Source organism: Ruegeria sp. CH8 (assembly GCF_056536985.1).
In genome coordinates this window covers 1-57,671 of record NZ_JBQFQR010000021.1, presented here as the reverse complement: position 1 = coordinate 57,671, position 57,671 = coordinate 1, and the positions used below count along the sequence as shown (strand labels likewise).

Genomic DNA, 57,671 nt, shown 5'->3' with positions numbered 1-57,671 from the left:
ACACTTTGACCGTGACGGACATCCGCAAGGAAATAGAAGGAGCCGCGACCAGTGTCACCTTTGACGTCCCTCCCGCCCTGGCCGATCAGTTTCAATGGCCGGCCGGGCAACATCTGACCGTCCGGTTCCGGTTCGCGGGTGAGGAGCACAGACGCAGTTACACCATCTCGAACCCACCGGGATCACCGCTGCGCATCACTGTCAAACGCGTCAGAGGTGGGACCGTGTCAAACCATATCGGCAACACTCTGTCTGCAGGGGACACAGTCGAAGTCATGCCTCCTTTTGGCCAATTCACCCTGACCCCCGGAAGCTTGAAACGCCGCACCCATTATTTCTTCGGAGCGGGCAGCGGCATCACGCCTCTTTACGCAATGATCAGGTCTGTGTTGACCGACGAACCCTATTCCTCTGCGCATCTGGTCTTTGGCAATTCAAGCGCGAACAGCATCCTTTTTCGAGATGAACTGGACCGGATGCAGGCACAATACCCACAACGTTTCACCGTGCGGCATGTCCTTTCCCGTCCCGCTTTGTTCAGTTGGTTCAGCCCTTGGCGCACGGGACGGCTGGACGCAGAGGCCATTCAGGCATCGATTTCCGAAACACCTCCGGTGGCGCAGGACACGCAATTCTGGATCTGCGGTCCCGGCACGATGAATTCAGATACTCGCACCGCCCTACGCAACCTGGACGTTCCGGACGACCGCATTCACATGGAGAGCTTTGGTGGCGACACCGAAAGTGACACAAGCGTGCCGGGGATCGCAGCCTCGGCGTGCATAGAGCTGAACGGCGCATCGACAGAAATTCCAGTATCCGCCGGACAAACCATTCTCGAAGCAGCCCGATCAGCCGGCCTGAACCCACCCTTCAGTTGTCAGTCGGGTGTATGTGGCGCTTGTGTCGCCCGTTTAACCCATGGAGCCGTCCATATGCGGAACCGTATGGCTCTTGAAGACAGTGATGTTTCAAAAGGACTTATTCTGACCTGCCAGAGTGTCGCGACCGAAGAGAACGTTTCTGTGAGCTTTGAGACCTAAGCTTGGGGTCAAGATCCAATGATTTTGAACCACCTGCGTGATTCACGTTTCGAAAATCGAGCGGGATAATTTTCACTCGTTGACCGTTCGGATGAGCCAGAAACCTTCCGTTAAGCAAGTCGGACCAACGCTCAGAAGCGAATTCGGTTTTCACCGACGGTGTCCATCAGAGGTTGCAAATACCGTTCATATCGCCGCCATTTCGCCTTGGATGATGAATAGAGCGGCTGGCGAACCTGTTGTACGCTGGCCGTTCTGACACGCCGTTCGCCCGAATAAAATTCCAGGCAGGCGTCTGTCCAATCGAGGCCGCAATACGCAATCATACCCCGTGCCACGCCATCAATATCATCTACCAGATCTTCATAGTGAATATTGTGGAACGCACGCTCAGGTAGCGTTTCACGCCAGTGGTTCATGAGACGTATATAGTTGTTGATATACTGGCCAAGCTCTTGCTGGTCATAGCTGTGCAATTGGCTACGCTCAAACAGGCGTGTATAGCAGGACAAGCAAATATCCATGGGTTCGCGCGCGATATGTATGATCTTTGCATTCGGCAAGATCGCGTGGATCAGTCCGATCAGCTGGAAATTGGCCGGCATCTTGTCAACCAGATGTTCCGCATTCGGAGAGTGCGCCGACAAAGCCTCGACGTAGTCTTCCGCGCATCGGATCAAAGCCCCTGCTGTGGTACTACGCAAAGCTCTAGGCACATTCGTTGTTCCGTCAGGCAAACGGCCAAAAATATTCTGCAGGTCGTTTAGCTCACCTGCGCCGAAAACATCCGGGTGGGCGTCTAGGATGGATTCCGTCAGCGTTGTGCCCGAACGCGGCATTCCGACGATAAAAATCGGTTTTGCACTGGAAATGGCGCAGCTGCGCAGCCGCTCTATCGTTGAACGGTCAAATGTGGCGATAAGGTCGTCCGTCAGTTGATCGATCTCATTGGGATCGTAGGAAATTAGACCACGCTTGACCCGCGCGCCCTTTTCGAAACTCGAAAAGGCCTCATCGTATCGCCCCAACCGTTCGTAGCAATCTCCCATCGCATAATGATAGGCGACGGCTTTCTGGGGCAGCATTGTTTCCACCGAAGACGACACAGCTTCCAGAGATTGAAACACCTCGCTGTCCTCGGTGACCTTTTCTAGACGCGCAAGTGCGATCAACGCACTCAACTTGTCGTCAGCGAGTTCGGCTGCCGTTTCAAATCTTTGGCGCGCCGCCTCAAATTTGCCCTGTTCCATCGCCAAATGACCCAGAGCCAAATGACTTGCAGTCATTTCCGGCTTCAGTTCCAAAGCACGTTTATGCAGCGTTTCGGCCTTTTCAACCTCTCCGAGATGAGCTTCGACCAAAGCCAACTGATGGCAGGCTGCTGCGTTGTCCGGGTCCAAACGCAATGCCTGTTCTGCTTCTATCAAAGCAAGTTTTGGGTGGTTCTTTTCAAACAAAACCTGAGACAAACCGACAAAGCTATCCGCCTTTGTGCTGTCAATATCGATGGAAGTCCGGAAACTGGCCTCGGCCGAGTCCAAATAGTTCTGAAGCACCAACAGCCGACCAAAGTTGCGGTGCAGCTCTGCATCCCGAGGGCTGATTTCCAACCGGGCCTTGGCAAATTCGCCGGCTTCAGCAAGTTTTTCGGCTTCGATAAGAACCGAAACAAGATTGTTGGCGGTTTCCGTCGAACCCGGATTGATCCGCAACGCCTTTCGGTAAAGTTCTGAAGCTTTCCCGAGATCGCCCTCATCTCTGGCGATGCTTCCCAGGTTATTGATTGCACGATCAAAGTTTGGATCAAGGGCCAGCGCACGGTCTTGCGACGTTTTTGCTTGGCTCAGGTCTTTCCGGTCGTAATAGACCAGTCCGAGATTGGAATGCGCCGCGGGGTTGCCCGGCGCTAGACGCACTGCCTGAACTCCGGTTTCCAAAGCCTGATCAAGCCGACCGGAGGCACGAAGAATTTCAGTGAAATTCGTAAGAAAGGCCGCATTCCCCGGCTGCAGACGCACAGCTTGCTCGAAAGCGGCAACAGCGGGTTCAAACTGCCCCATTCGATAGGCGATCAGGCCCAGCATTTGATGTGATGCGGCATGCCGGGGTGCGACACGGATGATTTCCGAAAAAAGCCCAACTGCTTGTTTCAGATGTCCGTTCTCATAATGTGACAAACCCTGAGTATAGGCGTCTTGTACGGAAATCTGTTTCTGTTCGTACATCTTTTGCCTCATCTCAGAAGTGCACCGCCCCAAATGACCGTGTTTAGCCGCAGCAATCACCACGTGTTAGATTATTCTTTTGATATCGTCCATCGGTGCGACAGCGCCGACAAGGTCAAGTATCATGTCGATATGTTGTGTGTCGTTTGAGCAATACAGGAAAATCTTCCCAATAAATATAAAACTGTCACATTTGTGCCCAGCTTTGAATTTAGCTAGCCCTTGCAACAATAGTTAACAGAACATTAGTTCCGAGGGGGTATTCGGAAAATGAAAGACTGCGCAGCAGAGCGCGCCCATGATCGTGTGGCGCGAGGGGGTCGTTTGGTGAAGTGGAAAGGACGGGTGGCAAGTGTTGCGCCATCGCTTTTCCTAGCCTCTGTGTCTGCAACTGCCCTGACGGTAGGCAATGCCCAGGCTCAGGTTATTTCCACGCCTCAGAACACACAGGCTGTTATCTCATCGGATATCGACGCAACGATTACTGAAACGGGGGTAATTAACTTGACCACCGCAGCCGTCGCCGCGGTCGAGATAAACACAAATTACTCAAGCACTGCCACTAACAACGGTACCATTACGGGCCCGTCTTCCGGAAATTCATTCGGGATTGGTGTTGTTCTGACCGGGAACCTCGAAGCATCCGGGGCCATCAGAAACAACGGAACTATCAACATCGCTGCGAACGGCAGCAGCGGGGCTGCGGCCCTCGGCTTTCTTATGCTGCAAGAATATAGCGGTGCGTTCGCAAACACGGGGACTGTCACAGCAAGCGCGAATTCCACATCAAGCAATGGTGCGAGCGCGCTGGGGGCTGTATTCGTCGGGAGTGTTGAGTCAACCGCAACCATTTCAAACTCAGGTACAATCAGGGCCACCGCAACCGCTGCCGGTTCGAATGTGGCGTCTGCGTTAGGCTTGTTGTTCGTCAGTGATGTCAACACTGGAATAAGCAACAGCGGGACTATCTCGGCTACAGCGAAAAACGGTTCTACCCTAAGTGCGTTCGGCATACTGGTAGATGCCAACCTGGACGGTCACCTGAACAACTCTGGCACGATTTCGGCAATCGCGATGGACAACGGCAGTTTTGCTGACGCCATCGGTGTTCGTGTTGTCGGCGACATGACCGGCAGCGTCAACAACAGCGGGGCTGTGACCGTCAACGCTGCTGCAGACACGTCAGCGACGGCCTGGGCGTATCATTTGGAAAGCGACCTGAACGGGAACTTCAACAATACCGGTACGATCACCGCAAATGCGTCCGCCTCTTCCGGCAGTGTCGATGCAGCCGCCGTGTATATCGAAGGTGATACCAACGGGAGTATCTCGAACAGTGGAACCATCCGTGCCATTGCGCAGGCGTCTAGCGAGGTCAGCGCCTCGGGTTTCTACCTGTCCGGGAACCTCAACGGGAATTTCACGAACTCAGGCACAATCGACATTCGTGGTACCAGCACTTCATCGGACAGTGTTGAGGCATTCGGTCTCTACGTAAACGATGCCGTGATGGGCAACATTACCAATAGCGGTGTTCTGACGGTGTCTGCCGTCAGTGCCAGCGAAGTCACCGCATATGGCATTTATCTCGACGACACCTTTAACGGCAACTTCGAAAACAGCGGTACGTTGACGGTCCGGGCTCAGGGTGGGACGGATTCCGGTGAAGCATATGCTTTCTATATGGACTCGGATCTTGACGGCAACATAACAAACAGTGGCACGGTAACAGTGCAGGCCTCATCGACCAGCGACGACGCAGAAGCTGTCGCCTTTTATGTTGACGGAGATATGACCGGAGATATTGGCAACTCCGGCACTGTTTCGGTGAGTACGACCGGAGTATCCAGCGCAATTGCGCGGGGCTTTCACCTGGATGATGAGTACACTGGGACCTTCACCAACTCCGGTACGATTTCGGTAAATTCAGTCAGCACTGAGGCAACCGGGCCGCGTCCGCCACGTCCACCACGCCCGCCCTTTGCAACCACGCCGGACGTGGCAGGTGTCTACTTTGAAGAAGTCACCACTGGGAATATTACCAACGCGGGTTCGATTTCCGTCAGCGCGCAGAATGCCAATGACGCGAGCGCATCGGGTGTTTTCTTGCGCGAAGATCTGATCGGGAACTTTGCCAACTCAGGTACGCTTACGGTCAATACCCAGTCCGACAATGGCAGTGCCGAAGCTTTTGGCCTGTTTGTCGCAAACGATCTGGAAGGTGACGTCACCAACAGCGGGTCGATCACTGTCAACGCGCGGGGTGAGTCCGAAGCCAGTGCCGCAGGTCTGAAAATCGATGATGATTTCGAAGGGTATTTTCAGAACTCCGGTTCGATCACCGCGACTGCGATATCTGACACCTCAGAGGCTTATGCAACCGGCTTGATCGTCGAAGACCGGATGGAAGGCAATCTCTCCAACAGCGGGTCGATCACCGCTGACGCCACAGGGTACGAAAGTGCCCTTGCCGCAGGATTCGCAGTGCAAGATGGAATTGTCGGCAATGTCACAAACTCTGGCACAGTGAACGTGACATCAACAACCACGGATGACGAATCCGAGGCATACGGTTTCTACATACGCAACGAGGACCCCAGAGATGAAGATGCCTCTCTGGAAGGAAACTTCGCCAACAGCGGCGATATTAAGGTTCGCGCCGAAGGGGATACAGGTTCTGCCTATGCCAGCGGTCTTTACGTCCGTCACGGCTTTGAAGGTAACTTGACCAATTCAGGCGTGATCGACACTGTGAGTATTTCCAAGAAAGACTGGGCCACCGCTCGCGGTATCTACATTCGGGGGGATACAACCGGAAGCGTTGCAAACAGCGGCAGCATTTCGGTTCTCGCTCAGGGGGCTGCGAACCTCAGAGCACAAGGCATATTGCTGTATGATGACGTGAACGCGTCGGTTACGAACTCCGGTACAATCGATGCGACCGCTAAAATCGTGAATGGCACCGACGGAGCCCGAGCATCCGCCGCAGGGGTCTGGATCGAAAACATGCAAGGCACGTTTTCGAATACGGGCACCATCACGGCCACTGCTACTGGCGGTGCGTCTTCCGAAGCCTACGGACTGTATTTCGAAAACTTTGACGGTGTAATTTCTGATGTAGGCCGGATTTCGGCTACATCCGACGGCGGCAAGGCGTATGCAATCTTCTTAGGTACGGGCAGTGGTACTCTGAATGTAGACAGCAAGGATCAGGTATCCGGTCTGATCCGGGTGCAAGATCACAATGTAAATCTGGATGCAAAAGGCGGCAGTAACGTCTTCTACTTTGAGGATGCTGCGCCAAGCGTGGGTGTGTTTACGACACAAGTCTCTGACGGCAGATCAGCCTGGTTTGTCCAAGATGAGGGCGGATCAGCACCTGTGTACGCTGTTGTGGACACTGGCGATCTCGGAATCTCTGGCGATGTAACGGCCTTTTTCGGAAGCGTCGTCGGCGGTGCAAGCGATGCGTTGAGATACGATCAGCCAGCGCAGGTATCGCGTGGTTTCGCGTTTCAGCAGGCGACCGCTGCATTCGGAGGTTTCCGGCCATACGCGATGATAGATGCCCAATACCGTCAGTTTGAAACTGTACCGGGCAATGACACCGACATCGTGTTGTTCGATGGTAGTGTGGGGCTTTCCGGCCAGCTGGACAATGGCCTTTCATTGGCTGTGGGCATGGGTGTTTTCAACGCCGATGGAGATACTGACACAACCGATTTTGATACCACTGGTTTCTATCTGGATACCGCAATCGGACGTCAGGTGGGCGCTTACACACTCGAGTTCGGGTTCGGCTACGGGTGGTTGTCTACGGATCGGTCGCGCCAGATTACCGGCAGCCCAGACGCGCATGCCGACTATGACAGTCAGCTGTTGACTGCCCACATCGGCATAGAGCGGGCATTCCATGTCAGCGACGATTTCGGACTGCTCGGCATTGGTGAAGTTCGGTATACGCGCCAGAAAGACGACGAATACACAGAAACAAGATCCGATGCCAATGCGACTGTCGGATCGGCCACAACGGAAGTAATCGAAGCCCGACTTGGTGCGGAAATTGATAAAGAGCTAGGTCACGGAGGTGTCATCTCTGGTCAGTTGAGCGGCGTCCTACGAAGAGGACTGGGGGACACCAACGCAGATGTCACCGTGTTCTCATCAACGGAAACGCTGACATTCGCGTCCACGGACTTTACCGGTGCAAGCATTGTGCTGGGGTATGAAAAAGACCTTATGCACGGCATGCAGTTCGAAGCCACTGCCGAACAGGAAATCGGAAATGACGCTCAAGGTCCCTACTTGCGCGCAGGGTTGAACTGGTCGTTCTAAGATATCGACTGCTGCGTCGCTCTACCGAGCGACGCAGCAGGTCCCGTCCCAAAAGGATTGTCAGGGTTTCTTTTCTTGAGAAGCAAGCCGCGAGCTTTTGAAGCGAAGCGCTCGTGTAAATGGTCTCGCGGATTTCGAACGATGCGGGCGGCGGCAATCTCATTCAGAGGTGCACACATTCCGCAGGGCGTAATTTTAAACGCGGTGTTCTTTTATTTGCGATATTCAGTGTCGTACAGTGACCTTAAACAAATCCTGGTCACGCGTGGCGTTTAGGTAGATTGCGCGACGCTGAACCGCTGGATCGTCTAGTAAGTTCCATTGATTTCCGACTAAACGCGCATTTACGGCAGAACCCAAGTTAGGCCCGTTTCTACGTGACGCTTGTTTTTCTCAATGGTCAGCGTCAAAAGAACAAAAAACCGTCACCCGGCTCTGGCCGGGGCGAGGTTGCAGGCAAGATTACGAGGCGCATCATATGGCATTTAAGTTGGTTTCCTGCGATGGCGGCGGGATACGAGGATACCTGACCTGCCTGATTTTGCAGAGCCTTCACGAAGAAACTGGATTTCTGGATAAGGCGGACGGCTTCGCGGGCACATCTACCGGCGGTCTGATTGCCGTGGCTCTGGCGGATGGCCGGACCCAAGGCAAGGATATGGGCGTATTGGTCAGTGAGTTGGCCGCGCATTATCGCGGTGACGCTGACCAGATTTTTCTTGAGAACGAACGCGGTGTTCTGGACAAAGCGCTCGACAAAATCATGCGGCGGTTCAGGCTTGGTGGCGGTCCGGGCATTATGGCGTCGCAATACCATGCCTCAGGTCTTGAACGCATTGGGACTTCGCTCGTCGAAGACCGGACCATCGGGTCGATATCGTCAGATCTGGTTTTGGCCGTGAATACGGTTTGCCTGCATCGCAGCGACAAGATCGGCTGGTCGCCGTTCACGATCACAAATCAGAACCTTGAACACGAGGCTTGGCTGGACATGGCAACGGTGAAACTGTTGGACGTCGCAATGGCAAGTTCGGCCGCCCCCTCATATTTCCCGCCGCATCTGATCACGGCCGATGGTGTCGATTACGGCTATTTCGCCGATGGCGGAACCTTTGCCAACAACCCGGTGATGAACGGGATCAATGTCGCAATCGCAGCTGAGCGCGCAAAAGGGGTTGCGGATATCGAAGCGCTGTCAATCGGCACAGGACAGCAACCGACGGACATTTCCGAAGAAATGATTAAGAATCCCGATGACTGGGGCCTGTTGAAATGGTTCGGAGTGACATCGGGTGCACCTAAAGGCGCATTGATTGAATTGCTGCTCACCACCTCTGCGGAAAACCAGTACTGGATGGCGCGTATGGTTTTGAAGAACCGGCTGGTGCGGATCAATCCACCTCTGCCCAAGATCGTCGGCCTGGCGACCCACAAACCCGAATCCTACATGTTGATGGACCACGCTTTCCAGGCCAGCAAGCAGAGCAAATACTGGGCGAACGCCGTCGAGATGCTGCAAAAGTGGTGACCGGCTGATCATTTTGAACCACATGGGAAATTCACCGCCGCCTCCACGTTGTTTCTGTTGCCTTTGAAGGCTCAGCGCTTATGGTTAACGCGAAATTTTCAGCGGATTTAAAAGACTGAAAAGGGGAAGAGGTATGAGCGATCCCGGCATAGCCGAGAAGCTGGTTGCGGTGTTGCAGCGCCCGGATGGCGATACGGCTCTGCGCCCGGTGCACAGCATCGGAATCAGCGCGACGGGGAGTTTCGAACCCTCACCAATTGCCCGACATTACTGCGTCGCCGACCACTTCAGCGCGGAAAAGACGGATGTGATCGCGCGGTTCTCGAACGGATCCGGGTGCGCTGCCGTGCATGACGGCTGGTCTGACGTGCGCGGTATGGCGGTGCGGTTTCATTTGGGCGATGGCACGGATACCGATCTGATCGCAATGACCCTGCCAGAGTTTTTCGCCCCGACACCCGAGACTTTTCTGGACTTCGCCGAAGCCGCGAAACCCAGAATGTATGAGGCCGAGTCACCCTGGCGAAAGATCTGCAACTACCTGCAACTGATCCTGCCCAAGCGCGATCCCTATCCGGGGGAAACCATCAGCCCGGATGACGGTGCCATCGAATTCGCGGATCAGAACGCATATTCCCAACTGGGTATCATGCAGGCTGCCCAAATCGGTGCGCCAACTAGCTATGTCAGGGCGGCGTATCATGCCGTGCATACGTTTGTGGTTACTGGCGAGGACAATACACGTCGCTGGGTTCGGTTTTCATGGCAGCCGATTGCCGGTGTTCTTAGAACAGACTCCAACAATGCACCGGTCGATGATTACCTGCGGGCCGAATTAAAAGACCGTCTGGCCAAGGAACCCGCGCGGTTTTCCCTGATGATGATGATTGGCGAAGTGGGCGACGATTTCAACAATTCCTCCCGCCCCTGGCCGCCACACCGCAAACGGATCATGATGGGCACGCTGACACTGGACACTGTGCCCGAGGACCAGATCGCAGACTGTGAAAAGCTCAGCTTTAACCCGGGCCTGCTGACCAATGGGATCGAGGCGTCGAATGATCCTGTTCTGAAGATACGAATAGACTCCTACAGAATATCAAGCGAATGGCGCGGCGGGTCGCCCTGCCCCTTCTCGGAGAGTTAGGTCATGACAAGCCAGAACAGCTGGTTCAACAGCTACGTCAACAGCCTGCCCGAGCGCGGATGGTTCAAGTTCCTGTCACGTTACATCGTGGTGCCGTACTGGCATTGGCGTGATCCAAAGCCGAAACTGCCCGGCGGTCCGCGCCCCTCGCCCCAGCCCAGTGAGAACGTACAGCGGATGATGAACCTGATCATGCCGCTGAAAGACCCGTCGCCAGCCGGGCGCGCGCGGGCCACACTGGCCATCGCCCAGAATGTAGATGAGATTTTTGCCGGATTGGACAATGTCGGCACGGTTCATTTTGCGCGGTTCCTGCTCATCGACAACAACATCTGTATGATCTCGGTCTATGACGGTGATTTCAGCAATTACATCCGTGATTTCATCACCACCATTGGCAGTGTCTTCAACGATGTCATCTCGCTAGTCGACGGTGCAGAACACCTGATCCCGACCGAGCGCAATGTCGAAGAATTCATCGACTGGGTGCACGCGCATGACCTGTTTCAGGCGGCCGACTTCCCGACCGACCTGTTCGGCCTGCAGGACGCAGCCAAGGGGCTGCCGCCGAATGAGCCGCCACATAGGTTGGAGACCCTGCCGCGTGAGTTTGTTCTGCAACTGCACGCCAATCGCAATATTTCACTTGGGGGTGGCTATCGCGCCTATCCCGGGGTTTCAGCCGCGCAGGTGCGCCAAAAATTCGGACAGGGCTGGTGACTACAAAACTCGATCTCGCCGACATTCAGGGCAACATTCTACGGGGATATCGCCGCGATTTAGTGCGCCATCTGATCCTCGAAGTCACCGACCGCGCAGCCGCACGTCGGTTTCTGGCAGCTGCAGTCGATGGTGGCAGCAGCACAGTGCCCGAAATCACCCGTGGCGTGTTGTGGGAAGTCAGGCCGCCCTTCTGCTTTAACATCGGCATCACCTTTACGGGGCTGAAAGCTTTGGGCACACCGCCCGAGCATTTGAAGACCTTCCCGACCGAATTCGTTCAGGGCATGACACAACGGGCGATGAAACTCGGGGATTTCGGGGACAGCGGACCCGAAAACTGGCCTGCCCCTTTTGACCAGCCGGACCGCATTCATCTGATCGCATCGGTGCATTCGGACGTTCCTGAACATCTTGATGCCGTCGAACAACAAGTCGCCGGAGCCTTCAATATTCTGGGCGTACGCAATGGGCGAAACCTGCCCGAGGGTAAGGTGTTCTTTGGCTATGTTGACGGGATATCCCAGCCGCGTTTCGAACAAGTCTACGACCCCGATCAGGAAGGCGTGGACGAACCCATCGACCCGCTTGGAACCGCCTTGCTTGGTTATCCGACCAAACAGGAGGGTGTGCTGTTCCGCGTTCCTTCACCCCATGCGCTTGGGTACAACGGATCGTTCAACGCATTCCGGATTCTAGCGCAGGATGCAGCCGGATTTGAAACGTATCTGAATCAGGCAGCCGAAGTTCTGATGCGGCATCCCAAACGCGACCAGTTGGCAGACCCCGATAACCTTGAACGCATCGGCGAAGGACTGGACATGCACGGTGCCCTGCGCGAAGTGGTCGCCGCGCAGATGTGTGGACGTTGGCGCAATGGCGTGCCCTACGAACTGTCACCGAATGCCCAATGGCCTGAGCACGAGGTGTCACTGACCAATTTCGACTATAGCCACGGCTCGCGCTGTCCGGCAGGGTCGCACCTGCGGCGCGGCAATCCTCGTGGTGGCCCGGTCGTGCAGCGCATCGCAAATTACACGCGCCGACTGGTGCGGCGGGGCATGTCCTATGGTCCGGATTTCGACCCTCAGAACCCCGATACTGAAGAACGCGGCCTGCTGGGCAGCTTCATTGGTGCCAATATCGGCGCGCAGTTCGAGGCAGTGATGTGCGACTGGATAAATCTGGGCCTGCAAGACCCTCGGATTACCGGCGCGAACGATCCTTTGCTGGGTGCCAACACACCGGAAACCAGCTGGTTCGACATGACGCTGCCGAACGGGGACACAATTCGCCTGAGCGGGTTCCCGCGTCTGATCCAAACGCGCGGTGGCGCTTACACCTTCCTGCCTAGTCTAACGGCGATCAAGTACCTGTCTGAACTGACGGATTAGGCAAGCTCGGCCAGAGCGGCATCGATCCGTGTCAGCATTGGTGAGCGCCCGGCGGATTCGACGACAACACGTGCTTTGGTCAGATAATCTTTGGCCTGCGACTTCTTTTTCTTTGCCTTGTAGAGCAGCCCCATGATCATGTCACAGCGGGCGATGTAATGGCCCTTCTTGTCAAACTGCGGGTTGCTGCGCACCTGTTCGATCATTGTAATAAGCCGCTTTCGACCAAACAGCATGACCCAGATGATCGAGCGGAAGTTCTTTATCAGAACGCTGATCGAGCCACCGCCCTCGCCTGTCAGAATGGCCAGATACATCTCGCACAGAAACAGCCGCGCCCAATCTGCCGAAACCTGAGTACCCTCATCCGTACGCCTCTGAATGGCCCATTCGACTTGCCGCAACCCGGCAGTGATTTGACCGTTCAGCGCATAAGCCACGCCCAGCATTGCCGCAGGCCCGAAGGTGAACAAGGTCCACCCTTTTTCGTCGCAGTCCTTGATATGCTTTTGAACGGTTTCAATCGCGCCGGGTTTTTCCAGCGGGATCATGGCGGCAACGCGAGCCGCTTCGGCTATGGCCAACTCAAACTCAACCTTCGAGTCCTGCCGCGCCTTTTCAGCCATTGTCAGCGCCAGCTCATGGTCATCCGTGACCATTGCGATCAACGCTTTCATCGCGGTTCCATATCCCAAAGCTCGCGGATCATTCTTGGATTTTCCAAGCGCAATCATCCGATCTGACGCCGCGTGCGCCTGGGCCACACGGCCACGGGTCAATTCGTTCCAGCCAACCGTTGCCAGAAAGAAATTGTGGATATAGGCATCGTCGATTTTGTTCAGAACCGACTCGATCTCGCGCTTTTTGGCGTCAAACCGTTCATTCGGGATCGGAGAATGATAGATCGAAACCGAAAGTTCGTTGACCATGGCATAGGCTTTGGAAGACGCATCCCTCAGGCGTTGAGCCATTTCGGTCAATTCCTGCTGCACCCAATGTGCTTCGTGATACCTGCCACTGCACACCAAGCACGACACATAGTGGTGTAGAAAAAGGGCGTGGTGCTGACTGTCCCCCACCTTTTGTAGGATCGGCCTTATCGTGCCAGCCAGCTCGATAATCGTTTTGACGCGCAACGAGATGTTGGAACAGAGCGCAAAGCTGGCCATGAAGGCGGCAAACTGTTCATCCGAAGCACAATCCGGATCGCTTTGATACAGTTCCAACGCCGCGACAAAGAACCGGTTGGCTTCGTCCAGCGAATACACCCCCAAGCTTTTGTCACCAGCCATCAGACTATAATGGAACGCCTGATCGGTACGATTGGTTTGCCCGTAATGGAAGGCCAGCGTTTCGGCCACTTCCTGCAACCGGTTCGCATTGCGAAAAACAAGCGCGTCGGCAATCGCCAAGTGCAACTCGGACCGGCGCGACAGAATAAGGCTCTGGTAAACAGAATCCCTGAGGAGAACGTGTTTGAATAAGTAGTCTGTCGAGTTCGTCTCACGATACAAAACATCCTGCGCCTGCAATCGTTGCAGAGTTGCGCCAATTTCATCAGAATCGGGGACAATTTGGGACAGCAGGCCGGGATCAAAGCGGCGACCGATCACGGCGGCGGCCTGCAAGATTTCACGATCCTCGGGTGCGAGACGTTCAATTCTGGTCGTCAGCAGACTGCGCATCGTAAGGGGCAATCCGCTGTCATTGATATCCGTGTTGAAATAGGCCGTGCCGTCATCGACACGCAAAGCGCCCTGATCCAGTAGATAGCCCAGAATCTCTTCACCGAACAGCGGGTTGCCCCCGGCACGGTCGGTCAACTGTTCCGCCAAACCGTTCGGTAGCTCGGATACACCAAGACGGCTCTGAGCCAGATCCGCAAAGTCTGCAAGCGGCAATGGCGTCAACGCGATAGTCGTCACGCCATTGTTGCCAAGCCATTTCGGCGTGTACTCCGGCCGCCGCGTTTGAATGACCAGCAGGTTTGGAATATCCGAGTCTTCAAGCATTATAGCCATCAAATCTTCAGAGGAACTGTCGATCCAATGGCCATCTTCGATCACTAGAATGACCTGGCCTGATGCGCATTTCTTTTTGAGCAAGGCTGTCAACAATTCGCGAGTATGCAAACCGATCAGAACGCCGTCGAGACCATCCAAAGATCCTTCAGGCGATTTGAGCCCCAGAAGGTTCATCATCAGGCCGAGATTTTGCTGGGACAACAGCCCATACTTCCCAAGACCCGCTTCCAGTTTCGCCTGAACGCGCAGCGGGTTTTGCCTGTCGCTGATGTAAAAAGACTTCCGGACGATTTCCAAAAAGGGCAGGAACGGAATTTGTTGGCCGTTGGCGGAACAGTTCCCCGTCAGTACAGTGACTTCGTCTGCCGGTGCCCGCTGAACAAATTCGTAGACAAGGCGCGTCTTACCCAGGCCCGGCTCTGCCACCAGATCAACGACCGATCGCCCGGATTTTGATTTCCGCAGGGCCGCAGACATAATATCCAGTTCAACCGCCCGACCGACATAATCGCTTAATCCTTGCGCAACTGACGCGTCAAAGCGCGTGGCACCTTCGTGAACAGCCTTCAGTTGCCAGATCTTTTGCGGCGCGGACAAACCCTTGATCGTGTGTTCACCGAAAAAACTGAGGTCGGAAACCCATTCAACAAGGTCACGGGTGGTGTCACAAAGCAGGCTGCCCCCGGCTGGTGCAAGGTTTTCAAGACGTGCGGCCAGATTCACCGTACTGCCCACCGCCGTCGTCGGCCCCGTTTCCCCCTGCACCGTCGCCATCAGAACATTGCCCGAACTGACTCCGACGCGCATTTCCGGACACACTCCAAAGCGCTTTTCAAAGGCTGAAGCGGCTGAAGCGAAGGCTGTGTGGATCGACAACGCGGCCCGGCAGGCCCGCAAGGCTGGATCCTCAAGCGAGTCCGGGATTCCGAACAACGCCATTATGCTGTCGCCGGCAAAATCGCGGACGGCACCACCGTTTTCTTCGACTGCACGAACCAACGTTTCGTAGACTTTGCGCACGAACTCGAGCGCTTTTTCTTCCTCCAGACCGGCAACGATAGCTGTGTAGCCTACCATATCGGCAAACAGGACAGACACCTGGCGCCGTTGGCCAGGTTCCGCGAGTTTTCGCGTTGGTATATCGGTCATATCCCCCATTTAAGCAAAGGGTTTACAATACCCGACCCCACCCCGCCAGAGTTTGTGAGCGAAAAGGTGTTTTGGCATACTCAAATGGCCGTGAAAGTGTCACGCCGGACACAAAAACATATGTCTTTTCCAGAGAAACTTGCGCGCTACGCGGTGAATTCAAGTTTCAAGCCAGGGCGGGGCCATCGGGCCTTGTAGATTTTACCGGTGCTCGACGCCGTGATCCACAAGTCACGCATGTCATCGCCGCCAAAGCACATGTTCGTGGTGAACATATCAGGTATTTCCACATGCTCGGTGGAGCCATCCAGGTTGAACACCGTTATCCCGCCATTGAACAAAGTTCCGACGCAAACGCGGCCATCCTGTTCAACCTTGAGGCTGTCCAGCCACTGATATCCCGGCAATGTCTGCACAACATTGCCCGGCATACCAGGAATAGGACCCGGTTCGACCTCACCAGGACCTTTGATTTTCATCGCCCAAAGCCGCCCAAACACCGTGTCCGAGACATAAACGGTTCCGCCATCCGGCGATAAGCCGACTCCATTGGGCATGGGAATCGTGGCAGCTTTGATCAGCGTCTTGCCATCTATCGAGGCATAATAGAGACCACCATAACGTGTGGACTCCTCATCCTCTATCCCTGTGTCAGTGAACCAAAAGCCGCCGGACTTGTCGAACACCAGATCGTCGGGCGCGATCAGGCGCTTGCCGTTATACGAGTCAAACAACTGCGTCACGGCTCCGGTCTTCAAATCGACTCGGTGTACCGACCCGCCCGTGTAGTTCGGCCGGATCGGGGCAGGAACAGAGATCTGGTCGGGACCGAACGGTACAAAACTGTAGACCCCACCATTGTTGCAGACATAGGCTGCCCCGTCCGGGCCTATTGCAACCCCGTTGGGCCCGCCGGGGATCTCTGCCACAACGTGAACATCACCGGCGGGTGACAGGCGTGCCAAGGTCTGTTCCTTGATATCGACAAACAAAACCGACCCATCGTTCATCGCAACCGGGCCTTCGGGAAAACCCAAACCGTTGCACATCTCTTGCAATTCTAGTGCCATTAAAAAGCTCCCTGGTTGCGCTGAATTTCGGCGCATTTCGGCGTCTGCCGGAAGAAATGGGCAAACTCGGCAAAGTCTCTGACAGTTTTTGGATGCACTGCCAGAGCTTTACAAGCCTCTGAAGGTATTAACCCACACAGATGTGTCGTAATTTCATGCGTAAGCAATAGTAACCTTTAACCTGCACACTGAACCAGCAGCAAACTATCGGCCACTAGAGCTCGCACAGCAGCTGGTGAACGACCTACCGTGGGCTTTGTCGCAAGCTTCTAAGGTGCATGAAGACGGGTAGAAGTTGCCGTTTTTTGTTGCAGCAAGCTTCGCAAATTGTTTACTCGGACAACTGTCGACTCTGAACTGGCTTTTGAAGATAATCTGTTCAACTTCTATGCCGCATAGTGTTGCGGATGCAGATCGGGGCGGTGAGTCGGGAAAAACTGAACAAAATAGTCGAAGAATGCCACCGGTTCATCTAAAGGCGCACTCGGTCGGTCTGATGTTCAAGGCCTTCGTTTCAGCGGCGGCAACACTGGACGGTATCGAAGTGGCGCGAACAAATCGTAAAGGGTCAATTCACGCCCGCATTTTGCCCGTTTCAAACGTTCGCGGAACTCGTTTCTCAAACCCGCTGCTGCGGAAATACGTGACCCAACTATCCAAGATAGCCCGGCAAGACATCGACTACTTGCGTGCGTTGCCGAACCAGAATCTCACGGGCCTGTCCGGCAGGACTTCAATGCCCCCCCCAAAAAAGCCCGACCACATGGGTCGGGCGACAGCAGGTCTGTTAGGATTTAGTTCACAGTGGATGTTTAGAAAGCAGGTGTATGACCAAAATACTCATTGATATCATAGCCTTTTTTCTTCTGGCGGCAGCGCTTTATCTTGCGTATCAGGCCGGGGCATTCCAGCAGAAACTCTTAGATGTCGAAAACCCACCGCCAGTGGTAGTGTTTTCCATCGTCGTGGCGTTAGCCGCCTATCTTCTGTTGGTGCTGACGTAATCAGACCGGCTCAATCTTGATGTTGTCCAGCCAGTAGTCGCCAAACCCCCGAGTGTTGTTGAAGAACAAGACGACATCTCCCGCGCGTGCGGTAAAATTTGCGTCAAAGGTACCTGACTGCCCAGCCGCGACACTGAGAACGACAAGGGAACCGGATGTGCTGATAGAGCTGTTGATACGAGCTGTGACAGTTCCGGTGCTGGCGGATGCGTCAATATCAGCGGATAACCGGTATTGCTGACCCTGAATAAGAGCACTCACGTCCTGAGACACCCTGATTGCCGTTGCTCCGGCAATGACACGCAGTCTTCCGGCTTCTATTGCAAGTTCGGTTGAACTGAACGGAACCCAGCCGATTGTTCCCGCTCCGAAGCTGCCGTTAGCTATCAGATTCAGCGGAGCGGTGCCACGCCGTGACCGCGCCGCCAGTGATGCGATGGAAAGTCCGAGATTGATCATATCAGATCACCAGAGAGCCAAAATACTGCTTGCTGAGTTTCCTGTCGCGTGAATCCGAGTAAACCGCCCTGGCAGCAGTGAACCATTTGGAACGTTTTCATAGATTTCCGTCTCACCATAAATCGTGGTCGCTGTGATATTGCCGCCATTTCCGACCCACAGCGCCCGAGTAGCGTTAGGTAGATCAACGGTATCGCTTGGGGTGACTGCGGCGTGATGTCCCTGAGGGCTATCCAGACCGGCGCGGTGATTTGCGAAGTCATCTGCCATTCGTTTTCTCCTTGGATGATTTGTGCGCCCGACCAGACGGGCTTGTCTTCATTTCGAGTGCACAAGTTACTTCACCCGCCTTACAGAAAGTGTTTCCACCTCGTCCCCGCAGTTCACTAGTTCTTTACGATCGCAGCAAACAAAGTTTCAGCATGGTTGCCAGTCAACCGACCGACAGTGTTTACGATTGGATCAGCGCAGGGCCCACCTTGCGTCACGAACGGCAATGAACCGCCACACCCGTTCATGGCCAAGGTATTGCTCAAAAACAGGGAGCGCTTTGGTCTGCTTCTCTTACCAGCCTCGCTAGCGGGCGAGTTTTTCCCGCCTTTGAGCAAAAACCAGAGAGGATTGACTGGCTGTGTTCACGAAACTTGGTGTGAGAAATTTCACAGCATCGACTGTGGTCGCAGGGGCTCGGATATCAAGGAAATTGCCGGCCGAGAAATTGCGTACGGATCTCATCAGTACAAACTTGATTGTGCGTGCCTAATTGACGGGTACCTGAAAGTCCTGCCAGGCAGATGCCCGCATAACTGAGGAGATGGAAGACGGATCTCAACGATTTTCGCCGTATCTGGTTCGCGCGCCGCTAGGGTCAGGCTCAAACCGCATAGCCAATCAAATCCGTGCCGCACAACCTGCACCGCTTGAGTTGTGAGAAGGTTCCGCTCAGCAGCCCTTGACCGCACTCTATTCACAAGAAAGAAACAGGTACGGATTCGATACCCAAACTCCCGGGTCAGGCAGCTGGGTCAGACGGAACTTGGGGAAAACAATACTTTGGATACGAACAAGAAAATTGCGATAGGCGCGAATACATCGCATTACGTGTGGCAGGCGCGCAGGAATCTAATCCGGGCAATTCAGGACGAGGGTCACGACGTTGTCATCGTTGCACCAAAGGATGAGTACACTGCGCCGCTGTTGAAAATAGGTGTTTCCCATGTAGACGTGCCTATGAAAATGAACAAGAATCCAGTGTCAGATTACCTTCTCTATCGTCGATTTACAAAAGCATTGCAGCAGGTTAGCCCAGATGTATTCCTTGGTTACACGATCAAGCCGAATATCTATGGCTCGCTCGCTGCGCACAAACTGGGCATTCCCACGATCAACAACATTGCGGGGCTAGGCTCGGTCTTTTTGTCCGACAATTTAGTGACACTAGTCGCCAAAGGGCTCTATCGGATGGCGTTAAAGCAAGCGGCTATGGTTTTTTTCCAAAACCCAGACGATCGCGAGCTGTTTACCAGCAACGGTGTCGTCCGGCACAACAAGCATAACCTACTGCCCGGTTCGGGCGTAGATTTGACAAAGTTCGCTTTTACTCCCCTGCCGGAGGCAGGGCGCGACACACCTTTGCGCTTTGTGCTTATAGCACGAATGTTGTGGGACAAAGGTGTGGGTGAGTTCGTGGAAGCCGCGCGCGCCATCCGCCAGCGCCATGGCGATGTGCGTTTTTGCTTGCTGGGTTCTCTCGATAACGACAATCCGGCTGCGATAACGCGCGCGCAGATGGATGAGTGGGTACGTGCGGGTGACGTCGAATATTTGGGCTATTCAGACAATGTGGTGCAGGAAATCGTGGACTCGGACTGCGTCGTGCTGCCTTCAGCCTATCCCGAGGGCACGCCTCGCACCCTGCTCGAGGCCGCAGCTGTAGGGCGGCCGATTATCACTACCGATGCCCCCGGTTGCCGCGAGACCGTGGATGATGGCGTCAACGGTTTCATCTGCGGATTGCGTGACGCAGCGGATCTTCAGAACAAAATGGAACGCGTGATTGCACTTTCACCTCAGGCCCGTAGCGCGATGGGCCGGGCTGGACGCTCCGAGATGGAGAACGAGTTTGACGAGAGCATAGTTATCGGTAAGTACATCGAGGAAATCCGAACGTTGTGTCGGACAAAACGACAGGCGGCGTAGCAGCGTAAATCTAGATAGCTCTGCTGAGTTTGGCCGTCAACGATACATCATCGAAGCATTGCCCCGAAGCAGCAAACGCGGATCTCCACAACATGCTTGGCTCAACTTGACCCCGTTGCTGGCAGTCTAAATTTTGGCCCTCTTTCCGCTTTTTTTGGAGCAGCAGAAATACCTCAGTGGGCGAACATTCCTGCAAGCTTGTCGCTTCATGGTGGAGGCTTTCGAAACACTCCATTAGAGCCAGCATCACCGGCCCGGAGAAACGCCCGCAGGGCAACGTATTGATAACGTCACTCAGGAGGCAAAGACATGATCCGCGGTATTCTGAGTAAAAGTCTTGGGACAGGGGCCTTGAAGGTCTCACAGGCGCTGATGGGTGTCCTTGTGACAATTGTCTTGGCCAGAATTCTCGGTCTTGCTCAGTTTGGTCTTTTCTCCTTCGGTCTGGCCGTGGCGACCGGGCTTTCGATTCCGACTAAAAACGGCATTACAGAGCTTGTCGTACGCGAGGTTTCCCGTGCCGCTGACGCAAACGATCCGGCAAAACTACATGGCGTTATGCGCTGGATTCTTCTTTTCAGTACGATCTACTGCGTCGTGGTCGGCGGTATCGTTGCGTTCGTTGCCCTGACATTTTTTCCAACCAGCGATCTCGCGTTTTCAATTGCCATTTCGACACTGCTGCTACCCGGGTTTTCCTTTATGGGAAACTGGTCTGGCGGTTTGCGCGGCTTGGGAAAGCCAGTAGCAGCTCTCTTTCCCGATACGGTGGTGCGCCCGATCATTCTGATCGTCATTTCACTCTTGCTCAACGCTTTGCTACCCGGAGGGATTACGGCAACCCATACTACCTTGGCAATGGTTGCAGCAGTGTCTTTGTCTGCCGCGCTCAATCGTTACCTGTTTTGGCGCAAAGTTCCTGCCACCTTTGCTTCTACGGGCAAGGTGACGATTGAGCATCGAACGTGGCTACGTTCTGCAATACCATTCACAGCTATCGGCGGCGTGCAGGTAGCGACACGGCAAGCGGATCTGATCCTACTGGGGCTCTTGATCGGGGAAACGGCGGTTGGCGTCTATCGAATAGCCCTGCAAGGCGCAATGCTGGTGGCTTTCGGATCGCAGGCCGTAAATGTTGTTCTGGCACCGCGTCTGGCTCAACTGCGCAAAGGCCTGAACCACGACGAGTTAGTCACCCTGCTGCGTACCAGCATCATTTTGTCACTTTGCGTAGCGGTGCCGGGGTTGCTGATTTATGCGGCCTTTGGGGAACAGATATTAGCCCTCCTCTTTGGAGCAGAGGCCGTGGCTGCGCTAACCCCACTATTGATCCTTTCGGCCGGCAATACTGTGGCTATGTTAAATGGCGCGGTCATCCCTCTGCTCAATATGACGGGCAACGAGAAACGTACACTCTTGTCGTTTGCACTGGCATTGGCTTCTACCATCGTGTTGAATTTGGCATTCATTCCGTTCTTTGGAACGACCGGCGCTGCCTTGGCCGCATTTCTGGCCATCGTTATCTCAAATCTTGCACTGCGGAACGCAGCGATTACTAGTCTTGCGATTGATCCGCCTACCACTCTTTTCAGACAAAGGGCTCCGAAAAATGATCACGCCTGAAAAAACAAAACCCACCGCGCTTGTGGTGGGGCCGATGAAGTGTGGCACAAGCTGGATACACGAGTATTTCGAAAGCCGCGGGGACATCTGTCTTCCAAGCGGAGTCAAAGAGACATTTTATTTCGACAGGTACCATCACCGCGGGTTGGCCTGGTATGAAAAACACTTCAGGCACTGTGACCCGGATCAGAATGTCGCAATCATCGAAGTGGGTCCTTCCCTGTTTCATGTCTCCAGTTTCGCCGCCCCGAAAATTGCCGAAGAATTGGGCGATATTCCAATTGTTGTGACACTGCGCGATCCGGTAAAGCGGGCATGGTCCCATTACCAGCATATGGCTTGTGGCTACACAAAGCTTCCGCTTCAGGAGGCAGTGAAAAAGTATCCTGAGATCATTGGAGCAAGTCGGTATTCTGAGCATCTACCAATCTGGAAAGCACATTTCAGCAAAGTCACCGTTCTACTGCAATCAGATCTTGCCGATGATCCTGACGGCTATGTAGAAACTCTTTCGAATGGGCTGGGGATTCCATTAAAAGGCGCAGGTGATCTGGCTGCGCAGCGCAGAAACGAAGCGACAACGCCTCGGTCTTTTTTGCTTGCCCGCCTAGGACGTTACGGTGCTCGATCGCTTCGGTTTTTGGGTCTTTATTCGGTTGTAAGCGCTCTTAAAGATGCAGGCCTCAAAGCTATTTTTTATGGCGGAGGGAAAGCTACAAAGCTCGTCGCGACGGACAATGACATGAACTTTCTCGAAGATTTGCTGGAATCCGAACGTCAGTTTGTTTCGCCTTCCATGGCGCAAACGGGTTTGAGTTGACGGGCAGGCGTTCCACCATAGAGCCAACCTTGTTCCAAAGGTCCTCGCGCAACTGCATTCGCCGCGACGATCACACGGGAACCTATCTGTGTATCTCGCAAGATACGCACGCCCGCTGTGATCCAAACATCGTCAGCAATAGATATGGTTCCGGGCAATATTGGGCTATATTTAATGGGTATGTTTGGTTGAGCCACGTGATCAAAGGATACAAGCGAACACGCATGTGCGATAGACACATTCGAGCCGATCTCAATCTCGCCGAGCGCGTCAAGGAAACAGTTTTCGTGGATTGAGCAATTGTCCCCGATTGAGAGGTTAGACCAGTTCTTTGCGGTTACATTCCGGCCCCAGTAAACGTTGTCGCCGATCGCCCTTGTTTTGGCCTTTGCTAGCGCATAGCGAAGGCCAACGCCAACAACATTGGGCAATAGGTCAGTTAACTCCCAAATCCAACGATGGAGAATGCTCGGCAGGAAGCTAAAAATCACTGCGAGCACCCGCAGAATTAATCGAACTCTACCAAAAATAGACCTACCGCTCATCGCGCCGCCTTTTACTATGTTAGTGAGTCTGTTCTATCGCCATGCGCGATGACTAAGCATGTAAACTCTGAAATCAACAACATCTACCTATTCCACCAAACCCAGAACTCTAAATCTTGGAAAGGTCAAGGCGGCTATAAGGTTCAAGCCATGCTCATGGATTGCGCTAAGCTAACTTGTGTATTTTCTTGTACCATCACTGGTAACGTTTCTGATCACGCGCCCAATTTTAGGCTACGACGATATCGACCGATACGGGTTGCCCGTAGGATGCCATCGGGTCGTATTCACGGCGCTCAAATTTCGGGGCTTCCAGATCGACGAGTGTAAACCAATGCGCGGCAGAAGACAGATGATCACGCGTGCCGAACCTGATGCCTTGATCGGGCCCGCCAGCAGGTTGGTCAGCAGGAAGTGGCCCAGATTGTTGGTGAAAAACTAGCTCTCCCACCCCTCGAGCGCGCGCTCAAACGGGGTTGCCATGATGCCGGCGTATTGATCAGGATGTCCAGCTTGTTATAGCGGGCCAGCCAATTCTCTGCAAAGGCGCAGATCGTGTCAGGTTTATCCAGCTCTAGCGAGGCGACTTCAACCTCTTGGCCGGTCTCTTGCTTGATTCTGGTTGCGATACCTTCCAGCTTTTACGCCGAGCGTACCACAATAGTGACCGACGCGCCTTTGGAAGCCAGTGCGCGAGCAGTTTCAGCGCCCAGACCGACAGAACTGCCAGTGATCAGAACAGTCTTTCCGGTCAGATCGCCTCCCCCCAAAAAAACGTCGTGAGTGGTGGAGTCTTTGCCAAAGTCGGCCATCTCAGTCCTCAGGAGGGACCGATTTAGGGAAGATGGGAAGGTAGAGGCCACAACATGGCCTCTACCCGATATGTTTAGGAATTGAAGAACTCGGCCACAGCGTCGGTCGACGCTTTGACGGCCTCGGGCTTGTAGTAGAAGTCCACGTGGCTGAACTCGTCAAAAGCCAACTCTTTGTGATCATTGGTCAGCTTCTCGACGAATGCGGTCGAGCAGATCGCAGTTGAAGCTGTGGTACCATAGATGGTCAGTGACGGCTGCGCGATCTTGTCGGCATAGGCTTCGCAGATAGAGAACAGCGACTGCATGGCCTGATCGCCGATATGCATGTTGGTAAAGTTCGCAACCGCAACCGGACCTTTGACACCATCACGACCGTAGTAGTCATAGGTCTCGCCAGCCATCGCCGGATAGGCGGCCGCTGCAGTGAACTCTTCGCGGGACATCTCGTCGTTCAGGCCGAACGGGGCGACATAGTCCGGTTCACCGGTTTCGTATTGCTTCTGCATCGATGCGTTGGCACCGGCGATCATCTGGTTCGCCATATCGCGGTCACTCCACTGGAACGCATCCGCCGCCATCATACCGGAAACCATGGCAATTTTTTTCATGCGGTGGTCGGTCACGGCTGCTGACGCGATGATCGAACCGCCCTGGCAGACACCCAGACCGTAGATCTCCTCGACAAAAGGAAGCGTGCCCAGATAGGAAACCGCGTCCCATGTGTTTTCGATCAGGCGGAACATGTAGCGGGACTGTTTGAACTCACCGGGAAGCGCCGGGGAGTCACCCATGCCCAGATAGTCAAAGCCCAGGTAGATGAAACCGCGAGCGGCCATTTCCGGGCCGTAAGTCGCCGGAATTTGATCTTTCACCTGAGGGAACGGACTGGCGCCTACGATTGCCTTGTATTTTTTGGTCTCATCAAAGCCTTCGGGCAGGTAAAGGTCGCCCGCCAAATCCACGCCAAAGGATTTGAACGTTACTTTGTTTTTGCCAGCAGTGAGGGCCATATCTGAAAGTCCTTCATTAGAGGGTTGTGAGGTTTGTTTGGCATTTGCTCCCCAGCCCATGAGGGACAGCAAGGAAGCGACGGAGGCAGTTTGGAGGACGTTGCGTCGTGAAAGTTCGATCATGGTCATGCTCCGCTTTCTCGGGTTGGTCGGCATCACGCCTTGCCAAAGTACAGGATGGTGTTTACTTAGGGGGCTGGATACTATTTGTAAATAACTTTCTTTACTTCCGGGGTTGGAATCGTGAAACGCACAGAAAAAAAACGAAAAGACATCATCGACGCGGCCATCGATGAGTTCCGTGAACAAGGCTTTCTCGGAGCAACGACGACCTCAATTGCCAAAAAAGCGAACGTATCGAGTCGCACGCTCTACAATCACTTCGAGAGCAAGGATGCCCTGTTCGAAGCTATCTCTGAGATCATGATTGAGCGGAACTCGAGCATGGAACCAGTGCCCTATGACCCGGATCGCGACTTCGTTGAGCAACTGAAGGACGCTTTGTGGCGCTACGTTGAGGTCATCACAGAAGAGACGGCTATCGGGTTGAACAGGATGGTGATGTCAGAACTGATCCGTGACCTTGACCGTTCCCGGCAGTTCTTCAATGAAAGTGAAACGCACGACTATCCAATAAAGAGGCTGATCAGCGAGGCCATGGACGCAGGCGTTATCCGCAAAGCCGATCCGGGCTTTGCGACCAGTCAGCTTCTGGTGCTCGTCAAAGGCTTTTTTTTCTGGCCGGAGTTTTTCCTCGGCGAGAACCTGACCTCCAAAGACGTATTGAACGATTGTGTCGCAATGTTCATGGCGCACTACAAGCGGGGAAAATAAATCCTGCGGTTGGCAACTGTTTCTGAGACAGCCGTTTTTCATTGGTCACAAATTCGTTGTTCGCGGCGCAGGTTTCACTGAAACTCAACCATCCTTTTCATTGGCAATGCGATCTTTCCCAAGAAAGAAAGCTATGTTCTTTGAATATTACCGTTGGATCAGAAGCCTTACATGAGCACTCATGGAATGAGCGCCGTAAACACATGCGCGTGCGTCGCGACTGCGATGCCTTCATTTACGCCCTGCCCACGTGCGACAAGCACACCTGTCAGTTTCAATTGCCCTTGATTCTTAGCAAAAATGGGTGAACCGGACGCGCCCGGTTGAATGTGGCACTCAAGCGCGATCAGGCCATCAACCTGGCCCAGAACAGGGCAACGCAGAACGGAAATCTCAACCTAGCCAAATTGATTGCGATAGGACATCCCAATGATCGGTCGTGGTGTCGGCAAGGTAATTATCAAGTACGACCCCCATGGTATTTCACAGACTTGGGCCGTCAAAAACGAAGGACGGACCGTTGTTACCCGTTACAAGAACCTGTCGCGGCTCCGGATTTCGCCATGGGAGTCGCGGCGGGCGGGCTTTATATCGCGAGCGTCACGGCGGAACGATCCCGACATCTAAGGCTGTTTCAGATATTTAAAAAACAAAGGCGCATTGCGCACGCGGCAAAGCAGCAAACTCTGGCGGCGCGGCTGGAAGGTGAACGCCGGTCGCGACTTCCAAGCGACAATACAAAACGCGAGCCAACCCGCGAGTTGTTCACGATTGGTACCAATAATCCCGATCTTCCCACCTGCCCAATAGATGACACTCATGGACGCCGACGAAAGACTTGCTTTGGTCCGCAGTGGCCGTTTGATCGCGTTCGACCGTTCAAATATTATTCTCAACCGGCTGACTTCTCTCATGAGGATGCCAATACGGCCCCGAATGCCAAGCCTCATGTTTTACGGAAGTTCGGGGATAGGAAAGACCATGATCGCCAAGCGCATGGCAAGCCTGTAGCCAACCTCACACGTGGCAGATATCGGCGTTACCCGAACGCCCATCCTATTGCCGCATGCGCCACCGGCACTCGACGAGAGGCGATTTTCCGGCTTTGATTGGCGCGCCGTTATGGTGGCCGCACACGGTGTTCGAACTTTAGGCATGCGCCCTCAGCCATTTGCTGCGATGCATTTGGAACGCGTATCCAGCCTCAGTGTGCATTCGCTTCAGGCCATTCTGGGTGTGACAGGCGGTGTTACGTCACGAGTATTCAAGATGGTTAAGGCGCTTGCGAAAGACGCTATCGAGACAGGTCAGGAGCGGATTACGGATAAGGCTGTTCAAACCTGGCAACCAAGCTGGGCGAAGCACAGCTGGAGTATTCGACGAGAGCCGGTTCCGGTGTTTTGAGCCTGTTTGCCGAATAGCACGATCCAGTTGGGTTCTTTTGCAAATTCTGCTCCCGACTGCCGCTGCAACCGCGGTTCTGATAGCGCGTGCTCGGATAATACAAGTTTTCTGGAATGTGCCCTAAGCTCGATGGCTTCAGCTCAAATTGTCTCGCACCCAATCTGCGGAGTTTTTGATGCGTTGGTGACCTGAGAAATAGCGGTCAATTATTTCTGACAGGCGTTGTTTTCCGAAAGATGGGTAGTGGCCGCCGTGAATGGTTCTCAGGGGAAGTTCCTGCACCCGGCGCAGGGAGGCTTTGAATTGCTCGGGATCTGAATGGTAAAGCGTGTCGAGCAGATCACCGTCATAGACCACATCACCGCTGAATAAGATGCCGGTCCCTTCCTCGAACAGGGCAATTGACCCAGGTGAATGACCGGGCATGTGGAAAACCTTGAAGACCCGATTGCCCAAATCAATGATATCCCCCTCATCCAATAGCTGCGTCAAAGGCGCCGGTTTGACAACGTAGTCCTCATGGCGAAACCCTTCATAGGGCAGAGCGGTGAAAGTTTCGGTGCGCACATATCCGGTATCAGCGACGGTATTGGCCGCAGTCGGTTCCGCAATGACCTGCGCTTCATCGGGATGCCCGCAGCGATGTTCAAACTGATGCAACCCGCCCGCGTGATCAAAATGGCAATGGGTCATGATGGCTGTCAGAGGGCGTTCCGTCAGGCTGACAACTTCCTCGACCAGCGGACGCAACCCCATGCCGGTATCAATGATCAAATCCCGGTCGCGCCCGCGAACGTGCCACATATTGCAGCGCAACCAGTCCGCAACGTGCTTCTCACGGATCAGACTGACATTGTCTGAAAATGGTATGACCTCATACCAGTCGCGGGCAATTGGCTTCTCCATGATTGGATCCCTCTGTTTCGAGTGACTATTCTACATAAGACAGACCCGATGTCAGAATAAATCGATCTCGTTTTTCACCGGGACCCATCACGAATTCTGGTTTGAAACTGCTACAAAAGGCGCTTGTACAGCGTGCTACCTAATCTAGGCCGAGCATTGCCCTGCTGGCCGACAACGCCGTGTCAAACGGATTTTGGGACCTCGAAATCTTGACCATGACACTTGCTCCGACCCAAAGAAAATAAAGATTGGCTGCTAAGTCTTCGGGGGATTGCGACGGCTTTATAGAGTCGTCGGCTTCTCCTTTGGCAATCAGATCGGTTAACCGTGCAACAATCCCGTCCGTTCCCTCTTTGAGCGTACGCCGCATGGCCTCGGAAATGTCTGAAACTTCCGCACCAAGCTTGACAGCTAAACAACGTCCCTGGCAGTCGTTAAGTCCTTGATTTTCTCTCCAGTTAGCAAAGTACAGCATGGCTTTTTCCGAGGCTGTGAGCCCGGGTTTTGCAATTATTTGATCCATTTCAGCGTGGTAACTTTGAAAGTACCCTTCCAAGAGCGCCACTCCGAATGCATCCTTAGAATCGAAAAAATGATAAAATGATCCTTTCGGTACGCCCGCTGATTTCAGGATTTCTGACAGCCCCACTGCGCTAAAACCTCTCTGACCAACCAAGACCTGGCCTGCTGAAACTATCTTTTGACGCGTACTCATCCAAAGCAACCTTCTGGAAGATTTTGTCCTTCTTGATCTCGTAGCAAGTCGGTCAGTCTATTACAATCACTATACTTTAGTAGCTCAGTATCGGGTTTCACTTAGTTTTCCCACAAAGTACCCAATAATCTAGTTGCCGTTTGAATTATTTGAACTTGAAGAAATAAGTAGACGACCGGTCTAATTTTCACTATCTAAACCGACCATGCCGTGCGAACCCGCTTTTGATTCCCATAAGAAACACCACACGTGGCGAGCGGTTTCTGACAAGTTCAACAACCACAGCCTCAATAAAGGAATACCAGTAATGAAAATCCTGATGGTACTCACTTCACACGACGAACTTGGCAACACCGGCCAAAAAACCGGCTTTTGGCTCGAAGAATTGGCAGCTCCGTATTACGTGTTCAAAGATGCGGGTGCCGACATCACTCTGACTTCACCACTTGGCGGCCAGCCTCCACTGGACCCCAAGAGTGCAGACGAAGGCTTTCAAACAGACGCGACCCGCCGCTTCGAAGCTGACGCTGAGGCATCCACGCAATTGGCAAACACGGTCAAACTCGAAAGCGTTTCGCCTGATGATTTCGACGCCGTATTCTATCCTGGTGGGCATGGCCCATTGTGGGATCTGGCAGAAAGCTCTGACTCCGCCGGATTGATCGAAGCCTTTCACGCGGCCGGAAAGCCTGTTTCGCTGGTATGCCACGCGCCCGGCGTTCTGAAAAACGTAAAGGGAACGAATGGAAAACCCATAGTCGCCGGCAAGAAGGTGACTGGCTTTACCAACACTGAAGAAGCGGCTGTTGAACTGACAGAAGTGGTGCCGTTTTTGGTTGAGGAGATGCTCAAAGACAACGGCGGAGAGTATTCTTCGGGCGACGATTGGGCACCATACGTGCTTGTCGATGGCCTGTTGATCACAGGTCAGAACCCAGCATCATCGGAAAGTGCTGCGCAGCAATTGCTGGCCGCGCTGAGGTAACCTGGACAGGGGGCTGTCTTCGGCAGCCCTCTGTCTCCTTCCAAACAAGTTGTTCTCTAAAAGAGATGACCAAAACCGCTTGCTCAAAGCTGCATAGCAAGAAACTCTCAACTCGGCGGCGTACCGAACATTTTGGTGATGCTACAAATACAAGCCCATTCGATCTTACGCCTTGTGCGGATCACCGAGAACATAAAGGGCTGAACAATCGAATCGAAGTATCACACAGACCCGCTCGAAAGCGTGAAAAGCTCATGGGACGCTTTAGTTCGTCAAAGAAAGCGTAAGCTCACGACCAGGTCAACACCGTCTTTCGACCCCGCCGCCATCAACTGTCTACTGTCTCATACCGTCACGCCAGAACCGGTGTTTCTAGCCTCTGGGTCGGTTATGCTCTCGAGATGACCGACTGACAGGCGTATGTTAGGCTGCCGTCAGACGCATGCAAACAAGTTGGCAATGTCCGGCTCAGTCGCAAAGTCCGACGGCACAGATTCCAGCTGTCGCGCATTTTACGTCATCCGGCCCTTCGGCCCCGGACACGCCAATCGCTCCAATCAGAACGCCGTTCTCGCGAATTGGCACTCCTCCGTCCCAGGCGCAAAGCGTGCCTCTGTTGATCATTCCAAGTTGCAGTTCGGGACTGGACAACATGCGCTTGGCGAAGTCACGTGTCGTATTGCCCAACACAGCTGTCTGCGCTTTGTCCCTGGCAAACTCAGCCACAGCTGCAGGGGCGCTATCTGACCGTCCGGCAGCCACCATGTGGCCACTGGCATCCACTACTATCGCAGCAACCGCCCATCCATTGTTGCTTGCATGAGACAGCGCCGCCTGGACCGCCACGTTCGCGGCTTCCTGCGTGATCATGCGTTTCGCTATCGATACCTGCATGGTAACCTCGCTCAAAGATCAAAAATCAGTTCGTTTGTACCCTGCTGGACGCGTAGCCCATCCTGGTTAAACACATCGAACTGAAAGGAAATAATGCCGCGCGCGGCAGACGCGGTTAAACGCTTACCAACTACCGAAAGTTCTGCCCGTATCACGTCCCCGGCAAAAACAGGCTGCTCAAACCGCCAGTTCCATCCCAACGAGGCCAAACCTTCTGGACGCGCGTTGGACTGGAACTTTAACCCGTCGACCACGGACAGGATTAACAGCCCATGCGCCACGCGCGCTTTGTACCCAAGCTGTCGGGCGACCTCATCATCCAGATGCAGAGCGTATTTGTCCCCGGTCAGGTCTGCGAAGGCGGAGATCAGGTCTGCCGTAATGTCGGCAGACCCCGTTTTCATTACGTCCCCGATCTGCAGGTCATGATACCCATAGGCTCCGGTAACCAGAGGGGTCGCACTCATTCCGGAACCGGAGCGTCTTCGCGCAACAGACCCTTGGTTTTTAAGTCTGCCCAGAACTCGGCCGGGATGTCATGGCTGAACCAGTTCAAGTTCTGATCCAGTTGCTCGACCGTGCGGGTCCCCGCCATGAAGGTCGGCACCGCCGGATGCGCGACCACGAATTGCAGCGCGGCGGCTGGCAAGGGCACGTTGTATTCGGCACAGACGGCTTCGATCTTGCTGACCTTGTCCATGATATCGGCAGGCGCCGGAGCATAGTTGTACTTTGCCCCTTCCTTCGCCCCTGTCGCCAGAATGCCCGAGTTGAAGCCTCCACCGACAACCACAGCGGCGCCGCGTTTCTCACAAAGCGGCAAGAACTTATCCAGAGCGTCCTGTTCCAGCAGAGTATATCGCCCGGCCAGCAGGAAGCAGTCGAAGTCGCGTTGCTCAAGCGCGGCATGGCACACTTCCCATTCGTTCACGCCGACGCCGATGGCTTTGACAACACCCTGATCGCGCAGGCTTTCCAGCGCTTTCCAGGCTTCATCCATGGCTTGCTTGAACACTTCGGGCTGCTCGCTGCCGCGCGTAAACACGTCGATGTCGTGGATAAAGCAGATATCCATGTGCTCCAGCGCCATTCGCTGCAGGCTGTCTTCAAACGACCGCATAATCCCGTCATAGCTATAGTCGAAATGCATGGTGAAGGGCGCAGCATTGGTCCAGGGTTCGAAATTAATGTCCTGACGACGCCCGGGCTTCAGTACCCGACCAACCTTGGATGACAGGATGAAATCTCCGCGGTCCTTCCAGCGCAGGCTGTGCCCCGTCCGCATTTCCGACAGGCCGTGCCCGTACATCGGAGCGGTGTCGAAATACCGAACACCTTTGTCCCAGGCGCGCTGAATCATCGCGTCAGACGTTGCCTCGTCAATCTCGCGAAAGATGTTGCCAATCGGCGCTGTGCCAAAGCCAAAAGCGGATACGTTCAGATCCACCCGGCCAAACTTGTTCATTGTGTTCGGATTCATGCAAGCCTCCCAAATGCAAACCGGATCGCCGATATTTGCGCAGTTATTAAGTAACTATTTGGTTATTTACCTCATGTGGCGAAACCGATCAACCCACTTGACGAACCGCCCCCGCCGGGCGTATTAGTAACTAATTGGTTACATTACGGGGCGCTACAATGTTTCTGACCGAAACCCACCTTCAGGTTCGCGATATGACCCGCCAGTTTGCCGAGGATGTCATTCGTCCTGCGGCGGAAGAACTGGATCGCGACTCGCGGTTTCCCGCGGAAATCTACGACCAGATGGCCGAGCTGGGCCTGTTCGGAATCGGCGTACCCGAGGAACTTGGCGGACCCGGCTTCGACACGGTGACTTATGCGCTGGTGATGGAGGAACTGTCGCGCGGATATGCGTCGATTGCCGATCAATGCGGCTTGCTGGAACTGGTTTCGACGCTGCTAGTGCGCCACGGAACGCCGGAACAGCAAGGCAAGTGGCTGGGGGATCTGTTGGCGGCCAGGCTGCGCCCCGCCTATTGCATCACTGAACCCGAAGCCGGCACCGATGTGTCAGGTATTCGCACGACGGCGGTGCGTGATGGCGACGGGTGGGTGCTGAACGGCGGTAAGATCTGGATTCACAATGCACCGGTCGCGGATGTCGGCTTTGTTCTGGCCCGGACCGACCCCGAGGCCGGGCATCGCGGCATGTCGATTTTTATCGTCGATCTGCACGCCGATGGTGTCACCCGTGGCCCCAAAGAGATCAAGATGGGTCAGCGCGCCAGCCAGGTTGGCCCGCTGTCCTTTGATGACGTCCGCCTGCCAGCGGACGCGCTGCTGGGTACCGAAGGGCGCGGGTTCCACATGATGATGAGCGTTCTGGACAAAGGCCGCGTTGGTATCGCCGCTCTGGCGGTTGGGATTGGTCAGGCAGGGCTTGAGGCTGCGACCGACTATGCCCAGCAACGCAAACAGTTCAGCAAGCCCATCGCGGATTTTCAGGGGGTCCAGTGGCTGCTGGCGGATATCGCCAAGGATGTCGAAGCCGCCCGTCTTCTGGTCCATTCGGCAGCCTACAAGATCGACACCGGGCAGGACGCCACCAAGGCGTGCTCGATGGCCAAGTGCTTTGCGGGCGACATGGCGGTGCAGCGGTCCTCGGACGCGGTGCAGGTTTTTGGCGGGTCGGGCTACATTCGCGGGTTCGAAGTCGAACGCCTGTATCGCGACGCAAAGATCACCCAGATTTACGAAGGAACCAACCAAATTCAGCGCATGATCATTGCCCGCGAGTTGCTGTCCAAAGGAGCCGCCGCATGAGCCGCCCCGCAGCACTTGTGACCGGGTCCTCCCGTGGGATCGGTCTGGCAGCGGCCGTTGCCCTAGCGCGCGAAGGGTTTGCCATCGCCGTAAACGGTCCCCAGATGGATGACGAATTGCAAGGCGCACTGGACACCATCCGCGCCCTCGACGTGCCTGCGATTGCAGCACCTTTTGATGTCTCGGAAATCGGTACGCATGACGACCAACTGGCTGCCATCGAAGCCGAAATCGGCCCGTTGACTACGCTTGTGAACAACGCAGGCGTGGGCGTGATGCAACGCGGCGATCTGCTTGAGGTCAGCGAGGCCAGCTATGATCGCTGCATGGCGATCAACACCAAAGCTATGTTCTTCCTGTCACAGGCCTTTGCCAAACGGCTTGTTGCCATCGATCGCGACGAAAAACTCTTTTACAGCATCGTCAACGTGACGTCCTCTAACGCTGTAGCCGTGGCCGTTCCGCGCGCCGAATATTGCGCGTCCAAAGCTGCTGCCGCAATGATCTCGAAGACCTTTGCCGTGCGGTTGGGTCAGGAGAACATTGCCGTCTACGACGTGCAGCCCGGCCTGATCGCCACCGACATGACCGCCCCGGTGATCGAGATGTATGACCAGCGCGCCAAGGACGGGTTGACCCTGTTCCCGCGCGTCGGCCAGCCCGAGGATATGGGCCGGATTATCGCATCGCTGGCCAGCGGCAAACTTCCCTACACAACCGGTCAGGCCATTTCGGCCGATGCCGGAATGCTAGTTCCCCGTTTCTGAGGTATTTCGATGAAAATTCAGCTGCCTGATACCACCGGAAAACAGCAAGACTACGCGCTAGTCGGCACCCCGGTCGCGCCGTCGAAGCTGACCCCAAACTCGGCTCGGATTCTATATTCCGCAGCCCATGTGGTGGCGGACCCGTTTGGCGATCACGACCCGACCGGTCCGGCGCATGTAGACTGGGGCAAGACCATGGAATTCCGCCACTATCTGGCCGGTATGGGCATGGGCATCGCCGAGGCAATGGACACTGCGCAGCGCGGCATGGGGCTGGACTGGAACGGTGCGCTGGAACTGATCCGGCGCACCAAGGAAGAACTGCCCGACGCGCTGGTCGGCAATGGCTGCGGCACGGATCATCTGGACCCGGCGGATGCGAAATCGCTGGATGACGTGCGCCGCGCTTATCTTGAGCAAGTTGAGGCGATCCAGAAACTGGGCGGGCGGATCATCCTGATGGCTTCGCGCGCTTTGGCCAAAGTGGCGACCGGGCCGGATGACTATATCTCGGTTTACAACGACGTTCTGGCCGCCTGTGATGAACCTGTCATCCTGCACTGGCTGGGTGCGATGTTTGACCCGCAGCTTGCCGGGTATTGGGGCGCGGACAGTTTCGATGAGGCGCTGGAAACCGCGCTGTCGATCATCGGAGCCAATGTGGACAAGGTGGACGGGATCAAGATTTCTCTTTTGGACGCCGAGAAAGAGATCATCATGCGCCGCCGCCTGCCTGAAGGCGTTCGCATGTACACGGGCGACGACTTTAACTACCCCGAGTTGATCGAAGGCGACGAGCAGGGCCACTCCCACGCGCTGTTGGGAATATTTGACCCCCTCGCCCCGGCAGCAGCTTTTGCGGTCAGCAAGCTGAGCGAAGGAGACGCCAAGACCTTCCGCGCGACGCTGGACCCAACCGTGCCGCTGGCCCGGCATATCTTTCGCGCACCTACGCAATACTACAAAACCGGTGTTGTGTTTCTGGCCTGGCTGAATGGGTTTCAGGACCATTTCATCATGCTGAACGGCGCGCAGGCGACCCGGTCCCTGCCCTATTTCACAGACTGTTTCAAAATGGCTGATGAATGCGGGTTGCTGCGCGACCCCGATCTGGCAGTTGAACGCATGGGCCACATGCTAAAACTCTACGGGGCCTGAGTGCGATGCGCGATTTCTCGCAGGATCACTCCGTACTGGCGCTGAACACGGCCACTCTGGGGCACAATCTGGATGGCCACGGCGCGGGGTGGAGCCCAGAGCAGGTGATCGATGCCTGCGCAGCACGCGGATATGGCGGGATTACCTTCTGGCGACGCGAGCTAGCCGGGCGCGCGGCGCAGATCGGTCAGCGAGTCCGTGACGCGGGTATGCAGGTGGTTGGCTTGTGCCGCACACCGTTTCTGACAGGGCCGCTTGCGCTGCCTTCCGATCAGGAAATCATGGATGATTTTCGCCTGTCGATCGATCAGGCCGCCGCGCTGGAAACTGATGTCCTAACCATCGTAACAGGCGGCCCGGAACCGGGAACCAAAGGTGTTCTGGAAAGCCAGAAAATCCTTGCGGACCGCGTGGCGCGCGCGGCCCCGTACGCGGCGGAACGCGGTGTCGAACTGGCCCTTGAACCGCTGAACCCAGCGACCGCCGGCAACCGTACCTGTCTGATGACCGCAGCGGATGCGCTGAACGTCTGCGATACGGTTGGCGCGGATAATGTGGGGGTTGCCATCGACGTTTATCACGTCTGGTGGGACACGACTCTGGCGGACACGCTAGCCACCCGCGCCAAGGGCCGAATTCTCGGCTATCACCTGTGCGACTGGCTGGCCGATACCTCAGACGTCCTGCTAGACCGGGGCATGATGGGCGACGGCGTTGCCGATCTGTACGCGCTGCGCGCGGCCGTTGAGGATGCGGGGTATGATGGCCTGTGCGAGGTTGAGATTTTCTCGGCCGAAAACTGGTGGAAACGAGACCCGAACGAGGTTCTGGACGTGATCGTGGATCGCTTCAGAACCTGCTGTTAGGCTCCGCAATCAAACCTCGATATCGCAGACAAACACGCCGTCCACACCGCCCACGGTTTTCGCCACGATGCGGCCGCCGATCTCCTGATGGGTCGGGTCGACAAGGTACGCATCGCGCACTGCCGCATCCCTGAAGTCAAACCAGAACATGTCGTTGAAATCGCGCACAAGATCGGTTTCAACAGACACATTGCTGCGGCTCTGGAAATCGACAATACCGTCGATATGCCCTTTCAAACCTTCCAGATCCTTATAAAGAGCGGACTTCTCAGCCTCGGAGACATCGCTTTCAAAGCGCAGATGCACCAGATGACGTATCATTTCGTTCTTCCCTCCCAGAGACGATTACCAGAAATCCGCCTTTTTGCGGTCTTTGAATGCGGCCAGACCGACCTGTAGCTCGGGCTGCGCGGCGGCGACCCAACCCGCTAGCGATTCAAACACCCGCTCACTCTCTTCGCCTTCGGCGGCGTTGATCAGCATTTTCACCAACTCGGTCGCGACCGGCCCGCGATGGCGCATCCGATCGGCCAGGTCCGTAGCAGCCGCAAGACCCTGACCTTTTTCTGCGACTAGATCGACCAGACCTAAGGTCAGAGCATCGCTCGCGGTAAACTCCTCACCAAAGATCGCCATGCGTCGTACCAATTGTGAGCCGAAACGGCGCACGGTGCGCTGCGTCCCAGACCAGCCGGGGATGATCCCAAGCGCGGGTTCCGGCTGTCCAATGCGGATATGCGATTCCGCAATGCGATAGTCGGCACAGGCCGCCAGTTCCAATCCACCGCCCAGTACATGGCCGTTCAGAACCGCAATCACCGGTTGACGCAATCGGGTCAGCGCATCCAATGCCTGATGGCCATCGCGCAGCCAATGCCGCCCGAACCCGTCAGCTGACCGTGCCGCCCAGGCGTTGATATCACCACCCGCGCAGAAGGCTTTGCCAGCCCCGGTCAGGATCACAACATGCGCATCCTCGGCATGTTCGATCTGACGACACAGCGCCATCAGATCATCCATCATCTTCTCGGTCAGAGCGTTCAGCCGCTCGGGCCGGTTGAGCGTTAGACGGGCAATTCCGTCGCTGATATCCAGCAGAAAGTGTTCCATCACGCGGCAGGCAGGTCCAGCCCCATCAGGGCCGGATCAAACAGGGCGTTATCCATGGTTTTCAGATCATCGGAAACCAACAAAGGTGTCGCGGCCTGATCCAAAACGTCGCGCTGCACGTCCAGACCGGGCGCGACTTCCGTGACCATCAACCCCTGATCGGTCAGTTTGATGACACAGCGTTCGGTCACATAGGTCACGTCCTGCCCCTGCGCCTTGGCGCGTGTACCCGAGAAGGAAATCTGGTCGACTTCATCGACGAATTTGGCAACTTTGCCCTCTTGCAGGATTTTCACCTGTCCGTTTTCAATTGCCATCTTAGCCCCGGCGTTGAAATTGCCCGAGAACACGATCTTGCGGGCGCGCGCCGTGATATCGACAAAACCGCCCGCCCCCGCCGTCCGGTGTGGAATGGCAGACAGGCGAGAGACATTTACTGATCCGTGTTTGTCAACTTCGAGGAACGACAAGAGCGAGGCATCAAATCCGCCCGCCTGGAAATAGCAGAACTGATGTGGCGAGGGCACGAACGCCTCGGCATTGGCGGAACAACCGAATTTGAAGTCCAGCAGCGGCACGCCGCCCACGGCACCTTGTTCGATCATCCATGTGACCGAGCCATGAAGCCCCTCTTCAACCAGAATACGGGGGACATTGGCCGAGATGCCAAAGCCGATATTGACCGCCCAGCCGTCCTTCAGTTCCATCGCCACACGGCGCGCAATCACCTTGCCCACATTGAACTCGGCCGTGCGGAAACTTTCCAGCGAACGCGTCAACTCACCTGAAATCGCCGGGTCGTATTCGGTGGCAGTGGTTTGCAGCTGATCCGGCGCTTCAACGATAGCATCCACCAGAATACCCGGCACATGCACATCATGCGGGCGGATGCTGCCTGCGGCGGCGACACGCTTGGCCTGCGCGATGACCACGCCGCCATTGTTGCGCGCGGCTAGCGCCATTTCCATCGCACCCAGATAGGCGCCTTCGTGTTCAAAGCTCAGATTGCCCTTTTCGTCAGCCGTGGTCGCGCGGATGATCGCGACATTAGGGGCCATGGATTTGAAATACAGCCAGTCGTCGCCCTCGAACTCCATACGTTTGACGATGGGTTCGGCGCGGGCCGCGTCATTCATAGCACAGCCTTCGATGTCGGGATCGACAAATGTGTCCATCCCCACCTTGGTCAGAACGCCCGGACGCTTGGCCGCTGCCTCGCGCAGCATGTCGAAAATAATGCCCGAGGGCACGTTATAGGCGCGCACCTGTTCGGCGGTGATCATCTGCCACACCAATGGCGGTTCGGCCTTGCTGGGACCCGACGGGTACGATCCTCCGATTATCCGGGTCAGAAGCCCCGGCTTGGCGATGTGATCTACCCCTTTGGTGCCGAACATATCACCCGCTGCGATGGGGTGAATCGTCGTCAGGTCCCGTGGTGCGCCTTCATCTTCAAAACGTTCGCCAAGACCTTTGAGAATCGCATCCGGACAGCACAGGCCGCTGGACGAATTCACCGCCACGGTCGCCCCGTCAGGCACAAGATTTGCTGCTTCGCGCGCCGTCATCTGCTTGGTCATGCGATCCTCACAAAAGTAACTAACTGGTTATATCTTTTATGCCGTGAGAGTGTGCGAAAATCAACAGGTATTAGCAGAACGCGGGAATTGACCTGACACTAAGTAACTATTAGGTTACTTTCAAGGCTGTTCTTTGGGAGGATCATCGTGAACATTTACTTTCAGAAAACCAATCAGCGCACCTTCGGCACCTATCCCCTGACCGGGGACGAGCTTCGCGATGCGATGAAGATCGCTGCCGAGGTTGGGTATCGCTCGTTCGACACCGCGCAGATGTATGAGAATGAAAAGGAAACCGGCGACGCTCTGGCCGAGCTTGGTTTCGACCGGGACGAAATCTGCGTGACCACGAAGGTTCACCCCGACAATTTCACCGAAGAGGCATTCATTCCGTCAGTCGAGGAAAGCCTGAAGAAACTGCAACTGGATTATGTTGACGTCCTGCTGCTGCACTGGCCGCCAATTGGCGAAGATATCGCCCCCTCGCTGAGACTGCTGGAACAGGCCCATGCCAAGGGGCTGGCCAGGAATATCGGCGTGTCGAACTATACCGCCCAGATGATGCGCGACGCGGTCAAGATCATCGACACTCCCCTGGTCACCAATCAAGTCGAGTTTCACCCACTGCTCAATCAGGACACTCTGCTGGCGGCGGCCACGGAAACCGGCATTCCCCTGTCATCTTACTGCTCGGTCGCGCGCGGTGAGGTCTTCAAACACTCGATCTTTGACGAGATTGGCCAGACCTATGGCAAGACTGCGGGACAGGTTGTCTTGCGCTGGATTTTGCAGAAAGGCGTTTCGATCAACACGATGTCGACCAAACGCGCCAATATCGACGCCAACTTCGACGTTATGGATTTCACGCTGTCCAGCAAAGACATGGACCGGATCGACGCCAAAACCCACACCGGTTACCGAATTGTTGGCGAAGACTTGGTGCCTTGGGCGCCCAAGTGGGACTGAATGAAAAAAGGCGGTGCCAACCGTGGCACCGCCTGTTTCCGAGAAAATTCCTGAGCCGTTGAGAGCCGAGAGACTCAGTGATTGCCCCGGATCATGTCTGATGCCTTTTCTGCCATCATGATCGTAGGTGCATTGGTGTTTGATCCGATCAGGCTGGGCATGGCCGAGCTGTCGCAGATCCGCAGCCCATCGATCCCCCGCACACGCATCTGCGGATCAACCACCGCCATTTCATCTACCCCCATCTTGCAGGTACAGGTCGGGTGATAGGACGTCCGGCCGTATTGCCGCGCATAGGCCTCGAAATCGGCCTGCGTCTTCACGCTGTCATCGGGGAAGCGGATCTGGCGGATGTATTTCTGCAGACTTTTCTGCCGGAAAATTTCCACGCTGTGCTTGACCCCTTCGACCGAGGTTTTCAGATCATCCGGGTGCCCAAGGAAGTTGGGATCGACCAGAGGCCTGTCCTCAACCCTGTTAGACCGCAGCCGCACGGTGCCCCGCGCCTTGGGACGCAGTGTGTAAGAGTTCAGCGTGATGCCAGAGCTGCCTGTCGGCACGCTCGGGACCCCAGCCTCGGCACCTGCTCCGGCAAGGAAATGGAACTGCAGGTCCGGCGCGGGTTGTGAGCTATCCGCATACCAGAATGCTCCCCCCTCAACGACATTCGACGCGACTGGCCCCGAGCCAAAGAGATAATACTGCATCCCGGCCCAGACCGCCCAATGCGGCTTGTTGTATTTGTCCAGGCTGTGATGGCCGTTCAGTTCGGCCACGATGTCGATACCGAAATGGTCGTTCAGGTTTTCACCAACGCCCGGCAGGTCCTGTTTGACCTCGATCCCATGCTCACGCAGATGCGCTGCAGGGCCAACGCCGGACAACAGCATCAACTTCGGCGATCCGATTGCGCCCGAGGTTACCAGAACCTCCTGATCAGCGGTCGCCCTGCGCATCTGCCCGACCTTATCGTACTCGACGCCAGTGGCCCGACCGCCTTCGATTGCTACGCGATGCACCTGGCATCCGGTTTCAAGGGTCAGGTTCGGTCGGGACAGGACAGGTTTCAGATACCCCACCGCCGCAGAACAGCGTTTGGCGTTCCACGTGGTCGTCTGATAGACGCCGGCGCCTTCCTGAACCGGACCATTGAAATCCGGGTTGTAGGGAATTCCCGCTTCCTGACAGGAACGCACGAAGGCCCGCGTCATTTTCTGCGGAGCATCAAGGTTCGACACACCTAGCGGCCCTTCAGTTCCGTGCCAGTCGCCAGACAGGATGGCGTTGCGTTCGGACCGGACAAAGTACTTCTGGATGTCCTTGAACGCCCAGCCTTCGCAGCCTTCTTCATTGGCCCAGCGGTCGTAATCGATGGCATTGCCGCGGGTGAACACCTCGGCATTGATCGAGCTGCCGCCACCGATCACCCGACCCTGCGCATAGGGAATCTCGCGGTTGTTGGCGTTGACCTGTGGGACCGTGGTAAAACCCCATGTATGAGGGCCATCGGTCATCTTGGCAAAGCCCACCGGCATGTGGATCAGCGGATGGCTGTCCTTTCCACCTGCCTCAAGCAGCAGCACCCTGACCGCGCTGTCTTCGGTCAGGCGGTTGGCCAGAACGCATCCGGCCGAGCCGCCGCCGACGATGATATAGTCATATCCGGTTTCAGCCATCACTCTACCCAATGCGACCGCTTGCCGATCTCGACATGAATCGACTTGATCTGCGTGTATTCCTCAACCCCATGCATTCCCGCCTCACGACCCCAACCCGAGGCTTTGAACCCGCCAATCGGCAACTCGGGCCCACCGGCCAGAGTTGTGTTCACCCAGAACCGCCCGGCCTGAACACGGCGAGAGATCGTCAGTGCCTTATCGATATGCTTGGTCCAGACGCTGGCCGCCAGACCGTATTCGGTATCGTTGGAAATCGCGATCGCCTCGTCAATCGTGTCAAACGGGATTACGACCAGCACCGGGCCGAAAATCTCTTCGCGGGCGATCACCATGTCGTTGGTTACGCCGGTAAAGACGACCGGATCGATGTACTGCCCGCCCGAGATTTCGGGCGTGGTGCCCCCGGCCAGCAGGGTCGCGCCCTCTTCCTGACCTTTGGTGATGTAGGACAGGATCGTCCGGTTCTGCGCATCGGTGGTGATGGCACCGACCTGCGTACGCTCGTCCAGCGGATCACCCACGCGCACCTTGCGCAGCTTATCAGCGACCATTTCGGCGAACTTATCCGCAACCGAACGCTCGACCAGCAGCCGCGCACCTGATACGCAACACTGCCCGGTGTTGAAGACGATACCGAAGGCGACACCATCAGCGGCGTCTTCCAGATCGGCATCAGCGAACACGATCTGTGGGTTCTTTCCGCCCAACTCCAGGCCTAACTTCTTGAAGTTGCTCTGCCCCGCCGCCGCAACGACCGAGCGACCCACTGCGGTTGAGCCCGTAAACGACAGCATGTCCACGTCCACATGCTCGGCCAGTTTCTGGCCAATCACGCTGCCCGATCCGGTGACGACGTTGAACACGCCATCCGGCAGACCGGCCTCGGACAGGATCTCAGCCAGCATCAGCGTGGTGGCGCTCGTCACTTCGGATGGTTTCGAAACGATGGTGCAGCCCGACGCCAGAATATAGGGCACACGCTCACACAGGATCAGGAACGGGAAGTTCCACGGCGTGATCAGGCCGACCACGCCAACCGGTTCACGCGTGACGATACCCATGGCGCCATCACCGCTGTTGTTGAAACTGTCCCCGTGCAGCGCCCGCGCCAGACCGGCGGCAAATTCGAACATACCGACACAGCCGCTGACCTCTCCACGCGCCTGCGCAATCGGCTTGCCGTTTTCCAGCGTTTCCCAATAGGCGATCTCATCCGTACGCTGGCGGATCAGCTCAGCCGCCTTCAGCAGCACCGCAGCACGGTCGGCACCCGACAGACCGCACCACCGACGGTCATCAAACGCCGTCCGGGCCGAGGCGACCACGGCGTTCAAATCCTCTTCGGTGCAGCGCGGGATGCGAGTTACAGGCACGCCATGTCCGGGCGAAGACCGCTCGAACATGTCGCGATCCCCGGCAGGCACCCAATCGCCGCCCATGAAAAACCCGAACTCGCGGGGTTCAGAGGGTGGTGTCAGTATCTGGCTGTTTTGGTCCATTAGAAAGGCTCCGAATTTGGGGCGGCAGGCTAGGCGGAGGCGTCTAACCCGTCGCGGAAATCGTTCCAGCCGCCATCCACAGATGACGGTGCATCATGCCATTGAAGCAAAATGTCCCCTGTTGCGGGGTCCTTGTCGGGGATCGGTAGCATCATGATGCGTTTTACCGCGGCCTGAAACATCTCGGGCGTCAGGAATGCTTCCTGAATGTTGTCCCAGTCTCGGCCCCCGGCATATCCGCCGCACATCATGATGTCCTCGGAATGGCCAACCATCTCATGGCTGACCCCGGCGGGCATGACGATCACGTCACCGGCCTCGATCCGGACCCGGGTCCAGCCTTCGACCGACAGGTTGAACTCCATCCAGCCGCGGGCGCAGCCCAGGCATTCGTGAGAGGTCGAGTGGAAGTGAGGGTATTCATACACCCCGGGATATTCCCAGTTGTTGCCCCATCCGTTTTCACGGAACCGGGCCTTTACTGCATCTACCCCGCCACCCGGTATCGCTCCGCGATAGATCAGCAGCGGAAAGCGGCTGTTGGGGATCATGCCTTCGGGTTTGGACGTGTAAACTTCAACGGTCATTGGTCTTTCCTCCCACTTTGGCTAATGCGTCAGGACGATCTGGGTCTTCAAATCACCGGGCCTGTCAGTAAAGCTGTCAAACGCCTGTTGAATGTGATCCAGCGCGTATGAGGCACCGGTGAAGCGCTCGGTTTTGATCCGGCCATGGGTCAGCAAGGTCAGGGCGTCGTGCATATCCTGCCCCATGCCCGCAACCGACCCCTTGATCGAGTTTTCCTGCAGGATCGTTTGCAAAATATCGACGGGCAAAGTCTCGCCCGCGCCAGTAAGGCCGAAGGCCGCGATATGCCCACCTTTGCGGATCAGCCGCGCCGCCTGTTGGTAAAGCGCAGGCAGCCCGACGCTTTCGATCACCACATCCGCACCGCGACCTTCCGTATGGCGCAGAACGGTTCCCTCCAGCTCTGACGGGTCGGTGACACCCACATCCGCGCCAGCCTCCAACGCCATCTGCACCCTGTCTTCGGACAAATCCGCCACGATGATCGGTGCCGCCCCGATAGTACGCAACAGCTGGACGTGCAGGTTTCCGATCGGCCCCGCCCCAAGCACCACGACAGATTGGCCGAAGGTGATATTGGCCTTGCGGGCGCAGCGCACAACGCAGGCTAGAGGCTCGGTCAGGGCGAGCACATCGGCCGGAACGTCCTTCGGCGCCGGGATCATCAACCTTGCCGGAACACAGATGTATTCGGCAAAGGCCCCATCCCTTGTGATGCCCATCTGCTGCATCTCGGGGCAGTTCAGGATCTCATTCCGTCTGCACCAGAAACAGGTGCCACAGCCGATATTCATATCAACAACCACCGGCGCACCGACGGTCAGGCCCGAGACGCCCTCGCCCAGTTCGGCGACATTTCCGGTGAATTCATGCCCCGGGATCATCGGCAGGTTTTCCGCCGCATAGTGACCGTTGAAAATGTGGATATCGGTGCCGCAGATACCGACCCGTGAAATGCGCACCAGAACCTCCTCCCGACCGGGTTCGGGGCGGGGAACCTCCCGTACCTCAAACTGGCCGGGCTTTACAAGAACGGCGGCTTTCATGGTGTCGGTCATTTCACGACCCTCAGCTTGGTTCGGTCGATGGTCAGCGCAATCGCCGCGATCAGGATCAGGCCGAACACCATCTGCTGCTGGGTCGCATCCACCTCGAAATACAACATCGACGACCGGATCACCGCCACGATCAGCGTGCCGATCAGCGTGTTGATGACCCCGCCGACACCACCGGTCAGCGGGGTGCCTCCGACCAGAACCGCGACGATTGCAGGCAGCAAGAACCCGTTCGCCAGTGTGGGAGAACCACCAGAGAGTTTCACCGAGAACAGCAAGCCTGCAATCGCCGCTAGTCCGCCGGACAACGCGAATGCCATGATCTTGATCCGATTGACGTTCAGCCCCGAGGCGACGGCTGCAGGTTCCCCCGCGCCAACCGCCTTGAGCGCGCGCCCGAAAGTTGTCCGCGATTGCAGAAACCATGCGCCCAGAACCAGAACAGCCGCAATGATCAATTCGCTTGGCAATCCGGCAACCGAGCCAGTCATCCAGCCAAAGGTTGAATCCCGCAGCGTCGCATCCATGAACAGGGCGCGCTGGCCCGACATGTATTGCGCCGCGGAAAAGGCGATACCACCTACCGCCAGCGTCGAGATGAAGGACGGCACGTAAAGCCGCGTCGTCACATAACCCGAGATACTGCCCAGCACCACGCCCGACAGGATGCACAGCAGCGCCGCGCCGATGCCAAAGGTCGGCAGTGCAATGGTCGCAACCACGGTGGTCATATTGGCGATGGACTGCGCCGACAGGTCGATACCGCCGATATAGATCGCAAAGGTCATCCCCAGTGCCATGATGAACAGCGGCACAATGTCGGCCATCATCGAGATCAGGTTCGCCGGCCGCAGAAAGTTGGAATCCGCCCCGCCGACGACCAGCACCAGAACCAGCAGGGTGATCCAGGGCAGATGGGGTTTGATACGTTCAAAACTCATGGGGTGGCCTCAGATCATATGGTGGACAAGGTCATAAAGCGACGGCTTGTCCCCCGGGCTGCAATCGAAACGTTTCTGTTCAACACCGTCCTTCAGAACGATGATTGTGTGGCTGAGGCCGATGGCCTCTTCCAGAGTATCGGCGACCAGAATGATGCCCACGCCGTCATCCGACATCTCGCGCACCATGTCATAGACGTCTTCCTTGGCGCCGATATCCAGACCTCGCGTCGGGTGATCCAGGAGGATGATGTCCGAACCGGCAGAGCGCCACTTGGCCAGCACAACCTTTTGCTGGTTGCCGCCCGACAAGCCGCCACAATCCTTGTAGACATCCGGGGTCTTGATCGCCAAACGGTCGATCCACTGCTTGGCCAGCGACTTTTCCTCGCCAATGCGCAGCACGCCAGAGTTGGCGTAATTCCCCATCTGGCTGAGCGTCATGTTCTCGTAGACGTTCATCCCGGCCACGATACCTTCGACCTTGCGTTCGCGCGGGATGTACCCCACGCCGCCTGCCACACCGGCCTGCGCGTTGAATTTGCCGACGGTTTGACCTTTGAGCGCCACCGTGCCCGAGGACGGAGTTTCCAGACCGAAGATCGTACGCAGGATCGCCTCGCGCCCGGACCCTTCGGTGCCAACCAGACACAAAACTTCTCCCGGGCGCAGCTCGAATGAGATATTCGCGTATTTTCCCGTCACAGACACGTCGTTGAAGGCAACCAGCGGCTGCGCCTCAGTCTGATAGGGTTTCTGCTTCTGCTCGCGATAATATTCCTTGTCTACGTCGCGCCCGACCATCTTGTGCTGGATCGCATCGACTTCGGCATCGGCATGGGCGACGACGTCGACAATCTCGCCGTCTTTCATCACGTAGATGCGGTCGGACAGGTCCAGAACCTCGTCCATGCGGTGGCTGACAAAGATGAACGACGCCCGGTTGGTCAGTTCGCGCACAAGGCTGAACAGCAGCTCGACCTCTTCCTTCGCCAGAACCGAGGTTGGTTCGTCCAGCAGGATCACCAGATCGCCGTCGATCCGCTCTTCCAACGTCAGCACCTTGGCCAACTCAACCAGCTGACGCTGGGCAAAGGAGAGTTTCGAGGTGATCATGGCCGGATCGATATCCAGCTTGACCTTGGCCAGTTGCTTGCGCGCGGCTTCGGCCATGGCTTTCCAGTTGATCACGCCATAGCTGACGAATTGCTGCTCAAAGCCCAGAAAGATGTTCTCCATCACGGTCAGGTTTGTGATCAGGGATTGTTCCTGAAACACCATGCCGATGCCGTGATCCATGGCCTGACGCGGGTTCTGAAAGCGGACTTTGGTGCCGTCGATGGTGATGTCACCACCATCGGGCTGATAGGCACCGTAAATGACCTTCATCAGGGTGGATTTACCGGCGCCGTTTTCGCCAACCAGACCCACGATTTCACCCCGTCCGATCTGAAAGTTCACGGATTTCAGCGCGTGGACGCCTGGGAATTTCTTATCGACATTGATCAGTTCGTACATCAGCCCGCCCCTATTTCACGAAGGTTACGGATTTGCGGTCGGTCGACAGAACCACCGCAGCGATGACCAACACGCCCAGAACACCGTCCTGCACGTAGCCGGGCAGTCCGATCACGACCATGCCGTTGTTGATCACGTTGACGATCAGCACCCCGATCAGCGTGTTCCACACGCCGCCGATGCCGCCCCACAGCGCGGTGCCGCCGACGACAACCGAGGTGATCGACACGAACATGAAGTTCGAACCCGTCGCGGTTTCGGCAATCCCGATCCGTCCAACCGCCAGTAGCGCGCCAACGGCATAGAACACACCGGCCAACGCAAACCCCATGATCCGCACGCGGTTGACGTTCAGGCCCGAGGCATGGGCCAGTTCTTCTCCGCCACCGACAGCGTAGAAGTTCCGGCCCAGCGTCGTGCGCGACTGGATGAACCAGGCGATCAGCAGAAACAGCAGCGCGACATAGCACATGATCGGGAACCCGAACCAACGCTCGGTCAGCAGGGATCGGAACAGGTCATCCTCGACCCGGATCCGGTCACCCCCGGTCAGCAGCAGGGCAAAGCCGGTGCCCACAAACCCCATCGCCAACGAGGCCATGAATGACGGGATTTTCAGCAATACATGAACAAGACCGTTAACAAGCCCGATCACCGCGCCCACCAGCAGGGCCAGCGGAATGGCCAACCAGGCCCAGGACGCCAGCGTTCCACCCATGCCGATAAAGGCAAACGCAAACACCACGGCGCAGACCGACACGGTGCCCTCCATCGACAGGTCAATCGACCCCATGATGATGATAAACGTGACCCCGATGGCCACCATCAGCGCCGGCGCGGACGAAATGCCAATACGGGCAAAATTGCGCAGCGAAAAGAATCGAGGCTCCATCGCCGTGAAAAACAGGACCAGAACCAAAAGGACGATCAGGGGCGCCCATTTGATCAGCACATCCCGTGTCAGCACATTGCTCACGTGCTTCCTCCCACTGAGTGAATTGGCGGGGTCGCGTTCACCGCAGACCCGAGTAAGCGGGCCGGTTCAGGGACCAGCCCGCAGACACGTTTATTTGTATTGAATCTGGCCGTTCGACGTGGACCAGAAATCTTTCCAGTCATACTCCGGAGCGCTGTCCAAATACTGCGCCTTGAACGCCAGCGCGTCTTCGGGGCGGACCATGATGGTCGGGCCGTAGAATTCGCGATGCTCATTGGGCTCGTCTGACGGTTTGAAGTGGCCGGTGGCTGCGTAGTAGGCCAATGCCGCCGTAATGCCGCCACCCCAATGTGGGTTGGTGAACACGGTTGCCAGAATCTTGCCTTCGCCGACCAGCTCAACAGCCTGCGGGTTACCGTCATAGGACACGATCGGCATGTCTTCGATACCTTCGGCCCGCAACGCTTCGAGCACGCCATAGGCAATGGTGTCGTTGGCGCAGTGCACGCCTTTGATCTCATCACCGTAACGGGTCAGGAAAGCGCTCATGACCTGGTTGGCCTTTTGCGTATCCCAGTCCGCAGGTTCCGCAGCCAACAGTTCCGCATCGGGGTAATCCAACAGCGCGGTTTTCAGACCAGCCAGACGTTCAATGGCCGGATTGTTCGACGCGATACCACCCAGATGGACAACACCGCCCGAGCCGCCCATGGCGTCCAACAGAATGCGCGCAGTCTGTTCCGCCGGGCCTTCGTCAGACCAGCTCATGTGGCTGACATAGTTGTCGCCAAAATCCCAGGGGTGCAGGTCGTCGGTCTTGTTCCAAAGGGTCGATACATAGGCCCCTGCCTCAACGCAGGATTCAACAACCGGACGCGCGTTGGGTGCGTCGTTGGTGTCGATCGCCAAAGCCAGCTCACCATTGGTCTTGGACAGCAGCGCCTTGACGTCCGCTAGCGATTTTTCCGACGAGCCTTCGTTGATCAGGTGGGTCAGGAAATCCTTGGGTTTGCCGAGGCTCTCCACAAAGGCCTCACCACCAGAAACGATTTCGTTCCAGTAGGGGTTCGTCCGGTTGCGATACGACCAGGCAACAGTCGGGTCGGTAATCGCTGCACGCGCCATGCCGCCCAGCATACTAGAAACGGCAACCCCACCCACACCGTAGACAGATGCCAGCAGCAGGTTACGACGGGTTATCGTCTCTTGTTCGATGTATTTCTTGATGAATGACATGACGTCCTCCCTTTTCCATCAGCACTTGGGATCTATGGCGTTCCCGTGTCGACCCCTCCCCGGCGACGATCCCGCACAGCGGCACGCACGCCCTTAATGCACTAACTAGTTACTTCTTTACGAAACGATGTGTCAAGCGTTAAGACTGGGACAGGAACGGTCTGAATTGGCGGCTGGTACTGAACAGTTGAAGAACCTCGGCCAATTGTGCGAAATGCTCTGACCAGAATTGCTGCGCCGGGACAGCTGCATGACAAGGGAGGTGGCTGTGGTCGAAAAGACGACAATCAAAAAGAAAAGAGACGCCGAGGCGACCAAAGCCCGCATCCTGCAGGCCGCGAAGAAGGAATTTGCCAAACACGGATTGGGCGGCGCTCGGGTAGACGAAATCGCCGAACGTGCCGACGCCAACAAACGAATGTTGTACCACTATTTCGGCAGTAAGGAGGGGCTATTCCGCACGGTACTGGAAGCCGCCTATCTGGATATCCGAAGCGCCGAACGCAAACTGAACCTTGAGGCCTTGTCGCCTTCGGATGCTTTGGAATCCCTAGTTCGGTTCACATGGAAATACTACCTGAAGAACCCCGAGTTCATCACCCTGGTCAACAGCGAGAACCTGCACCGCGCCCGTCATATCAAATCGCTGCCCAGCCTTCTGGAATCCACCCGAGGACTGGTCGAAATGGTAGAGGACATTCTCACACGCGGTGAGGAACTCGGTGAATTCCGCCCCGGCATTGATGCAACGCAGTTGAACATCACCATCGCCGCTATCGGCTACTATTATCTTACGAACCGATTTACGGGATCCTACCTGTTTCAACGCGACCTGATGGATGACCAAGCGTTGAACGAACGGCTGGATTTCAACGTCGAAAGCATCATGCGAATTGTCCGTAAAGACTAGGCTGCAGACTGGGATCTGTTGCGAAGATTCTGACTGAATGATGAGTTCACACCGAACCCGTTGCTTATGCAGCCAGTTCGACGAATTGATTGAAAAGTCAGATTCCGGGCGTAAGTTGGCCCTCGCGGATCATATTTGCGACCACGATTCCATCAAGGGTTGCAGAGGCAAAAGCTTTAAAGCCCAGCATTGATGAACCGGTGGTCCTGTTCGACGATATTGTTATCCGGCATGGAGGAGATCGGCCATCGCACAGATACCCTACCCTTTGAAGGATTGGGCGAAGATGCCCGAGCTTACCTCGACTGATTGCTGGATCAGTGTGCCGTGGACGACGCCCCACTTGACGAGATTATCGAACCGGCAGCGCTCGACCTGCTGGCAGAGCGCCTGACCACACCTTTACAGTTTGCCGAATCCTTTTAACCGGGCTTTGGAGGATGGGTTCCGCACCGGCCTGAAACCAATCACCCCGGACATTGTATCGGCCACGCTGGCACCCGACTTCGATGACCTGGAGCCGCACCTCCCCCGGCAGGGCTATTCCGTGAAGGTATTGGGGATCAGTTCCAGTCCAAGCCTTCCGAGATCACACGCTTCCTGAGCGGGCAGCTTGAACCCGCACGGACCCGCGAACTGGCAGAGCGAATGAGGATGGCAGGGTTATCACTGTGATGGCGTCGGTTTGGTCTCACACCGACGGTCCCACTCTCAGCAATGTGAGCCCGTCTCAACAATTCTGATCCCGTTCTCAAATAAAGTGATCCCAAATCGATTTACAGTCTTAGATAATCTGAGCCAGAAACAGCGATAATCTCGCGCCCAACGGATTATGATCTCAAGCCACTACAGATACCAATCCCATTGGCCAATGCGGAAGCGATGGTTGGTCTACTCCAATGAAACCCACAGAACTTTGGCATCTTCTTTGCTGGTCGAGATGCAGCCATGCCCCATGCCGCTGTCGTAGTATAGCGAGTCTCCGGCTTTCATCGGCAAAGGCCGGTAGTGTTCCGAGATGAACGTAAGTTCTCCGCTGATCACATACATGAACTCTTCGCCGCTGTGGCGAATCCAGGTTTCAAATTCGGATACATCCCGTGCTTTGATCGTCGCGATATATGGCAGCATCCGTTTGCTGGTCAGTTCAGGGCACAGCAACTCGTGCAGGTAGGTGGGTGTATCCCGTATCTCGCCGCCGCCGGACGGTGTGTAGTCGCGGCGTCCGGAAATGCCTGTTTGGCCTGACTGCAGGAACAGTTGAGGAGTGCTCAAGTCCAGCGCCTGTGTCAGCCGTCTGACAATCTCGAAGCTGGGCCGGGTTTGGTTGTTTTCGATCTTCGAAAGGGTGGAGCGACCGATTCCCGCAGCGCGCCCGGCTTCTTCCAAAGTCCAGCCTTTTGCGCGGCGTGCGTCCCGGATCGACCGGCCCAAAGCCGCCCCGTCATCGTGATCTGCCGGTCCGGAAACGTCGTTCGGGGCTTCATCTGCCATCAAAATCTCCACTCTTTGCAGAAGGTTAGACAATTCTCCTGACATGCACAACTTCACATTTACGAGAATAGTGTTGCCTTTTCAGTCATATTTCCACTATAGGAAACAAAATCCCTTGTACGTCACATATACAGCGAGAGGAAAATTATGTTCACTACATCGCTCACGAAGGCTGACCCGGTCATCGCTGCGTCGATTGCGCGCGAAGGCAAGCGCCAAGCAGAACAAATCGAACTCATTGCATCCGAGAATATCGTTTCGCAGGCCGTGATTGATGCGCAGGGGTCCGTGCTGACGAACAAATATGCCGAAGGCTATCCCGGTCGCCGCTATTATGGCGGGTGCGAGTATGTGGATGAGGTTGAGGTTGAGGCGATCGAGCGCCTTAAAAAGCTATTCGGCTGTGCGTTCGCCAATGTGCAGCCTCATTCCGGCGCGCAGGCCAACGGGGCGGTGAAGCTGGCGTTGCTCAGCCCCGGTGACACGATCCTTGGTATGTCGCTCGATGCGGGTGGGCACCTCACCCACGGTGCCAAACCTGCTCAGTCGGGCAAGTGGTTTCGTCCGGTGCAATACGGTCTGACCGATGCCGGGCTGATCGACTATGATCAGGTTGAAGCGCTGGCCAAGGCGGAAAAGCCCAAGATGATTATCGCAGGCGCCTCGGCCTATTCCCAGCAGATTGATTTTGCCCGGTTCCGCGCCATCGCGGATGACGTCGGGGCCTGGCTGCTGGCGGATATGGCCCATATTGCTGGTCTGGTCGCAACCGGTTTGCACCCGTCACCCGTTGGTCATGCGCATGTCGTGACCTCGACGACGCACAAAACTTTGCGCGGCCCACGCGGCGGGATCATCCTGACAAATGACGAGGCGTTGGCAAAAAAGATAAACTCGGCCGTGTTCCCGGGTCTGCAAGGCGGTCCGTTGATGCACGTGATCGCGGGTAAGGCAGTGGCCTTTGGCGAGGCGCTGAAGCCCGAATTCAAGGACTACATGCAGAGCGTGGTCGATAGTGCCTCGGCTCTGGCCAATGTCATGATGGCGCGCGGTTGTGATATCGTTTCGGGCGGAACCGAGAACCACCTGATGCTGGTCGACCTTCGCCCCATCGGCGTGACCGGCAAGGACGCCGAAGCGGCGCTGGAGCGTGCCGGTTTCACCTGCAACAAGAACAGCGTCCCGGGCGACCCCGAGAAACCCACCGTCACCAGCGGCATCCGACTGGGCACGGCGGCTGGATGCAGCCGCGGCTTTGGTCCGGAGGAATTCAAACAGATCGGGCATCTGATTGGTGACGTTCTGGACGCGCTGGCACAGTCGCCCGACGGCGACGCGACTGTCGAACAAGCGACCCGCGAAAAAGTCCGCGCCCTGTGCGCAAGCCATCCGATCTACTGAAAGACCAAGAAATGACCTACGATCTTATTGTCATCGGGGGCGGCCCGGGCGGCTATGTTGCGGCCATCCGCGCGGCTCAGCTGGGGCTGAAGGTGGCCTGCGTCGAGGGGCGCGGCGCACTGGGCGGAACCTGTCTGAATGTAGGGTGCATCCCCTCCAAAGCGTTGCTGACCTCCTCGGCCAAATATGCCGAACTTGCACATCTCTCCTCCCATGGCATTGCGGTCGAGGGGGCCAGCATCGATGTGCCCGCGATGATGGGGCGCAAGGACAAGATCGTCGGCGATCTGACCAAGGGCATCGCGTTCCTGTTCAAGAAAAACGGCGTAGAACTGATCGAAGGCTGGGCCAGTATCCCCGCCGACGGGCAGGTCAAGGTGGGCGATGAAGTCTATGAGGCCCGGAACATCCTGATCGCCACCGGCTCGGAACCGACCCCTCTGAACGGGATGGAGATTGACGAGCAGGACATCCTCAGCTCGACCGGGGCACTCAGGCTGGAAACCGTTCCCGACCATCTGGTTGTCGTCGGCGCCGGGGTGATCGGGTTGGAACTGGGTCAGGTCTGGGCGCGATTGGGCGCCAAGGTCACCGTTGTTGAATATCTCGACCGCGTGCTGCCCGGCATCGATGGCGAGATCGCGAAACTGGCGCAGCGGGCGCTGTCGAAGCGAGGGCTGAAATTCCAGTTGGGTCGCGCGCTCAAGTCCGTCAAAAAATCCGACGCCGGGCTTACGCTTACTTTGGATCGGGTTGGCAAAGACAAGGAAGAGGTGATTGAGGCCGACAAGGTTCTGATCGCCGTCGGACGCCGTCCCGTCACGCGCGGGCTTGGGCTGGAAGAACTGGGAGTGGTCCTTGACCCGCGCGGATTTGTTCAGGTGGACGGCACCTTCCGCACATCAGTGCCTGGCATCTATGCGATTGGCGACTGCATTCCCGGCCCGATGCTGGCACATAAGGCCGAGGAAGATGGCGTCGCATGCGTAGAGATGCTGGCCGGGCAGGACGGTCACGTGGACTACAACACTGTTCCAGGCGTCGTTTATACCGACCCCGAAGTTGCCTCGGTCGGGGCGACAGAAGAAGCGCTGAAAGACGCGGGTACCGAATACGCGGTCGGCAAGTTCGCGTTCATGGCGAATTCGCGCGCACGCTCGACCGGGGAAACCGACGGCGCAGTCAAGGTGCTTACCGATCCGAATGGCAGAATTCTGGGCGCTCATATCTGTGGCGCACATGGCGGTGACCTGATCGCCGAACTGGTTCTGGCGATGACGAAAGGCGTAACCGTCGCCGAGGTTGCCGCCACCTGTCACGCACACCCTGCCATGGGAGAGGCGGTCAAGGAAGCCTGCCTCGACGCCATGGGCCGCGCGATACACGCTTAAGGGAGATCAGCCAGATGACCGTCCAGCTTCGCCCGCGCCACCCGGAAAAGGCCAAAAAGGTCGACAGCGTGGTCCAGCGCAAACCCAAGTGGATTCGCCGGAAAAAGATCGAAAGCGCCGAGTATTACGAGACACGTCGCCTGATGCGCGACCACGATCTCGCGACTGTCTGTGAAGAGGCGGCTTGTCCGAATATCGGTGAGTGCTGGTCCAAGCGCCACGCGACTATGATGATCATGGGTGAGGTCTGCACGCGGGGTTGTTCCTTTTGCAACGTCTCGACAGGTCGTCCCGATGCGCTGGATGCTTTCGAACCCGGTCGCGTTGCGGTGGCAGTCAAGAAACTGGGGCTGCGCCATGTGGTGATTACATCCGTGGACCGGGACGATCTGGTCGACGGCGGGGCCGAGCACATCGCCCAGACAATTCGCGCGGTTCGACACCAGAACCCGGGCACCACTGTCGAGGTGCTGACACCCGATTTTCTGGGCAAGGGTGACGCCGCTGATATTCTGTTTCAGGCTGCGCCCGACGTGTTCAACCACAATCTGGAAACGGTGCCGCATCTCTATCCGACGGTTCGTCCCGGCGCGCGATACTATACGTCTTTACGCCTGTTGGACGATGCCAAGCGCGCAAACCCTGAGCTCTTTACCAAGTCCGGCCTGATGGTCGGCTTGGGCGAAAGCCTCAGTGATGTGCGCCAAGTGATGGATGATCTGCGCGCTGCCAATGTCGATTTTCTGACGGTCGGTCAATACCTGCAGCCGACCCCGAAACATCATCCGATTGATCGGTTCTGGACACCGGAAGAGTTCGCTCAGTTGGAGCAAATCGCCCGCTCCAAAGGCTTTTTGCACGTGTCGGCCACGCCGTTGACCCGTTCGTCATTCCACGCGGACGAAGACTTTGCCGCCCTCAAGCAGGCCCGCCAACGGGCCATCGCCGGGGCATAAACCAGACGCACTAGGGAGGAATACCATGGAAGCGTTAAATTCAATCGTAGGGGCCATCAATGGCGTCGTGTGGGGGCCGCTGATGCTGGTTCTGATCCTCGGCGTTGGCTTCTTCCTGCAGGTCGGGCTGAAATTCATGCCGATCCTGCGCATTGGCACAGGCTTCAGCCTGCTGTTCAAAGGCCGTGAGGGTCAGGGCGAAGGGCAAATCAGTCCATTCAACGCGCTTATGACCTCGCTGTCGGCGACCATCGGTACGGGTAACATCGCCGGTGTGGCCACTGCTGTCTTCCTGGGCGGTCCGGGCGCTTTGTTTTGGATGTGGATGACCGCCCTGGTGGGCATGGCCACCAAATATGCCGAAGCCGTCTGCGCGGTGAAGTACCGTGAAAAAGACGAGCTGGGCAACTTCGTCGGCGGCCCGATGTACTACATCAAGAACGGATTGGGTGCGAAATGGGCTTGGCTGGGCGTCGCCTTCGCACTGTTCGGCGCAATTGCAGCCTTCGGTATTGGCAACGGCGTTCAGGCCAATGGTGTGGCGCAGGTTCTGGAATCGAACTTCGGCGTGAACACCTCGGTTACCGGCGTTGTCCTGATGGTCCTGACCGCAGCCGTTATTCTGGGTGGTATCACCCGTATTGGTGCGGTTGCCGGTAAGCTGGTTCCGTTCATGGCGATCGCCTATATCATCGCGGGCCTGCTGGTTCTGATCATTAACATCGCCGAAATCGGAAACGCACTGTCTCTGGTCTTCACCTATGCCTTCACCCCATCGGCCGCCGAAGGTGGATTTGCAGGCGCAGCCGTCTGGGCCGCCATTCGCTTTGGTGTGGCACGTGGTGTGTTCTCGAACGAAGCCGGGCTGGGCTCGGCCCCGATCGCGCACGCAGCGGCTGAGACCAAGGGTCCGGTCAACCAGGGCCTGATCGCGATGCTGGGCACGTTCATCGACACCATCATCGTCTGCTCGATCACCGGTCTGGCGATCATCGCGTCGGGTGCGTGGACTTCGGGTGAGTCGGGCGCGGCCCTAACCTCGCTGGCCTTCGCAACCTCGCTACCGGGCGGCGGTCACCTGATCGCAATTGCGCTGTCGATCTTCGCCTTCACCACCATCCTCGGCTGGTCGTTCTATGGCGAGAAATGCGTTGAGTTCCTGCTGGGTGTCAAATCCCTGATGCCTTACCGCGTTCTGTGGATCGTCGCGATCTACTTCGGCGCAACAGCGGATCTGGGTTTCATCTGGCTGCTGGCGGACACGCTGAACGCCATGATGGCTATCCCGAACCTGATCGCCCTGGCCCTGCTGAGCCCGATCGTCTTCAAACTGACGAAAGAGTTCTTCGCGTCGGGCGGCAAGTCCGAAGAGCCCGGCGGCACGCCTGCCGAATAATCTTTGACAACATATGGGGGGCCAGCCCGGCCTCCCGATTTTGAAACAGAATTCCATATCTCGAGGAGAGACTTGATGGCCACGAAAATCCTGCTGCCCATTGATCACACCGACGACCGCTCGTGGAAAAATGCCCTGCCGGTCGCATTGGAACAGGCAAAGTTCTACGGCGCCGAATTGCATGCGGTCGCCGTCATCCCCGAGATCATCCAACTGCCAAACCTGCCCGCCAATTATGGTGCCGGTGCCAAAGACCACGTGCGGGGCGCGGTTCAGGCCATTCTAGATCATGGCAATGCCTCCGACGTGGCGATCCACGTCGAAGAAGGCAGTGTCTACCGTGAAATCCTGAAGCTTGCCTACAAGGACGGCTTTGATCTGATCGTCATGGCATCGACCAAGGGTGATTTCCCGAATTATGAGATTGGCCCGAACCTCGCCCGTGTTGTGCGCAATGCGCATTGCACCGTCATGGTCGTTCGTGACCAGTCTCGCTGATTGAAAGGTTAGACCCATGACTGAAGTAAAGCGCACGCCTTTGTATGACTTGCATGTTGAGTTGGGTGGCAAGATGGTTGATTTTGCTGGTTG

Annotated in this window: 52 protein-coding genes and 1 pseudogene (1 of these 53 running past the window's edge); 27 read left to right on the top strand and 26 right to left on the bottom strand. The window is 56.3% G+C overall.

All coding sequences use genetic code 11. From position 1 onward, the window contains the following. Positions 1-1,043, top strand: partial view of a 2Fe-2S iron-sulfur cluster-binding protein gene (locus ACR0ER_RS20170; protein WP_480770471.1) — the 3' portion only. The gene continues 16 nt to the left of window position 1, outside the view; only the last 1,043 of its 1,059 coding nucleotides appear in the window; its start codon lies off the left edge, out of view; it ends in the stop codon at positions 1,041-1,043. A 131-nt stretch (positions 1,044-1,174) separates the two neighbouring features. Here the strand turns inward: ACR0ER_RS20170 and ACR0ER_RS20165 are convergent, their stop codons facing one another. Both ACR0ER_RS20165 and ACR0ER_RS20160 read right to left on the bottom strand, forming a co-directional pair. Beyond that, the gene (locus tag ACR0ER_RS20165) at positions 1,175-3,268 is read right to left on the bottom strand and encodes a sulfotransferase (protein WP_480770470.1); all 2,094 of its coding nucleotides are present in this window, start codon (positions 3,266-3,268) and stop codon (positions 1,175-1,177) included. 545 nt (positions 3,269-3,813) lie between these two features. Further along, a complete protein-coding gene (locus ACR0ER_RS20160) occupies positions 3,814-4,281 on the bottom strand; it encodes a hypothetical protein (protein WP_480770469.1) in 468 nt (155 codons plus the stop codon). A gap of 61 nt (positions 4,282-4,342) precedes the next feature. On the opposite strand from ACR0ER_RS20160, the gene ACR0ER_RS20155 reads away from it, so the two are divergent. The 5 genes from ACR0ER_RS20155 to ACR0ER_RS20135 all read left to right on the top strand — a co-directional run bounded on the left by ACR0ER_RS20155 (position 4,343) and on the right by ACR0ER_RS20135 (position 12,392). Continuing rightward, complete coding sequence (locus ACR0ER_RS20155; RefSeq protein ID WP_480770468.1) at positions 4,343-7,603, top strand: beta strand repeat-containing protein; 3,261 nt, start codon at positions 4,343-4,345, stop codon at positions 7,601-7,603. A 478-nt stretch (positions 7,604-8,081) separates the two neighbouring features. Then, positions 8,082-9,131: a patatin-like phospholipase family protein gene (locus tag ACR0ER_RS20150; RefSeq protein ID WP_480770467.1), complete on the top strand. Its 1,050-nt coding sequence runs from the start codon at positions 8,082-8,084 to the stop codon at positions 9,129-9,131. A gap of 133 nt (positions 9,132-9,264) precedes the next feature. Continuing rightward, positions 9,265-10,278, top strand: coding sequence for a catalase (locus ACR0ER_RS20145; protein ID WP_480770466.1), 1,014 nt, complete (start codon positions 9,265-9,267; stop codon positions 10,276-10,278). 3 nt (positions 10,279-10,281) lie between these two features. Further along, the gene (locus ACR0ER_RS20140) at positions 10,282-10,998 is read left to right on the top strand and encodes a hypothetical protein (RefSeq protein ID WP_480770465.1); all 717 of its coding nucleotides are present in this window, start codon (positions 10,282-10,284) and stop codon (positions 10,996-10,998) included. Beyond that, entirely contained in the window at positions 10,995-12,392 is a 1,398-nt protein-coding gene (locus tag ACR0ER_RS20135; RefSeq protein ID WP_480770464.1) for a Dyp-type peroxidase, read from the top strand. Before ACR0ER_RS20140 ends, ACR0ER_RS20135 begins: the two co-directional genes overlap by 4 nt. Here the strand turns inward: ACR0ER_RS20135 and ACR0ER_RS20130 are convergent. Together ACR0ER_RS20130 and ACR0ER_RS20125 are read right to left on the bottom strand one after the other, a co-directional pair. After that, positions 12,389-15,565 (bottom strand): ATP-binding protein, encoded by a 3,177-nt coding sequence (locus tag ACR0ER_RS20130; RefSeq protein WP_480770463.1) that lies wholly within the window; start codon positions 15,563-15,565, stop codon positions 12,389-12,391. The genes ACR0ER_RS20135 and ACR0ER_RS20130 overlap by 4 nt on opposite strands. A gap of 146 nt (positions 15,566-15,711) precedes the next feature. Next, positions 15,712-16,635, bottom strand: coding sequence for an SMP-30/gluconolactonase/LRE family protein (locus ACR0ER_RS20125; protein WP_480770462.1), 924 nt, complete (start codon positions 16,633-16,635; stop codon positions 15,712-15,714). 295 nt (positions 16,636-16,930) lie between these two features. Here ACR0ER_RS20125 and ACR0ER_RS20120 point away from each other — a divergent pair, with 295 nt between their 5' ends. Continuing rightward, positions 16,931-17,482: a hypothetical protein gene (locus ACR0ER_RS20120; RefSeq protein ID WP_480770461.1), complete on the top strand. Its 552-nt coding sequence runs from the start codon at positions 16,931-16,933 to the stop codon at positions 17,480-17,482. Continuing rightward, complete coding sequence (locus tag ACR0ER_RS20115) at positions 17,463-17,639, top strand: hypothetical protein (protein ID WP_480770460.1); 177 nt, start codon at positions 17,463-17,465, stop codon at positions 17,637-17,639. Before ACR0ER_RS20120 ends, ACR0ER_RS20115 begins: the two co-directional genes overlap by 20 nt. Here the strand turns inward: ACR0ER_RS20115 and ACR0ER_RS20110 are convergent, their stop codons facing one another. Next, positions 17,640-18,098, bottom strand: a complete 459-nt coding sequence (locus ACR0ER_RS20110; RefSeq protein WP_480770459.1) for a hypothetical protein — start codon at positions 18,096-18,098, stop codon at positions 17,640-17,642. It abuts the gene before it with no gap. Between the two features lie 6 nt (positions 18,099-18,104). Then, the gene (locus ACR0ER_RS20105; RefSeq protein WP_480770458.1) at positions 18,105-18,368 is read right to left on the bottom strand and encodes a spike base protein, RCAP_Rcc01079 family; all 264 of its coding nucleotides are present in this window, start codon (positions 18,366-18,368) and stop codon (positions 18,105-18,107) included. Between the two features lie 783 nt (positions 18,369-19,151). Here ACR0ER_RS20105 and ACR0ER_RS20100 point away from each other — a divergent pair. The 3 genes from ACR0ER_RS20100 (at position 19,152) to ACR0ER_RS20090 (ending at position 22,740) form a co-directional block, all read left to right on the top strand. Further along, on the top strand, positions 19,152-20,297 hold the full coding sequence (locus tag ACR0ER_RS20100) for a glycosyltransferase family 4 protein (RefSeq protein ID WP_480770457.1): 1,146 nt from the start codon (positions 19,152-19,154) through the stop codon (positions 20,295-20,297). 309 nt (positions 20,298-20,606) lie between these two features. Next, a complete protein-coding gene (locus ACR0ER_RS20095) occupies positions 20,607-21,920 on the top strand; it encodes an oligosaccharide flippase family protein (protein ID WP_480770456.1) in 1,314 nt (437 codons plus the stop codon). After that, positions 21,907-22,740 (top strand): sulfotransferase domain-containing protein, encoded by an 834-nt coding sequence (locus ACR0ER_RS20090; protein ID WP_480770455.1) that lies wholly within the window; start codon positions 21,907-21,909, stop codon positions 22,738-22,740. Before ACR0ER_RS20095 ends, ACR0ER_RS20090 begins: the two co-directional genes overlap by 14 nt. Here ACR0ER_RS20090 and ACR0ER_RS20085 read toward each other — a convergent pair. The 3 genes from ACR0ER_RS20085 to ACR0ER_RS20075 all read right to left on the bottom strand — a co-directional run bounded on the left by ACR0ER_RS20085 (position 22,698) and on the right by ACR0ER_RS20075 (position 25,110). Then, a complete protein-coding gene (locus ACR0ER_RS20085) occupies positions 22,698-23,285 on the bottom strand; it encodes an acyltransferase (protein WP_480770454.1) in 588 nt (195 codons plus the stop codon). The genes ACR0ER_RS20090 and ACR0ER_RS20085 overlap by 43 nt on opposite strands. A 641-nt stretch (positions 23,286-23,926) precedes the next feature. Beyond that, the gene (locus ACR0ER_RS20080) at positions 23,927-24,097 is read right to left on the bottom strand and encodes an SDR family NAD(P)-dependent oxidoreductase (RefSeq protein WP_480770453.1); all 171 of its coding nucleotides are present in this window, start codon (positions 24,095-24,097) and stop codon (positions 23,927-23,929) included. Positions 24,098-24,171: 74 nt separating this feature from the next. After that, entirely contained in the window at positions 24,172-25,110 is a 939-nt protein-coding gene (locus ACR0ER_RS20075; protein WP_480770452.1) for an alpha/beta hydrolase, read from the bottom strand. 243 nt (positions 25,111-25,353) lie between these two features. Between ACR0ER_RS20075 and ACR0ER_RS20070 the strand changes: the two genes are divergently transcribed. The 3 genes from ACR0ER_RS20070 (at position 25,354) to ACR0ER_RS20060 (ending at position 27,348) form a co-directional block, all read left to right on the top strand. After that, the gene (locus ACR0ER_RS20070) at positions 25,354-25,944 is read left to right on the top strand and encodes a TetR/AcrR family transcriptional regulator (protein WP_480770451.1); all 591 of its coding nucleotides are present in this window, start codon (positions 25,354-25,356) and stop codon (positions 25,942-25,944) included. 563 nt (positions 25,945-26,507) lie between these two features. After that, on the top strand, positions 26,508-27,053 hold the full coding sequence (locus ACR0ER_RS20065; RefSeq protein ID WP_480770450.1) for a hypothetical protein: 546 nt from the start codon (positions 26,508-26,510) through the stop codon (positions 27,051-27,053). A 46-nt stretch (positions 27,054-27,099) separates the two neighbouring features. Beyond that, the gene (locus tag ACR0ER_RS20060) at positions 27,100-27,348 is read left to right on the top strand and encodes a hypothetical protein (protein WP_480770449.1); all 249 of its coding nucleotides are present in this window, start codon (positions 27,100-27,102) and stop codon (positions 27,346-27,348) included. A gap of 135 nt (positions 27,349-27,483) precedes the next feature. On the opposite strand, the gene ACR0ER_RS20055 is transcribed toward ACR0ER_RS20060, so the two are convergent. Both ACR0ER_RS20055 and ACR0ER_RS20050 read right to left on the bottom strand, forming a co-directional pair. Then, positions 27,484-28,254 carry an MBL fold metallo-hydrolase gene (locus tag ACR0ER_RS20055; protein ID WP_480770448.1) on the bottom strand — a complete coding sequence of 257 codons (771 nt, stop codon included), beginning with the start codon at positions 28,252-28,254 and terminating at the stop codon, positions 27,484-27,486. Positions 28,255-28,393: 139 nt separating this feature from the next. Beyond that, positions 28,394-28,969, bottom strand: coding sequence for a TetR/AcrR family transcriptional regulator (locus ACR0ER_RS20050; protein WP_480770447.1), 576 nt, complete (start codon positions 28,967-28,969; stop codon positions 28,394-28,396). A 307-nt stretch (positions 28,970-29,276) separates the two neighbouring features. Here ACR0ER_RS20050 and ACR0ER_RS20045 point away from each other — a divergent pair, with 307 nt between their 5' ends. Both ACR0ER_RS20045 and ACR0ER_RS20040 read left to right on the top strand, forming a co-directional pair. Then, positions 29,277-29,954 carry a type 1 glutamine amidotransferase domain-containing protein gene (locus ACR0ER_RS20045; protein ID WP_480770446.1) on the top strand — a complete coding sequence of 226 codons (678 nt, stop codon included), beginning with the start codon at positions 29,277-29,279 and terminating at the stop codon, positions 29,952-29,954. Between the two features lie 161 nt (positions 29,955-30,115). Next, positions 30,116-30,367, top strand: a pseudogene (locus tag ACR0ER_RS20040) (IS6 family transposase); the annotation flags it as partial. Positions 30,368-30,422: 55 nt separating this feature from the next. Here the strand turns inward: ACR0ER_RS20040 and ACR0ER_RS20035 are convergent. The 3 genes from ACR0ER_RS20035 to ACR0ER_RS20025 are packed head-to-tail and all read right to left on the bottom strand — an operon-like array spanning position 30,423 to position 32,328. After that, entirely contained in the window at positions 30,423-30,848 is a 426-nt protein-coding gene (locus tag ACR0ER_RS20035) for a GlcG/HbpS family heme-binding protein (RefSeq protein ID WP_480770445.1), read from the bottom strand. 11 nt (positions 30,849-30,859) lie between these two features. After that, positions 30,860-31,315: a MaoC family dehydratase gene (locus ACR0ER_RS20030; protein WP_480770444.1), complete on the bottom strand. Its 456-nt coding sequence runs from the start codon at positions 31,313-31,315 to the stop codon at positions 30,860-30,862. Continuing rightward, the gene (locus ACR0ER_RS20025; RefSeq protein WP_480770443.1) at positions 31,312-32,328 is read right to left on the bottom strand and encodes an aldo/keto reductase; all 1,017 of its coding nucleotides are present in this window, start codon (positions 32,326-32,328) and stop codon (positions 31,312-31,314) included. Before ACR0ER_RS20025 ends, ACR0ER_RS20030 begins: the two co-directional genes overlap by 4 nt. A gap of 158 nt (positions 32,329-32,486) precedes the next feature. Between ACR0ER_RS20025 and ACR0ER_RS20020 the strand changes: the two genes are divergently transcribed. The 4 genes from ACR0ER_RS20020 to ACR0ER_RS20005 are packed head-to-tail and all read left to right on the top strand — an operon-like array spanning position 32,487 to position 36,423. Continuing rightward, positions 32,487-33,632, top strand: a complete 1,146-nt coding sequence (locus ACR0ER_RS20020; RefSeq protein ID WP_480770442.1) for an acyl-CoA dehydrogenase family protein — start codon at positions 32,487-32,489, stop codon at positions 33,630-33,632. After that, on the top strand, positions 33,629-34,399 hold the full coding sequence (locus tag ACR0ER_RS20015; protein WP_480770441.1) for a 3-ketoacyl-ACP reductase: 771 nt from the start codon (positions 33,629-33,631) through the stop codon (positions 34,397-34,399). The genes ACR0ER_RS20020 and ACR0ER_RS20015 overlap by 4 nt, the downstream gene beginning before the upstream one ends. Positions 34,400-34,408: 9 nt before the next feature. After that, positions 34,409-35,557, top strand: a complete 1,149-nt coding sequence (locus ACR0ER_RS20010; protein ID WP_480770440.1) for a dihydrodipicolinate synthase family protein — start codon at positions 34,409-34,411, stop codon at positions 35,555-35,557. A 5-nt stretch (positions 35,558-35,562) separates the two neighbouring features. Next, complete coding sequence (locus ACR0ER_RS20005) at positions 35,563-36,423, top strand: sugar phosphate isomerase/epimerase family protein (protein ID WP_480770439.1); 861 nt, start codon at positions 35,563-35,565, stop codon at positions 36,421-36,423. Positions 36,424-36,432: 9 nt separating this feature from the next. On the opposite strand, the gene ACR0ER_RS20000 is transcribed toward ACR0ER_RS20005, so the two are convergent. The 3 genes from ACR0ER_RS20000 to ACR0ER_RS19990 are packed head-to-tail and all read right to left on the bottom strand — an operon-like array spanning position 36,433 to position 39,113. Then, complete coding sequence (locus tag ACR0ER_RS20000) at positions 36,433-36,744, bottom strand: Dabb family protein (protein WP_480770438.1); 312 nt, start codon at positions 36,742-36,744, stop codon at positions 36,433-36,435. Positions 36,745-36,768: 24 nt separating this feature from the next. Continuing rightward, positions 36,769-37,533 carry an enoyl-CoA hydratase/isomerase family protein gene (locus tag ACR0ER_RS19995; RefSeq protein ID WP_480770480.1) on the bottom strand — a complete coding sequence of 255 codons (765 nt, stop codon included), beginning with the start codon at positions 37,531-37,533 and terminating at the stop codon, positions 36,769-36,771. Further along, positions 37,533-39,113, bottom strand: a complete 1,581-nt coding sequence (locus tag ACR0ER_RS19990; protein WP_480770437.1) for an acyl CoA:acetate/3-ketoacid CoA transferase — start codon at positions 39,111-39,113, stop codon at positions 37,533-37,535. Before ACR0ER_RS19990 ends, ACR0ER_RS19995 begins: the two co-directional genes overlap by 1 nt. 147 nt (positions 39,114-39,260) lie before the next feature. Here ACR0ER_RS19990 and ACR0ER_RS19985 point away from each other — a divergent pair, with 147 nt between their 5' ends. Beyond that, positions 39,261-40,079 carry an aldo/keto reductase gene (locus ACR0ER_RS19985; RefSeq protein WP_480770436.1) on the top strand — a complete coding sequence of 273 codons (819 nt, stop codon included), beginning with the start codon at positions 39,261-39,263 and terminating at the stop codon, positions 40,077-40,079. A 74-nt stretch (positions 40,080-40,153) separates the two neighbouring features. On the opposite strand, the gene ACR0ER_RS19980 is transcribed toward ACR0ER_RS19985, so the two are convergent. The 8 genes from ACR0ER_RS19980 to ACR0ER_RS19945 form a co-directional block, all read right to left on the bottom strand. Beyond that, positions 40,154-41,755: a GMC family oxidoreductase gene (locus ACR0ER_RS19980; RefSeq protein WP_480770435.1), complete on the bottom strand. Its 1,602-nt coding sequence runs from the start codon at positions 41,753-41,755 to the stop codon at positions 40,154-40,156. Next, positions 41,755-43,257, bottom strand: a complete 1,503-nt coding sequence (locus tag ACR0ER_RS19975) for an aldehyde dehydrogenase family protein (protein WP_480770434.1) — start codon at positions 43,255-43,257, stop codon at positions 41,755-41,757. The genes ACR0ER_RS19980 and ACR0ER_RS19975 overlap by 1 nt, the downstream gene beginning before the upstream one ends. A gap of 29 nt (positions 43,258-43,286) precedes the next feature. Beyond that, positions 43,287-43,844 (bottom strand): hypothetical protein, encoded by a 558-nt coding sequence (locus ACR0ER_RS19970; RefSeq protein WP_480770433.1) that lies wholly within the window; start codon positions 43,842-43,844, stop codon positions 43,287-43,289. Between the two features lie 21 nt (positions 43,845-43,865). Continuing rightward, entirely contained in the window at positions 43,866-44,903 is a 1,038-nt protein-coding gene (locus ACR0ER_RS19965) for a zinc-dependent alcohol dehydrogenase (protein WP_480770432.1), read from the bottom strand. Then, the gene (locus ACR0ER_RS19960) at positions 44,900-45,841 is read right to left on the bottom strand and encodes an ABC transporter permease (RefSeq protein WP_480770431.1); all 942 of its coding nucleotides are present in this window, start codon (positions 45,839-45,841) and stop codon (positions 44,900-44,902) included. Before ACR0ER_RS19960 ends, ACR0ER_RS19965 begins: the two co-directional genes overlap by 4 nt. A 9-nt stretch (positions 45,842-45,850) precedes the next feature. Next, positions 45,851-47,359 carry a sugar ABC transporter ATP-binding protein gene (locus tag ACR0ER_RS19955; RefSeq protein ID WP_480770430.1) on the bottom strand — a complete coding sequence of 503 codons (1,509 nt, stop codon included), beginning with the start codon at positions 47,357-47,359 and terminating at the stop codon, positions 45,851-45,853. A gap of 10 nt (positions 47,360-47,369) precedes the next feature. Then, positions 47,370-48,335 (bottom strand): ABC transporter permease, encoded by a 966-nt coding sequence (locus ACR0ER_RS19950; RefSeq protein ID WP_480770429.1) that lies wholly within the window; start codon positions 48,333-48,335, stop codon positions 47,370-47,372. 90 nt (positions 48,336-48,425) lie between these two features. Continuing rightward, complete coding sequence (locus tag ACR0ER_RS19945; protein WP_480770428.1) at positions 48,426-49,532, bottom strand: sugar ABC transporter substrate-binding protein; 1,107 nt, start codon at positions 49,530-49,532, stop codon at positions 48,426-48,428. 250 nt (positions 49,533-49,782) lie between these two features. On the opposite strand from ACR0ER_RS19945, the gene ACR0ER_RS19940 reads away from it, so the two are divergent. Next, the gene (locus ACR0ER_RS19940) at positions 49,783-50,442 is read left to right on the top strand and encodes a TetR/AcrR family transcriptional regulator (protein WP_170335378.1); all 660 of its coding nucleotides are present in this window, start codon (positions 49,783-49,785) and stop codon (positions 50,440-50,442) included. 891 nt (positions 50,443-51,333) lie between these two features. Here the strand turns inward: ACR0ER_RS19940 and ACR0ER_RS19935 are convergent. Beyond that, positions 51,334-51,936 (bottom strand): helix-turn-helix domain-containing protein, encoded by a 603-nt coding sequence (locus ACR0ER_RS19935; RefSeq protein ID WP_480770427.1) that lies wholly within the window; start codon positions 51,934-51,936, stop codon positions 51,334-51,336. Positions 51,937-52,083: 147 nt separating this feature from the next. Between ACR0ER_RS19935 and glyA the strand changes: the two genes are divergently transcribed. From glyA to ACR0ER_RS19910, 5 genes are all read left to right on the top strand, one after another. Further along, positions 52,084-53,337, top strand: coding sequence for a serine hydroxymethyltransferase (gene glyA / locus ACR0ER_RS19930; protein ID WP_170335374.1), 1,254 nt, complete (start codon positions 52,084-52,086; stop codon positions 53,335-53,337). 11 nt (positions 53,338-53,348) lie between these two features. Then, a complete protein-coding gene (lpdA, locus tag ACR0ER_RS19925; protein WP_480770426.1) occupies positions 53,349-54,728 on the top strand; it encodes a dihydrolipoyl dehydrogenase in 1,380 nt (459 codons plus the stop codon). A 14-nt stretch (positions 54,729-54,742) separates the two neighbouring features. Beyond that, entirely contained in the window at positions 54,743-55,684 is a 942-nt protein-coding gene (lipA, locus tag ACR0ER_RS19920; RefSeq protein ID WP_480770425.1) for a lipoyl synthase, read from the top strand. Positions 55,685-55,709: 25 nt separating this feature from the next. After that, positions 55,710-57,080, top strand: coding sequence for an alanine/glycine:cation symporter family protein (locus tag ACR0ER_RS19915; protein ID WP_170335370.1), 1,371 nt, complete (start codon positions 55,710-55,712; stop codon positions 57,078-57,080). A gap of 75 nt (positions 57,081-57,155) precedes the next feature. Beyond that, a complete protein-coding gene (locus tag ACR0ER_RS19910) occupies positions 57,156-57,578 on the top strand; it encodes a universal stress protein (protein WP_480770424.1) in 423 nt (140 codons plus the stop codon). Positions 57,579-57,671: the final 93 nt, after the last annotated feature.

Bases quoted from the DNA above. Each gene is read 5' to 3' on its own strand.
- ACR0ER_RS19935 (WP_480770427.1), bottom strand. From the start codon at position 51,936: ATGGCAGATGAAGCCCCGAACGACGTTTCCGGACCGGCAGATCACGAT.
- ACR0ER_RS20095 (WP_480770456.1), top strand. From the start codon at position 20,607: ATGATCCGCGGTATTCTGAGTAAAAGTCTTGGGACAGGGGCCTTGAAG.
- ACR0ER_RS20000 (WP_480770438.1), bottom strand. From the start codon at position 36,744: ATGATACGTCATCTGGTGCATCTGCGCTTTGAAAGCGATGTCTCCGAG.
- ACR0ER_RS20105 (WP_480770458.1), bottom strand. From the start codon at position 18,368: ATGGCAGATGACTTCGCAAATCACCGCGCCGGTCTGGATAGCCCTCAG.
- ACR0ER_RS20065 (WP_480770450.1), top strand. From the start codon at position 26,508: ATGGGAGTCGCGGCGGGCGGGCTTTATATCGCGAGCGTCACGGCGGAA.
- ACR0ER_RS19940 (WP_170335378.1), top strand. From the start codon at position 49,783: ATGACAAGGGAGGTGGCTGTGGTCGAAAAGACGACAATCAAAAAGAAA.
- ACR0ER_RS19960 (WP_480770431.1), bottom strand. From the start codon at position 45,841: ATGAGTTTTGAACGTATCAAACCCCATCTGCCCTGGATCACCCTGCTG.
- lipA (WP_480770425.1), top strand. From the start codon at position 54,743: ATGACCGTCCAGCTTCGCCCGCGCCACCCGGAAAAGGCCAAAAAGGTC.
- ACR0ER_RS19990 (WP_480770437.1), bottom strand. From the start codon at position 39,113: ATGACCAAGCAGATGACGGCGCGCGAAGCAGCAAATCTTGTGCCTGAC.
- ACR0ER_RS19915 (WP_170335370.1), top strand. From the start codon at position 55,710: ATGGAAGCGTTAAATTCAATCGTAGGGGCCATCAATGGCGTCGTGTGG.
- ACR0ER_RS20010 (WP_480770440.1), top strand. From the start codon at position 34,409: ATGAAAATTCAGCTGCCTGATACCACCGGAAAACAGCAAGACTACGCG.
- glyA (WP_170335374.1), top strand. From the start codon at position 52,084: ATGTTCACTACATCGCTCACGAAGGCTGACCCGGTCATCGCTGCGTCG.
- ACR0ER_RS20080 (WP_480770453.1), bottom strand. From the start codon at position 24,097: ATGGCCGACTTTGGCAAAGACTCCACCACTCACGACGTTTTTTTGGGG.
- ACR0ER_RS20025 (WP_480770443.1), bottom strand. From the start codon at position 32,328: ATGAATCCGAACACAATGAACAAGTTTGGCCGGGTGGATCTGAACGTA.
- ACR0ER_RS20090 (WP_480770455.1), top strand. From the start codon at position 21,907: ATGATCACGCCTGAAAAAACAAAACCCACCGCGCTTGTGGTGGGGCCG.
- ACR0ER_RS20085 (WP_480770454.1), bottom strand. From the start codon at position 23,285: ATGAGCGGTAGGTCTATTTTTGGTAGAGTTCGATTAATTCTGCGGGTG.
- ACR0ER_RS19910 (WP_480770424.1), top strand. From the start codon at position 57,156: ATGGCCACGAAAATCCTGCTGCCCATTGATCACACCGACGACCGCTCG.
- ACR0ER_RS20145 (WP_480770466.1), top strand. From the start codon at position 9,265: ATGAGCGATCCCGGCATAGCCGAGAAGCTGGTTGCGGTGTTGCAGCGC.
- ACR0ER_RS20015 (WP_480770441.1), top strand. From the start codon at position 33,629: ATGAGCCGCCCCGCAGCACTTGTGACCGGGTCCTCCCGTGGGATCGGT.
- ACR0ER_RS20110 (WP_480770459.1), bottom strand. From the start codon at position 18,098: ATGATCAATCTCGGACTTTCCATCGCATCACTGGCGGCGCGGTCACGG.
- ACR0ER_RS19995 (WP_480770480.1), bottom strand. From the start codon at position 37,533: ATGGAACACTTTCTGCTGGATATCAGCGACGGAATTGCCCGTCTAACG.
- ACR0ER_RS20055 (WP_480770448.1), bottom strand. From the start codon at position 28,254: ATGGAGAAGCCAATTGCCCGCGACTGGTATGAGGTCATACCATTTTCA.
- ACR0ER_RS20150 (WP_480770467.1), top strand. From the start codon at position 8,082: ATGGCATTTAAGTTGGTTTCCTGCGATGGCGGCGGGATACGAGGATAC.
- ACR0ER_RS19945 (WP_480770428.1), bottom strand. From the start codon at position 49,532: ATGTCATTCATCAAGAAATACATCGAACAAGAGACGATAACCCGTCGT.
- ACR0ER_RS20160 (WP_480770469.1), bottom strand. From the start codon at position 4,281: ATGCCGAACGCACTTAGGGTAGAACCGTTTTTCGCTGTAGCCGAGATA.
- ACR0ER_RS20165 (WP_480770470.1), bottom strand. From the start codon at position 3,268: ATGTACGAACAGAAACAGATTTCCGTACAAGACGCCTATACTCAGGGT.
- ACR0ER_RS20035 (WP_480770445.1), bottom strand. From the start codon at position 30,848: ATGCAGGTATCGATAGCGAAACGCATGATCACGCAGGAAGCCGCGAAC.
- ACR0ER_RS20050 (WP_480770447.1), bottom strand. From the start codon at position 28,969: ATGAGTACGCGTCAAAAGATAGTTTCAGCAGGCCAGGTCTTGGTTGGT.
- ACR0ER_RS19965 (WP_480770432.1), bottom strand. From the start codon at position 44,903: ATGACCGACACCATGAAAGCCGCCGTTCTTGTAAAGCCCGGCCAGTTT.
- ACR0ER_RS20060 (WP_480770449.1), top strand. From the start codon at position 27,100: ATGCGCCCTCAGCCATTTGCTGCGATGCATTTGGAACGCGTATCCAGC.
- lpdA (WP_480770426.1), top strand. From the start codon at position 53,349: ATGACCTACGATCTTATTGTCATCGGGGGCGGCCCGGGCGGCTATGTT.
- ACR0ER_RS20125 (WP_480770462.1), bottom strand. From the start codon at position 16,635: ATGGCACTAGAATTGCAAGAGATGTGCAACGGTTTGGGTTTTCCCGAA.
- ACR0ER_RS20075 (WP_480770452.1), bottom strand. From the start codon at position 25,110: ATGGCCCTCACTGCTGGCAAAAACAAAGTAACGTTCAAATCCTTTGGC.
- ACR0ER_RS20020 (WP_480770442.1), top strand. From the start codon at position 32,487: ATGTTTCTGACCGAAACCCACCTTCAGGTTCGCGATATGACCCGCCAG.
- ACR0ER_RS20155 (WP_480770468.1), top strand. From the start codon at position 4,343: ATGGACAACGGCAGTTTTGCTGACGCCATCGGTGTTCGTGTTGTCGGC.
- ACR0ER_RS20115 (WP_480770460.1), top strand. From the start codon at position 17,463: ATGACCAAAATACTCATTGATATCATAGCCTTTTTTCTTCTGGCGGCA.
- ACR0ER_RS20130 (WP_480770463.1), bottom strand. From the start codon at position 15,565: ATGACCGATATACCAACGCGAAAACTCGCGGAACCTGGCCAACGGCGC.
- ACR0ER_RS19980 (WP_480770435.1), bottom strand. From the start codon at position 41,755: ATGGCTGAAACCGGATATGACTATATCATCGTCGGCGGCGGCTCGGCC.
- ACR0ER_RS20005 (WP_480770439.1), top strand. From the start codon at position 35,563: ATGCGCGATTTCTCGCAGGATCACTCCGTACTGGCGCTGAACACGGCC.
- ACR0ER_RS19955 (WP_480770430.1), bottom strand. From the start codon at position 47,359: ATGTACGAACTGATCAATGTCGATAAGAAATTCCCAGGCGTCCACGCG.
- ACR0ER_RS20045 (WP_480770446.1), top strand. From the start codon at position 29,277: ATGAAAATCCTGATGGTACTCACTTCACACGACGAACTTGGCAACACC.
- ACR0ER_RS20030 (WP_480770444.1), bottom strand. From the start codon at position 31,315: ATGAGTGCGACCCCTCTGGTTACCGGAGCCTATGGGTATCATGACCTG.
- ACR0ER_RS20140 (WP_480770465.1), top strand. From the start codon at position 10,282: ATGACAAGCCAGAACAGCTGGTTCAACAGCTACGTCAACAGCCTGCCC.
- ACR0ER_RS19970 (WP_480770433.1), bottom strand. From the start codon at position 43,844: ATGACCGTTGAAGTTTACACGTCCAAACCCGAAGGCATGATCCCCAAC.
- ACR0ER_RS19975 (WP_480770434.1), bottom strand. From the start codon at position 43,257: ATGGACCAAAACAGCCAGATACTGACACCACCCTCTGAACCCCGCGAG.